Source organism: Paenibacillus sp. Marseille-Q4541 (genome assembly GCF_018310695.1).
Taxonomy (GTDB): Bacteria; Bacillota; Bacilli; order Paenibacillales; family Paenibacillaceae; genus Paenibacillus.
Genome location: NZ_JAGXCY010000032.1, coordinates 1 through 51,338, shown reverse-complemented (window position 1 = coordinate 51,338; position 51,338 = coordinate 1). Strand labels below are relative to the sequence as shown.

The window sequence follows — 51,338 nt, the reverse complement described above, 5'->3', positions numbered from 1 at the left end:
ATATACTTGTGTGTTATTATGTTAGTTAGTTAATTGATATATATGTATATATGAAATTGGGGGTGAGTATTTGAGCAAGAACAAAAAAGTTGTTTTGGTAAGTGTAGGAGCATTACTGCTTCTAATTGCTTCGGTTATTTTTTTTCGGAGCCCCACAAAAGAATTGCAGCCTGAGCCAAGCCCATCACTTGTACATACAGAAGAAAGCCAAGAATCTCATGGTATCTCTTCAGAGGAATACAGCGATTCTCACGACAGAGTGGCTAAGGTAATCGATGACGCAACAAACGCAATAGCGGAACGAGCTCCTGGTTGGTGGGACAAAATCGAATCATGGTGGGATTGGTTCCTCGGGTTTAAAACGCATCATGCCATTATTTTAGCTATAGTTGCATTGTTCATTATTGGTGTCGTCTTCAATCCGAAAAACCGTGATCAGTCTCGAAATCGATAGGGGGTGATAATCTTTGGGACTATTCAGAAAAAGCAAAATAATAGATACAGATGAACCAGTAGCAACTACGGATTCTGTAAAGAAGACAGCTGAGAGGTTGAAGTCTGACAAGGCAATAAAGGAACGAGCTCCAAAATCAAGGACTGGAATGAAATTACTTAGAACGTGCGTTTGGATATTCGTCGGTTTTATCCTCATCAAAGGGTGCATGTCATTTGTTCAAGGTACACGTGTGGTAAACCAGACCATCATTAATGGAGAAACCGCTCCTGTAATTGAAGAAAGAGTTAAAGGATTCGCCGCGGATTATGCTTCAGAATACTTCACCTGGAATATGAATAACTTCTCTGAGCGTTCAACACGATTGGCTGCTTTTGTGTCGGGCATTGATTCAGATGCAGGAATAAAATCTCTAGACGTTAAAGGATCAAGTCGTGTCCTGACAACAGAAGTATTTGATGCAAAACAACTAAACGAAAATCAAGTGGAAGTAACAGTGATGGTAAGAAGAGAAGTTGAAATTCCTACTGAACCATCAAGCACAACACCTACGAATAATATTGAGAGTACTGAAAGAGCAGTATCAATAAACAAAGTCTACATGGTTGTACCAGTGACTGTAGCAGAAGAGGGGTTGGTAATCCGGTCGTATCCTCGGTTTGTTACCGAATTACCAAAAGGGGAAGCAACAACTACCTCGATAGGCCCATCAGTCTCCGACACAAATACGCTTGCTTTAGCGAAAGAATTAACCGGCAGCTTCCTTAGTGCTTGGTACGAAGGAAATGCTAGTCAGTTGCGTTATTTCTACTCAATTGCGGATGATGCTCCAAAATCTCTGATCAAATCTTCATTCGTATTTGACCGAGTTGAAAGCCTCAATATGTACCGTATCGAAGATCAAAGTGAAACAATGAGAATTCAAGCGACAGTCATCTTAAAAAGCGACATTGGCGAGTCATTTACTAACGCATGGTCACTCGACGTAACTGAGAAAGATGGCCGATTATATGTTCTTAAATCCTCCCAGGAAACCGAAAAAAATGATTCTGCCGTAGAGGAACAATTGACTGAAGAGCCACAACCGAATGTAGAAGAAACAACTCAGGTGCTGCCTGAGCCCAATAATGCAAATTAATGAAAGGATGTTAACTAAATGAAGGATGTTTAAAAAGGATTTAATGATCCGTACTACATTAATGTCAAGTGCTCTTATGCTGATAGCTACTCCTGCTTTTGCAAGTGGTCCAGGAGTAAAGTTAGGTGATTGGCTTGAAACTAATATTGGTGGAGTTGTACCAGGAATCCTGATTGCTATCGGTGTTTATCATCTAATCAAACGCGATTGGATGAAACTAATCAGTTTTGTTGCAATTGCACTTGTAGTAGCTATCCTGATGAACTGGTCTGATGTACAAAAGCTAGCTAAGTACTTCTTTGACCAAATCTTCGGAGGCATCTAAATGAGTGATAGACAATCAGAATCCCCACGAGTAACCGTATCTAATTACTCAAAGATATGGACCTGGGATTGGGTTATTTACGCTTTTGAAGGCAAGAAGTTACCGGTGCCTGCGAATGTTCGAGCTATCGGCACATTCTTCGCTTGTCTAGTATTTTGGTCGATTTTCGGTAAAATATTATTTTTCCTGCCAGATGCTTATATTTATGTAGTCCTCCCATTTGTCTCTGCCTGGTTAATCATGAAACAAAAACTTGATGGGAAAGCGCCACATAAATGGCTACTTTCAATGATATTTCACTGGATAAGACCAAAACATCTTCGAAGATATCGACCGATTCAACACAATAAGCGATATACCTACGGCAGCAAAGTGGTTTATCGTACTCACCGGGAGCGTGCTTAATACGCGCTCCTCTTTTTTAATAAGGAGGGTAGAACTATGGGTGTGGAAGTGACTAAGCGACCAAATAAAATAAACGTTGAGTTCCCTATTGCTTACTTTGAAGGAAACTTAATATTTAATCATAACAAGCAGGTGTGGGCCGTATATGAGCTAGATCCTTTCATATATGACCATCAGAGTGACCAACAAAAAATAGATCGTCTGATTGCCCAAACCTCTTTCCTAAGCATGTTAACGGACCAATTCCAAATCCTATGGTTACCTAAAGCCCATGACATTGCTAAGCACCATGAAAAGCTTAGACAACGAAATACTGGACCGCTTAAAAGTTGGGGGAACAGGTATATCTCCGGAATGGAAGATTATCTAGGCGAAGCATACAACACATCGGATGGATCCAATAATGCGGAATATCGTCCCTATGTTGTTGTATACATCCCCAAGAGTGATGATAAGGATCTGGTAGAACAAATAGAGAACGTATATACCGAAATGAAGAAAATGATTCTTCATCCTAAACGTTTTATTGAACATATTTCAGGTCTTAATGAACCAGAAATTTTCGAACATGAATACCAGGCTTATATGGTAAAGGAGCGGCAAATATACGATCGTATTTCCCGCAGAATCAAAGTAAAACGAGGAACTCCTGCAACAACAGAGTGGCTAATCAAGCGTAACTTCTGGTGGGGGATATCGGATCCAGTTCTCCGTTCGACGAAAGACAAACCATGGACTCCAAAGAAAAGAAAAGGAAACCGCGGCGGTCTTGATACATTCTTATATGACTCAAGACAAATTATCACTTTGACTGAGGCTGAAATTGATGGATCGCATCCTCGTAGATTGCAGATTAATCAGCCCCATGAAGGCCAGGACGATTACATCTACCATACGTATCTTACCGTTTCTGAACTTCCAGATAATATGGATATGCCGGGAAGTGAGTGGCTTTACAGTGCAGCTACATTGCCATTTCCAGTTCAAATGAGCATTAAAGTGGAAGTGATAGAAGCACCTGAAGCAATTAAGAAACTAGCAAAGAAAAAAACTGACATCGACAACCAGGTAAAGAACGTGCATGAAGCTGGTGCAACCGTACCTCTTGAACTTGCTGAAAAGCAAGAAAGGGCATTACTGCTCGAAGACGAGTATAAGAAAAGAAAGAACCAAACCTTCATTACACATATTACCTTTGGGCTGTACCATACGGATATTAATCTCTTAAAAAGTAATGCCAAGATATTGCAGGATCATTTCAGAGATTTCGGAAACATACATGTTGAATTACCTGCAGGTGATCAATGGTTACTCTTTAATGATTTTATCCCTGGATCCCCCCGCTATGTTTCAGACTATATTCAAAGAATCCCTCCTGAAACATTGGCTTCCGGAATGTTTGGGGCAACTCAACAGTTAGGAGATAACATTGGGGTCTATATAGGCACAACGGGGTCATTACAACAACCTGTATTTGTTGATCTTAGGCACGCTAGCCAAATCAATAGATCACCGTCTTTTACCATAAGCGGAACACTCGGAGGCGGTAAATCCGTCCTGCTAAACTTGTTAGGATATATTAACGCAGTATGCGGAGGAAAAACTCTAATATTCGACCCTAAGGGTGAACGTTCTCATTGGCCGGATATGCTGCCTGAGCTAAAAGGACAAATTCAAGTGGCTACCTTATCTGCTTCTCATGAGGATCAAGGGAAGCTGGATCCTTTTGTGATGCTACAAAATATTGAAGATGCTAAAGAAGCAGCGATGGACATTTTATCATACTTAGCATCTGTACAGAGTGATCGGGTAGAGTACAGTTACATATCTCAAGCGGTCACAAGAGTAGCTTCCGAACCGAAACCTTACTTAAAAAAATGTATTGATGTCCTGCGACAAATGGGTGAGACTAGACAACCGGCTGCTGTGGTAGCTGAAGTACTCGACAGTTTCAGTAACTTATCATTTGCCAAGTTACTTTTTGGTAACGGGGAACAAAAAACAATTGACTTAAACTATGCGATGAACATTTTACAGGTTCAGAATCTTAAAATGCCTCCTGTAGAAAAGCCTCCCGGGAACTACTCCTTGGTTGAGAAAATGTCTGTAGCCACGATGTATTCAATTGGTCGATTCATGGATACCTTCATTTATTTTGATCGCTCGGTCTTTACACTTGCCGAAATGGATGAGGCATGGGCGATCCTGCGAACTCAAATCGGGAAGGAAATGGCCGATCGTGTAATTCGTACGGGGCGCTCTCTAAATGGCGGACTTGGAATTGCGACTCAAAACCCTACAGATGTAGCTGGTGACCTTGCTGGTAACATTGGAATGAAGTTTGCGTTTAGGGACTCAGACACAGCCAAGATCAAAAGTACGCTTTCCTACTTTGGATTGGAGCACACTCAAGAAAATATTGATCTAATTAAGAATCTTGATAATGGGCAATGTCTCATGCAGGATATTTACGGCCGAAATGGTGTACTTACAGTAGATGTTGTATTTCAACGTCTCTTTGATTGTTTTGATACTAGACCACCTGAAGAGGATAGTTCAGAAACAAGAGAGGAAACAGAGTATACAATACTTGAGAAATTCCAAGAACACTATGAGCAGTATGCTGCTGCAGGTGATGTAGGAGGGGAGCTTGATGGAGAAGACCCCGACCATGATTAAGCGAGGAGTGAAAATAAGGAAGTCTCTTGTATTGCTAGGTGTAATAGTATCATTTCTCCTAGTCTTGATACTTCCTACAGTAGTAGAAGCATCCTCCATCGATGAAATGATTCCTTCTGACAACAACAAAGAAGGGATATATAACAAGTATGGAGCAACCAACTATTCATTTCAAACACTGATCCCAGAGCGATCATTCTGGCAAATAGGTCAGAAAGCTTCGGACGGTATAATCAGGGTTTATGATCATGTACTAAGTTTCTTTTTTCTTGTCCTAGTTCAAATCACTCGTTTATTCACCTTTTTATCTCATCAAGCATTTACATTTTCCTTTATGGATCAATTAATCGATGCTGCTGAGGATATTATTCAAAGTGTCGCAGGGGTGAATAACGGTCTCTTAGGTAACGGTCTATGGGGGAGTCTCTTGGGGATTTTTGCTTCCATTACCGTTCTTTATATCTTGTTTAATATGCTTCGAGGAAGATACATGGATGGATATCAATCCGCATTAGGCTTCGTAATGGCTCTTGTCATATGTCTCGGTTTTATTTCAAACGCAGGCACCATTATTAAGTCTTTTAATGGGATCGGCAACGAGGTGGGGGGGATGATGTACTCCATGCTCGCCAAAACAACTGGTCTTAATACTGATCCTAACAATGGTGTAGGAACGATCTCAGAACAAGTATGGAATGAGCTAGTAGTTCGACCCTACACCATGCTCCAGTTTGATGATCCAGACGTTCAAAAAAAAGACCCTCAACTTTTTAACGAAGTTCTTTCAACAGCACCATTTTCAGATGAACGAGAAGCAGTTTTACAGAAGGCACTAAGTAAGTACCCCGACATTGGGCGAGAAAGACCATATGAACAGATGCTAATACTTGTGTGTTACTATGCATTCTCCATTTTTACACTTGGGTTATTTATCTTCTGGGCTGTCCTTTCTATATTCTATCGTTTGAAACTGCTAATTCATGCAGCTGTTATGGCCGTAACGTTACTTGCAACGCTTCTTCCAGGTAAAGAAGCTGGGTTCAACTCTATGAAGCAACAATTCATCAAATTAATAGGTCTTTGTGTAATGACCGCCTTTGTCATGTTTTTCTTAAGTCTATCCCTAGTATTTGGACATCTATCCTTTGATGTTGTCTATTCAGCAGGAGCAGGCTGGTTTACCGCAATGATAGTAGAGGCAATTGTAGTTGTTGTTATATTCAAATATCGTAACGAGATTGGACAAGTTTTCAGCAAAGCAGCCGGTCATATTCCAATGCCGGAACGTGCCAAATCCACTGTTGTAGATACATTACAGCGTGGTGCAACGAGAACCTTGTATCACAGTACTGCTGGTAAAATCAGTAGCATGTTTAACCGAAAAGAGCATGAAGGAGTTCCTAGTACATTTACTCCGTCTTCTCTCAGTACTGCCGGCACCAACATTAACGATGCTACTACAGCAAGTATGGTCCTGCGTTACCAGCGAGAGAAACAAGCTGCCGAACAAATTTCTAATGAATCTGGAGCAGAGGCACAATATTCTCCTTTTGTTCAGAAAGTAAATGAGAATCTTCGGAATGGCAGTAAAAATCCTTTCCGTGGGTTGGACAAAGAATGGAAAGAAGAGAAGAACAGATTGTCGTCTGTCAAAACTGATGGTGGAGATATGCGTAACGCGATTCTTATGCAGGGCGTAAATGAGAACATGAATGATCAAGAGGTTGCATCAACATTGTATTCAAATGAGAATGCAATCCGAGAAGCAAGTTCCTTCATGGTGAATCGACCAAAACAGGCTATAAACCAACTCGACAGGGCCAAAACACTCAATCGGAATCGTAAACTCGAAACTGCAGTGGATGATTTTGTTATGGTCCAATTGTTCCAAAGGTACAAAACGGAATATAAGCAAGCTGTTGATACCTCCATCGAGACGGGTGAACCAATCAGACACTCTGACTTTGTAAAGAAAATGGATGGTCGATTTAAGGAAGCAGGGCTCAGCAACACCAACAAAGTAAACACTACGATGCTATCAAGAAAAAGTAGGATTGCCGTTGCTACTCATTTCCAATCGATGCCTGAGTATGGAGCACAGAAGGAGCGGCTACTAAAAGCTAATGACTCATTCCGAAGGGTAGCCGTACAAAATGGTGGAATATCTGAAGTACCTAAAATTCAGCTAAATCCTTTACAGAATCCTGCTACTATTATGAAAAATATGCCTCCTCTACCAACGGCTCAGTTCGGATCTAGAGGAAATAAGTATAGTGCAGGAAGCTTTAATACTACTAAATCTGTACCATCATCAATATTGTCGGCTCCTGCAGTACCTGCAGCTCTTGCAGCTCCTGTAACTTTACCATCCGTTCCTGATCCTAAGAAGACTATGAACAATGTTAAGGGTAAGAATATCGCAACTCAATTTAACGTTCCTATGTCTGTTACAGCAACTCCTGTGACCGATCCTAAACTAACCATTAACAATGTTAAATTTAGTAATCCGGATCTTAAGAACAAGATTGAAGCTTCACGTGCCAATCTCAAAAACAGCATCACTACGGATGACCTTCAAGACATGCGGCTTGAAATTGATACTAATGCAAAAACCGAAGTGGTCATGAATTTGAGGAATAAGGTAACTGGTGAAGTAACAGGTGGACTAGATGATATGAAAGCGTCCCTTGAAATCATGAAAAAGGCCCGCGGTCAGCTGCATCGCGCTGAAGTTTCTTCTGCCAATCGTAACATTGAGAAAACAGTGGCAAATAAAGCGCAAAGCGGTAGAAAACAAACCAGGGTCCTAAAACAGCTTGAGTAGTAAGGGGGCGTACTATTTTGCTAGACAAGAAAGCTATTATTGGTGAAGCATTGCAAGGTGGTTTGAATAAGGAAAACCTTAAGCAACGAATCAAAAATGAAGCGATAAAGCGACTGCTCAATAAAGTATCAACATCGTTATTGAAAAACCCTGTGTTTTGGATCGTAACTGCAGTGCTGGCTGGAATCTTCATGTTCTTCTTTCTGATCGCAGCGCTAGTTTCATCTACAACCGTCGTTGCTTCTTCTGCATTTGTATCTGAAAGGGTGTTACCTCCTCAAATTTACTATCGTGATCTGGATAAGATCATAACCAGTGAGTTTGGGGAGCGAACTGACCCTGTTTTTGGAACGAAAGCTTTCCATAAAGGAATTGATTTCGGTATACCCGTGGGCACTCCAATCATCAGCTCATTCGATGGCGTTGTAACAACCGTGAGTTATCCGTCTACAAACTCAACGGAAAGTAATTCAAATGCCGGTATATATGTCTCGGTTAAAAGTTCTGATCCTGAGCTTTCATCCACCACAAGATACCTTCATTTGAGTGAAGCATTCGTCGAGCCAGGTCAATTGGTTCGTCGAGGGGAAATCATTGGACTATCGGGGAACACTGGTAAGTCTACAGGTCCTCATCTTCATTATGAGTGGATTCCTGAAGGGGAAGAGCCAGTTGACCCTACTCCTTTCATAATGCTCATGTCTAAGGCAACGGATACTGCTAGTAAAGAAGCTTTTAAGTATTTCGATAAGGTGAAATTTTCTAAAGAAGATGGAGATTATGATTATTTTTCAAATAAGATGCTCTATTTAAGCGGAGTCTATATGGAATCTGCTGCACCTCCATTTAGCAATATGGGAACTGTAACGACACGAAATGTTCAGACTGGCGCGTCCAGCTCAACAACTGGGGAGGGAACTGAAACTTCAGAAGACGTACCTGAAGTTTCAGTTCCACCAAATCTAGGTTCACTAACTCATCCCTTCTTTATTGAGTATGCTGCCGCTGCCATGGAAGAAGAACGCAGAAGCGGGGTACCTGCAAGTGTCACTCTTGCACAAGCTGCGCTCGAATCAGGGTATGGTCAACGAAGCGTATGTAATAACGTTTTTGGTATCAAAGCATCCAAAGGGTGGAAAGGTCCTACTTGTTCATCTCCAACTAAAGAAGAATATGGTGGTAACATTGTCACGATCGTTGGTACGTTCCGTGCCTACTCTAGTGTAGAGCAATCATTTGCAGATCATTCAGCTTTTCTTTTAGAAAACCCTCGCTATCGTTTTGCTTTAGCCCAGGATAATCCCTATGCCTTCGCAAATGAATTACAACGGGCAGGATATGCTACAGATAGCCAATATGCAAATAAGCTTAAGAGTATTATGAGAAGTCAGAATCTCGTCTCCCTCGATGCCAACGGAGGAATTGATCCTGCAACTGGACAGCCTTTCAATGATGTACCATTCGGTAGTGGGGGAGGAAGTGTAGGAAGCGGTGGAAGCGGTGGAAGCAGCAGAGGGAGTGTAAATACTGATGGTACTGTAACTCTCGTATTCGGCATCCAGCAATTTTATGGTAACTATGCAAAGCAGGTATACCGATCAACGTCAACTGTTACAGACTCCAAAACCGGTAAAACACAAACTAGTCAAACGGTTACTAAATCCGATCTAATCGATCCGACTTTTAATAAACCAATCATTAATTCAGTTAATTATAATAACGTGGTGAACAATGGAGGTTACGGGGAGACTGAAGGACCTAATCTATTTGTTAAGGACCTTCCTGCAGCTATTGCAGTAACTCTTTCCAGTGGTACCGATGAGGAACTTTATATCTCTAACGTTCAGTACGTAAGGGGGACATACTAATGAATGTACAATTAGTTGAACAGTTACAGACCGAAACATACTTTATGCTTAATTTAGAAATCACTTTCACCGGCTTAAAAGAATGGTTTCATATGGCTGGAATGCAATGCGATGATGTATCCCTTTTTCAAAGTATCCTGATGCCAGAAAAGATATCACCGGAGAAGCAAGTTGAATTTGCACAGTTGATACTGTATCGACATGAGGATGTCTTCTTCCAGATGCATCGAGGATTATCTGCCGAAGAGCCGCTTCATCAGTTACTCATACAATTGCTGAACGTTAGAACTCTTCATGGTGAGGAGACTGCTATCCTTGATCTATGGGAAAAATTGAACCTTGATCGCAAAGAAACGGATCCAAAGTACCGTTCTATTTACGAGTTGTTTAGCAATTAGTATTCTATTTTCCTGCAAAAAGTTTATTTAACCGCTTGGGGAAGCATAACAATTAATACTGGGGTAATAGATGGGTCGATTGAAGGCCTTTCTATTGCCCCTTTTCCATAATTAGACTATAATCATTGTATTACTATTAAATGAATTATTTTTCTTTGCTGCTATATTTCAGCGAAGAGAGGAGCATGTTGTTCATATTCGACAACGATAAATAATTGCCTTGATGCAAAAGGATGGAGCAGGCCCTATTCAGGTGTGCTTTTATTTTTGCGTTCAGGGCTTATTTATTTTCATCTATCTCAGAGAAAAGGGGGTAATAAAGACGTGGATTACCGTAAGGAAAATTGGTCCTACGAGTTAGAGTGTTTCCGGAAAGCGGTGAATGGGGGCGTTGACGGCTTCATCATTGAAATTGCCGATCATTACTTAAATGATCGCCTTGACAATGAAGAGTACGAGGATCGTACATATACTCAAATCGATATCGCCGTAGCCATTTTTAACGGAAAAATAATTGAAGGATATTCAAGTGAAGATAATCGGATAAGGGAATCTCGCTCCATGGGACTAGTTACCCCTAGCCGTTTAGTTCTCGGCAAAGATCTTCAGGGAAATTGGTTCATTATTGTAGTTGGATTGCTCACAAGCAAGCATTTCAAGGTGGTTACTTGTTACCCTCCTGGAAAACGCCATCTTCCGTATATCGAGAATTTTTAATGAGCTGAAATTTTTTGGAGAAACGGAGTTCCGTGATACAATAAGGTTAGAAGGAGGCGTTGTGCATGACGACTCATTGTGACCGTTGCAAAGGGGAGTACGTAAATATGATAACCACCAAAACCCAAGTATTTGAAGGTGGCACTTTAATTGTTTCCGATGTTCCTGCAAGAAAATGCGAATGTGAGGTACTAACGCAAATTCCTGATGGAGTTATTATGGAAGGTTATAAGATGCTGCTCGAAAAGAATGGAATTGTTGGTGATGTGACGGTATCGTTGGCTAAGCTCAAAGAGCATTTCACGCCAATGGATTTTATTAGACCGCATATCAGTACTTAACCAGGAGTTATAAAAAGAGAAGTCCCAAGTAGAGTTTTACGTTAAAAAACGTGATTCTTGTTGGGGCTTTTTTTATTTTCTATGGACTATAAAAAACTATTGGAAGGACTGATCCTTTTGCCACATAAAAACACGGATAAGACGAAAGTTCTGCTACTCATGAGTTATATTATCGGTCTTTGTCTGATAATTGATCACTTAGTTTTCGGGTAACGATCCAAAAAAATGGGGGGAATAGATATGAATAATTGCGAGCGCAGGTTTGATGGAGGACTGTTAGTCGTGACAAACATTGGAGATGAGGATGTTCAATTCATGAAGAAGATTGAGCAATACACCCAACTCCTCAATCAACTTAAGGTATACGGCACCGTAGAAGTGACTTTGGCTGATCTGACACGAAGACTCAACGCAAAGTTAACTTCGATTGCGTAACGCAAAATAAGGATGGCCATAAAGAGAGCGACATGAGCGCTCTTTTTTTTGTGCCCTAAGGAGGCAATAAAAATGATAAAAAAGGTTTCGATTCAGCTTAACCGGAGCCTAATTTGTGGTGGGGTAGCGATCGTTGATAAGAATGGTAGCGACGCTTGCATCTTCTTTGATGTTGTGAAATCCAATCCCATGAAAGTGATTGTTGGCAATCGTGGGAAGGAAGTACCTGAAAACGAGGCAGATGTCTATGAGCACACACTTCTAGAGCTCTTTGCAAAGCATAATGTGCCCCTGCAGCTAGGTACTTACCTTGTTCAAACCCATGCGCTATAGAGAGGAGTAATATATATGCGAAAATTCAGTCGTAAACCCATCTGCCTGCTTATGAATCTTGGTGGCTTTGAAACACGTATCGATGAGCTCATAAATAAGGCATCCCGCATTGGAGAGATTGTTTATTCTCTCACAGGTGAAGGTATTGTTCCTTTTTCCACTCGAGGAATAGTTCCTGTGAATGTGATGACCTTATCTCCTGGTGAACTTCATGTATGGTCTTCACTGATCAATGAGCAGCTGCAAGAGCAGGGTATGAGTGTTGAGAACGTCGTCATCCTAGCTGCAGGACGTAAATATTGTGGAGTACTTCCATTAGGCACTATCGTCTATGAAGGCTTCAGGATAGGAGCGTGAGTTATGCAGCTGCTAAGTATTGCATTTAAGTGGCATGCTGAAGCACCTATCGATGCTGTTCTCCCCATTTTAAAGCTTGCAGGATTCACGCCAAGTAAGAAAAATATTTGGTACCGTTCCGTCGGTTTACACAAGCTTGAAATTGAGGCGCGTGTGCGAATGAATAATCCAGAGAGGTCTTATTTCTGGATTCGGTGGGTAAGCGCTAAGGGAGTCGTAGATAAGGGTCCATTGGAACGTCTGTTGAATGATTGGTTTTTTACACTCAACAGCCACGTCAACATAACGGTCAACTGGCTTCAGGTCAAAGTAGATACCAATGACTTTAAGCCTCCGTTATTTGGCTACAAGGAAAATGTCCCTACAATTTGGGTCAAGGCGGAAAAGCAGATCCGATTATCTTTCTATCCAATCCTAGGTCACTATCATTTTGAGGCTAGGAACAGCGATATTCGGCTACCCATTCCACATAATCGTTTTTCACTATGGATCGATGAGCTTAAGCATAATTTGCTTGGACATCAGCGTCCAGATGATCAAATCACTTTTGACCTGAACGTAGGATAAAGAGAAGCATTTTGGGAACGCTTAGCTGCGTTACCCGCCGGAGGCAATAAATAAAAACTCAATTAATGTGAGGAGGGAGCCCCTCTGCCGCAACAATGGTGAGGGCTCTTGTCCTCAGTTGCGGTAAGGGCAGATATATATGAATAACAAAGTAAACCTTATGAGACTTCAACGGATTTATAACCGCAGGAAGCAGCTAAAAAAGTATACCGTCATTGGAAAACTTTTGTCACGCTAATAAGGGAGGAGTAATAGAAATGTCGTATTCGGTCTTAAACCAATCCGCTGTTAAAGAAGCCAGAAGCGTCTATTTTCATAGTTGTGACGTAAGTCGGCTCTCAGTTAAGGATTTACTGATAGTTATCCTTGAGCCGATCGTGAAAAGCCGATCCATCTCTGCTGTAGTAGATGATATCCTGCAGAATGGGCTGCCATATCTCGGAACCTTATCCGAGTTTGAATTATCGGTTCTTTTCGATCTGAACGAGAAACAGAGTTTCCAGTTGATGTCGATCTTTGAGTTGGCAAAGCGCATGAATACTTCTGTTGCTACTGAAGAGGTCATCATTCGATCTCCTGTAGACGCGAGATATGCCGTTCAAGATCTTAAATATTTGGATCGTGAACATTTCGTTACCCTTTATCTTAACACTAAGAACCGAGTGATTGGTCGTGAGACGGTATCTATCGGATCTTTGAATGCAACTTTAGTACATCCAAGAGAAGTATTTAAAGGGGCAATTCGAAAAGGTGCAGCGAGTGTTATTTTCGCTCATAACCATCCAAGTGGTAATCCTGAACCTAGCATAGAGGACATCAGCCTTACTGAAAGAATGGTGGAAGCCGGCGTAATCATAGGTATTGATGTACTGGACCATATAATCATTGGTGGAGATAAATATTACAGCATGAAGGAGAAAGGCAGACTTCCTATTCTTAAAGAAGCAAGTAATAAAGGAAGTATTGTTTGATGGAAGAGTCTTAAGAGATCCCGATTTAAGGCGGATTAGCTCATTGCTTACATAAAAAGGGCAGAGCGATGAAGCTCCTCCCTTTTTTCCATCATAAATAAATTAAATACACTAATTGGAGGATATAAAAAATGAGTATACTCGAAAATGCAAAAGTGATTGATACGTATTCCCGTGCCAATGCGTTAGCTGATGGATTTCTAGTTGATGTAAGCCATCTTGCTAAAGAGGTCGGTATAAAGTATCCAGTTCATATGAAACGAAATGTGTGGGATTCAATGATTGTTCCTGATCAAACCGCTATTATTAACGGCGAGAGCGAAAAAGGGAGACTTTGGGATTGCTTGTGGATGTTTCGCATAGCAATCTCGAGCCAAAGTGGATCGATCGTACATTTTAAATTCATAGCCACTTTTGATGGAGCTGATAGATATGTATCAGTTAAAGCAATTTGTGGTCCCGGGGATAACCTCGAACCGGTGATTACTATTCTTTTTCCTGATGAGGATTAAGTGATACCACACTAAAGAGGCATAACGATGAATTCGAGGCAGATAATTCATGTCATTGGTGAGACCCTGCCTCCCCTTTAATCTATAAGGTGATTTATCATCTGAAATATTAATCACTTGATATAGATAGATTTATAGTGGAACCTGGGGAAGAACTACCTTTGCTATGTAAAGACGAGGGGTACATTAAATTACGACCCCGTAACACTGGCAGATTCTAATAAAAATCAACCGATAAATGGTATACTACCTATGAAAGGATGGTTGTTGTGGATAATAGAGAGAATGAAAATCTTGATGATTTGATAGGAGATTCTAGATACATTCCCTTTTTACATCGTACGAGGGAATCTAACACGTCTCTGACTGTGAAATGGATAGTTAACTTCTTGGCAAGTGTAGTTCAAATGGTTAACATCCCTTTTTTCTTTTTCCTTCTTTTAATTGCAGTTGAACAAGTCGGCCAACAATTAAACTCTTCATTCACTATACCTTACAAGATTTTTTTTGCTCTTGGTCTTTTAATATTATTAGTTCTTGGTGAATATTTAGTACAGAGGACTCGAAAGAACATGGTTAGTCCCAGTGTTAACCTAATATGGTTTATGAACTTTAAGGGGCCTCTAAACAACCACTTTTATTCAGCAGAAAAGTCCCAAGAGTATAGTGCAAGTTTAGGTGACTTTGTGAAATATCAAGCTGACGAGTACATAAGCCAAGGGATTAAAGAGACAGAGCACAAGCTGATTCGTATGACTGAAGTCGTGCAGCAACTGAGCAATTTAGGATCCTTCCCTAATGAGACATTTGAATCCTTGAAACGTGTTATTGATATGATTGGGGACATGATGCTGAACCCAGCGAGCCCGAGAAATTCTTACTATGTTGTTTTAGACCGTATTCTAGCTGAAATAGCAAGTACGAAACCGATACAGCCTTATATCAAGCAGGGATCGATTATGTTGCTAGACGATACTAGGCACTTATCAATAGCTGGTGGTTTCCATCTGCATAATAATTCTATTCAAAACCGTAAGATCCCGTATGGTGAAAAGTTTGCTGGTAAGGTTGTAGCCGGTGGCGATGTAATTTGGGTGGATGATGTAAATAATATAGAAGCTCAAGCGCTTTACGGTTTTAAGAGTGATCAAAATCGACCATACACAGGAATTATGGGATACCCTATGCGAGAGACTGGTTTAGATAGCTATCAGCCAGTTGGTGTAATTGTGCTGCATCTTTCAGAGGATATAAGCAAACTCTTAGAAGAGGAGAGAAAAGTAGTTTCCAAAACGCTTGAAGTCTATTCCCAAGCAATAATAACTACTATAAAACTTAATAAGTATTATATACAGAGAATGATTCAATATGGTATAGTTGGTTTAGAAGAGATTACCACTAGTTTAGAAGGAGGCGACACGAATGATGACAATTAAATGGCCTGTTCAGGAGGAGAAAAAGAAAGATTCTGTAATTACTCGATATCCTGCAGATGCACGTGTCGAACCTAGTAGGGATATAAACAAACTTGTTAAAGAAATTCTCTCCGGTGATAAACCTAAGAGAAAACAAATTTGGAAATTTTAAAAAAATATCAGAACGGTTGTCGATTATCGGCAGCCGTTTTTTTGATAGATTAATAGTATAAAACCCTTCAGGCCGGACATGCTGATAGATAACGCATTTCGGCTGGAGGTATTGGATATGGGTAAATGGTTTAAAAAACAAAAAAGCGTTATTACAAAGATACCTGTTGGAGAAAGAGTTGGCCCGACTAAAGAGCTACAAGAGATCATGAAGAAGGCTGAGAAAATCTTAGGTAAAAAGATTAATGGAGATAAGAATAGGCGGTGATTGGAACATGCAAAATGGAAGAGTTATACCCTTCACTAAGGAGCCTAAAAGGGTGAGGTTCTTAACCCAGCAAGAGATCACGAGAGCAAATCAGACGAAGAGAGAAGATGTTTTGAGAAAGTTAGATGAGAAAGACAACAACGTAAAATATAATGAAAAAAAACACTAAAGGTGTACGGGAACGTACACTTTTTTTGTGTCTCCTTTTCGGCCTAAATGTGTAATAAGTCGACGATTTGAACTGTTAGTAACGAGAGGAATTTCCATTGGAACTTTAGTAACTTATTGGAATTCATCTAAAAAAGTATTAAAATAAATCTATTGTCCTAAGTGGCGAGATTAGAGATAACATTTTTTTAAAAAAACTACTTCATTTTACTCCATTTGAACTCCAGCTAATTTGAAAGTGCTACTTTTGTCCTTAAATAAAGAACGCTATATTCTCGAAATATGAATCCGGAAAGTGCTAAATTACCATTACCAACTGATGATGTTACCGAAAATAAAAAAACATAAACTAAGATAGTATTAAAATATCAAACTAGATATTACAAGCAGTCTACTCTACTAGGAGGTATTGTTTTGAAACTTATAAGTCTAGAGATAGAGAATTTTCGAAACTTTGGTGAAGTGAAAATAAGTTTAACAAATCAAAATGTTATTTTTGGGATGAATGATGTAGGAAAAACCAATTTCATGTTCGCATTAAGATTCTTGCTAGATAAAGAAATTAGAAAGAATGGCTTTATGATTTCCGATTACTATAAGAATAACATTGAGGAAATTATTAGGATTACATTAGGAGTAGACTTGTCAGATCGAGAAAATAATGATGATTCAAAACATATTATATCAAAAGTTGGCGGAGCTCGGTCTAGCGATGAATTAGATAAGTTTTATTTTCAAATTGAGGGTGTTTATGATAAGAGTGAAGAGATTGGAATACCGAAAATGTACTGGGGAAACAATCTAGAAAAACTCATAGAGATTGGTCATAATGGATATTTTAGTATCATCGACAATTTATTCAAAGTTGTATATGTCGATCCTGTCATTGATTTAGAAAAAACTTTTTCGAAAAATCGAACTAGATTGTTTAATCAAGCAAAACTGGATGATTCGGATATAGAAATTTCAAATCAAATTAAGGAATTAGCTAATTTACTGAACACCAAAATAAGTAGTATGAGCTTAATTCAATCTTTTCAAACGACTATTACTGAAGAATATAAAAAGTTGAAGAACGAGCATATAAACATTGAAATGAAGTCAGAATTATCTATAAGCGGGTATTTTAGCAATCTAATACCATATATTAAAAGAGACAATGATGATAATATTTATCCAACTTCAGGTGATGGTAGAAAAAAAATATTAGCATATTCTATATTAAATCACTTAATACAGTTACAAGAAGGAAATAAAATAATAATTTATTTAATTGAAGAACCAGAAAATAGCCTACATAGATCTATGCAAATAGCACTCTCTAAGCAATTATTCAATTCAAAAGTATATAATTATTTTTTCTTATCAACACATTCATCGGAATTACTGTATGAAATGGATAATGCCTCTTTGATAAGGGTGTATTCGCAAAGTGGTACTCTTTGTGAATCTTATATTTATCATGTTGACGAGGAATATAAAAACGTAAAAAAGGAACTAAATCGTTCTTTGGCAACAGCTTTATTTGCAGATAAAGTATTACTTGTAGAAGGACCCTCGGAGAAAGTGTTATTTGAAAAAATATTAGAGGAAGTACATCCTACTTATGAGTTAGATGGGGGATTTTTATTAGATGTTAGTGGAATTAAGTTTAAGCCATACGTAGAGGTATTGCGTGGATTAAATATTACCGTTTTTGTTAAAACGGATAATGATCTAAAGTCTAAAAGAAATCAACCCAAGATATTTGATTTAATAGGTATCCAGAGGTGCTTGAACCTTCTGGAGGCTACTGAAGAAGAGAAAGACCCCATAGAACCGATTGAAATTGATTACTACACAGAAAACGAGGATGGAAAAAAAGTTTTTAAACAAAAAGGAAAAGACCAACTGATTAAAACGAAGAAACTCGAACTTTTCAAACAATATAAATCTGAAATTCAGTTAATGAAAGATAACGGTATATACCTATCAAAAATTGATTTAGAACATGACCTGTATGAAGCCATCGGTGGGACAATGGAGACAGCATTAGGTTCTGATCCGATAAAATATCTACAGGATCATAAACTAATTAATATGATAGAACTAACAAATCATCTATCGAAAGATGATTGTATCAATATTATCAAACACCCCTTATTTGAAGCCTTAAGAAAGTTGGTGTCAGATGAGATCGAGATTGGTTGATCAGGAAGCTAGAGATAAAATACTAGAAGATGATAACAGTATTCTAGTATCGGCAAGCGCTGGTTCTGGTAAAACTACAATTATGGTACAGAAAATGGGCATAGAATTAAGTAAAATAACTGACCATAAAACAATTGCTGCTATTACTTTTACCGTTAAGGCAACAGAGGAAATAAAAAGGAAAGCTCAACAATCTATAAAGAAACCATTTGTAGTTATGACAAACGATTCATTTATCGAAAATGAAATAACAAGACCATTTCTTAAAGATGCATTTGGATCTGAATACTCAGAGGATTATTCTGTTGAATATGGAAACAGATATAAGTTTACTGTTGCTTCAGAAGGTCTTATGCAAATCAAACAGAGAAAGATTTTGGGAACTTTTTTTGACAACAAAAAAAATTTTAAATTTAAACTTGCCCTTGCAATAATAAGTAAATCTGTAGCTGCACAGGAATATATTAAATCAAAATATGCAACTATTTTTATAGACGAATATCAAGATTCAGATCAAGATATGCATCGGTTTTTCATGTACTTAAAAAACGAGCTGAAAATAAAAATCTTTATAGTCGGAGATGCGAAACAGGCCATCTATATGTGGCGTGGAGCAATGAGTAATATCTTTGAACTCCTTAGCAAAGAAAGATTTAGTTGTTATGAGCTCGTGACAAACTTCAGATGTCATAAAGACATTGAAAACTACGCTAATATCTTTCATAACCCACAATACTTTAACATACAAAAAGATACCGTTCATAATGTTATTCTGAAAAATTATCAATCTAGATATATTAATGAGTTCCCAGAGTCATTTACACAATTGATTGATGATGATTTTATTGATCTAAATAAAGAAATAGCCATAATCTCAAATATTAATAGAGACGCAAAAAAAATCGCAGAGTTGTTAAATGAAAAAGGGTTCGATTTCGTTTTTGTTCCTAAAACTCCAATTGATGAAGGATTACCTAATGGATTTCTATTGAAAGAGTTGGCTATGTTTACTAAAAACACTGCTTATACAATTTATGATTTCATGGAAAAAGTAGGGGGTGAAGAACGAAGCCAGAGAAGAGTAGAGATAAATAAAATCATTGGTGACTTAAAGAACAAAGATAATTTAATTAAAAGTAAAATAGGAGAAATAATAAACAACCTAGGTGTTTTTTTAGGACTTTCGATTGGTATTGATGAGGTAACAAAGTTTTATGAAAGTGTAAGCGACCCACAGTTTGACATGGCCTTTCAAATGAGGGATAAGAAACACAAAGTTATGACAGTATTTGGGTCAAAAGGGCTTGAATTTGATCAAGTAATTAGTTTCACTCGTTATTATGAAATCTATAACAATACAAATATGCAAAATCATTATGTCTGTGTAACAAGAGCAAAGGAGAAATTTGTAATGTTTGTAGATGATGTAAATTATCATAAACATGTATTAAGCTCAGCAACGAAACACGGACTGACCAATGCAGAGAAGTTGTTTAAATACATCGAATAACACTTTAGTGAAACCACTTCTAATTTTATGACTCAAAAAAGAAAAATCGTACAATGTGTTCCGATCAAGTCAAACCATAGAATTAACAGTCTGCATATATGTCCTGGATTATTTAATACAATGAATAGTTTTGATATTTAAGGAGTAGAGGTATCTTTACTCCACTTCTGCCTCTCGAACAAACAATATAGTAATGATCAGCATAGGAAAAGAGGATTGACGTATGGACTTAGGTATGTACGAAAAAGATTTAATAAATATACGTTTGATTCTAGAACAAACTGAACAGATTGATCACCAAACTATAATTGAGAAATATAGAAATTACTCCCGTAAAGGTGCAATTACATGTCCTTTTTGTGGAGAAAAATTAAAATTAAGGGCAGGAGAGATTAGAGATATACACTTCAGTCACCCAGTCGGCAAAACATGTATGAAAGCAAAAGCATACGATACATACCAAAGACAAACTTTTAGAGAAAATGAAAAACACTCCGTTATGAAGGAAATCATTTATACAGAACTTAAGGGACAAGAGCGATTTAAAAATGACCTTAAAGTTGAGTATGGTTACTTGGAAAAGGCAGAAGAAAAATGGAACATATATCCAGATATATATTTAAAGAAGGGAGATCGGGAGTTTGCGCTAAATATTATAACTAACATACAACAAATAGGAGATGAAAAAGTAGTAAATAATATTCACCGTAGAAATAGTTATTTTAAAAATAAAGGGTTAGAGATTATATGGTTTATTGAAGAAAGAGAACTAGCAGATGATTTTGTTAATCGGGTGCTTCATCTATGGGAAGCAGAATATAATCTAGCTATGAAAACACGAGAGGACCATATTTGGGATGAACATATTAGAGAACTTTCACTAAAATATCCCGAATATAAACTACCTGAAGTTTTCGGTTATAAATCTCAGAATGAAGCATTGCCGTTAGAGGTGCATAGTCTTTATTATATACGCTCCTTACAAGAGGGAATGGAGTTTACTGTACATCGCCTTATATTAGATAACAAAATAGCTCCTTTTCGAGCTTTTGCCTTAACAAAAAGCTACCCTTTGAAACTATCTTATGCCTTGAGCATCGACACAGAGATTTCTCTTAGTGATAAAGAACAAGAAAACTTAAATAGAAAGGAATTTGAAGAAGAGTTTATAGATAAAATCAATAATCAGATCACCAATGATAATTATGTCGGATATTCAGATTTATCAGAGTTTTCTTTCTCTTCTGTAAATTTTAATCCGTATGAACGTACAGTTATATCAGACGAAGCAACTCGTAAAATAATTCAAGAAGATGAATTAGAAAACAAAAGAGAATCACATAATCCGGATTACTACCTTAAACAAATTATAAATTTTACTATAACTGATGAAGAAGCAAGACATTTTTACGAAGGATTAGCAAGCCGACATGTAGATTTAGCTACTCATAATTTACGATTAGATAATATTTGTAATGCTATAGAGTCTTTTAGTTCTTTTTGTAATAATGAAGCGAGAGTGTGGTTGGATAAGATCCTACGTTTGTAGCCTCGAACTTTTTGTGAGGCTACATTTACATCACTGTATTTTTTGGGCTAGGATCCATGCAAAAAGACGGAAAAGTATCAATATGTAATCGTTTCTATTGCATCTTTACTTTCAGCTTTTCGTTACTATATAATTAGCATATTGTTTAGTAACATTCTTATTTTTCTTGCCGTCAATTTCGGCGAGAATAGGTCATGCAGCTTCTGCTGTTCTATAAACATTTGTACTTTTTAAGGAGACGCTAAAGTGTACGGGAGACGTACGCTTTTTTTGCGTCTCTTTTTTTGTGCAAAAAAGGAGGAATGAAGATTATGATCTGTGCTGCTCCCACAACTGATCAGTTCTACTGGGTGTTTCGCGAATAATGAGTTAGAGCGATACATCGTGCTATCAGATGAGGAATTGGGAAGCTCTCATTCACTGCGCTGGGAGATGATAAACGAAGGATTCCATGTATTATGGGACTCTTCCCGTAGTCGTAAACAAGCAATCCGGTATATGGAGCTTTACTATCCTATCCCGATTATAAAAAGTTTGAAGCCGTTCCTGTGCCAGTGACTTTTAGGGAAGCATGCGACTTTGTAAACAAGCATCATCCTGCCCCGCAGGGTATGAAGTTTGCACTCGGTCTCAGTAATGGAAGGGAATTAATTGGAGTCTTGATAGCCGGTCGGCCTGTGTCTCGCTTAAGAGATAACGGAAAGACAATTGAAGTTACCCGCTTATGCGTCCACAGTGCTTATAAAAATGCATGCAGTAAGTTATATGCATCGGCTGCACGTATAGCAAAAAAGATGGGCTATCAAATGCTCATTACCTATACGTTGGAGGAGGAAGATGGAGGCTCACTTCGAGGGGTAGGATTTCAATTTATTGGAGTGACTCCAGGAGGAAGCTGGCATAGCAAATCCCGCAGCCGGCAAGACCGACATCCAATGGGACCAAAAAGGGCTTGGAGCCTGAATCTATCGTCGAGCCAGGAGGAATAAAGAAACAAGGAGTGTTTGTTGTGAATCGTATTGCATTGATTACAGAGTCATCTACCCGGCAAGATAGTCCAATGCCTGCTTATCGATTCTACCAAGGATCCCGCAGCCGTTGGGTAAACAACATCATTCGTTACATGGAGGTACGTAATTTTTCGGAGGACAACATCTTCTTTCTTAGTGTATTTGGGCAGCGGATCATTGGGTACCAGGAGATTATTGACCCGTACCCTGTTCGAAAATGGCACCCACGAAAGGATGAATGTACTGCTTTTGCAGAAAAGGTATTGGCTTTTATTCAACAAATTCACCCGCTTCCCTTCGTAGAAATCCATACCGGTAAGACCATATCAGACCCCTTAAAACGTCTGTTTGACGAAAAGGGAATCGAATACCGAGTATACGGTGACGGAGTTCCTCTTGGAGCAAAGCCTACATGGTACGCGGAGTTAATTGAGAACGAGCTTACCCAAATCCGACTGAAAGAGATTGAAAGAGAAAAGATGGTCGTATCTTCGTTAATTCAATTCCAGTCGCCACAAGAGGCAAGCCATTTAATCGATCAATTCGAAAATAAGGCACACCTATACGGAGTTGAAGCCAACATAGAAGAGCTTAAAAAATTACTTGGCAGCTACCGCCAAAAGAAAAAGGACGCGAAAAAGGCATATGAAGCATTCAACAACGTAATGGAGAAAGAAGATATTGCAGGGGAATTTAATAAGTTCCTGCTGAATGTTCAATCCCTTGCTGAACTTCATGGACATGCTCATTTTGAAGAAATAAAGAGCAGATTCGGTCAGAGTGTAGCAAAGCTTAGGTTGTACTTGATCAAGCATAACTACGCTTTAATGGCCGAATACAGCATCTTTGCTGCACTGCAGCGTATGCAAATAGCGCTTCTTAAATGATGAGTAAATAAAAAAGACATAGGAACGAGAGTGATAGATGTGATCAAGTGTACTTCTGATATTTCTCTAACAGAGCTGAACTGCGAGTGTGAGGGGGCAAAAGACTGCCCAATATGTAACGAAAAAGGTTCTGTTACGGTTTTGGACTTTTCAGAAGCCTCTCTGTATTGGCATGAAATGCTCGAGAATTTCGTTTATCGCCTAGAAGCTGATTATCAGTATTCTAACTTTGTCACGGATATTTATCGCATCCAGGATAAGTTGTTTGTAACTTATTTAGGCGGGGAATTTAAAGAATCGCAATCTTTCTGGTTTGATATTCAATTTCTCAATACATTAGAGCTGAATCTGAATGATCCATTACAGCTTGAGACGGTTACTCTTGATGGAATTCATGATTGGTCCACTGAGGTTTACAACACCATTATGTCTGCCGATTACAAGGGAACACTTGCTGGATCTGGGATACTAGATTGTAACGAGAAAGAGGAGAAAAACACAGAGATATATATAGATTTAAGTACTCAAGTCATAATTTCAGTAAAGATGTTTCAGGATCTTATTCAGGAGGTCACTCCTTATATGGGTCCTACTGCAGTTGAACGAGCTGCTGCAGACTTTCAACTTTGGACGAATACTCCCTATTCTGAATATGTTAGGCGTTCTGAAGCAGGAGAAGATGCTCATGAAATTCTTGGAGAAGATTTTGCTGGTTCAACCTTGTATTTCGAGACAGCTGTTATTGAGCCGTCACCGAATACAGATGAAAAAGAGTACTTAGTAATTAAGGAGTAAAAGAAATGACAAATAAAAGTAGGCTACTCCATACTCTCTAAACTCAGGTGTGAATGAAGGAACGGATTTATTTCCGTTATGCGGTTCATTGTAACCCCCTTCTGCGAGCTCCCTATTGGGATAAGTAGCACTTACGTTTCTCTAATCGAGGATCCGTAAGAGGACAGATAGAGTCCTGCCTATTTCCGAATCGATAAAACCGATTTCGGATAATAGGAGAGATGGAAGATGGCACTGAAAAACAATGTTGTACAGACGGGTCTACGATACTTCGGAGGTAAGGCAAAACTTGCGCATTCAATTATTCCTTACCTACCTGACCATCATTGCTGGGTTGATTTATTCGGCGGGGCTGCCAATATGACGATTGCCCGTGAGCCCAGTAAAGTTGAGGTGTTTAATGATAAAGACGGAGATCTTATCAATTTTTATATGATGCTGCGGCAGCAAAAGGAGCAACTGATAGAAGACCTAGCCTCTTTGCCAACGAGCCGTTTTTTATATGAGACCTGGCTTCGTGAAGAAATGCCGGAGGACCCATATGAACGCGCTGTTCGATACTTCTATCTGCTCAGACAAAGCATCATTCCTATGCCTAATCAACCGAGCGGCTGGCGTGCTGGAAGAGTAAAGAACTGCGCTTCAGATTACCAGTCATCGATACTCAAGTTGGACTCTTTTGAGAAACGCTTCCGCAATGTCATGATTGAATGCTTAGACTACCGAGAAATCATAAAACGTTATGATGGACCAGAGGTGTTCTTTTTTATTGATCCTCCTTATGTTGGCCGTGAGAATTGCTACAAAGGTGGTTTCCGGCAAGAGGATCATGTGGAACTAGCTGAGATGCTTAAGCATATAGAGGGGAAGTGCCTTGTTACCTATTATGGTGACCCGCTTGTGCTTGAGCTTTATAAAGATTGGAATTACGTGACCTTAGAAGCGAAGGTTGGTTCTGTTGTGAAAGCATCAGAAGGCCAAAAACGTAGGACAGAAACCGAGTATCTGTTTATGAACTATTCACCTACTATGTCAGGACAGATTTCATTCTTCTAATAAAGAGCAGCATTATAGCAGTATATTCTAAATGCTTTACACCCTCTGCACAGGGAAACATTAATCCTCCCTGTGCAGAAGGGAGGAGCAGGAGGAATAACATAGTGGTATTTGCAATCAAACCTGAAGTTAAGACGGAACATACGGTAGCTCATCTATTTGGCGGAGCAGGCGGCGGCTCTCTTGGTTTCGCTCAGGCACGAGCAGAATATATGGGATACGTCGGACGTTTTCGAACACTCTGCAGCATTGATGCTGACCCGGTTGTTTGTCAAAACTATGAGCTAATTACAGGTGGTAAGGCCGTATGTATGGATTTGTTTTCAAGAGAACAGTACATAGATTTTCACGGAGATGAACCGCCGAATCATTGGCATGAGGCCACGCCTGGTGATCTATGGGACGCATTTGGTTGGGAAGTACCTGATGTAATTTTTACATCTCCTCCATGCAAGGGTTTTTCGGGTCTGCTGCCTGAAAAATCAGCAAAAACAAAGAAGTACCAGGCTCTCAACATGCTAACAATCCGTGGTCTAGAAATAGCGCTTAAAGCTTGTCTCGAGTACGGTGGACATCTTCCAGCGCTCATCTTGCTTGAGAATGTGCCTCGCATTATGACCAGAGGAAAGCAGATTCTTGATCGAATCAAAAAGCTATTGCAGTCATTTGGCTATATTACCAGCGATAATACTCACGATTGTGGGGAGTTAGGTGGTCTGGCGGAACGGAGAAAGAGATATCTCTTAATCTCCAGACAAGAAAAGCGTGTGAAAAATTTTGTCTATCAGCCTCCACGCAGGCCATTAAAAACAATTGGAGATGTTATCAAAGATTTACCATTTCCAGGTGATACAGTCGCAGCAGGACCGCTTCACCGGCTTCCTAAACTTGAGTGGAAGACATGGATGCGTCTTGCGCTGATTCCTGCCGGCGGAGATTGGAGAGATTTAAATAAGCTCGATTGGTGGAACTATCGAGTTCAACACGAGCCTAGACGAGGGGCTTGGGCAGTTGAAGATTGGAACAGTGTTTCTAGAACAATCACAGGAGGAGCTGGGCCTGGCAGGAGCAATGGAGCTTCAGCCGTATCTGATCCTCGAATGGGTTTAAACGAAGGAAGTACGCATCGTTCCATTTACCGTATGTCTCAATGGGATGAGGCTTCCCAAACGGTGACAGGCGCTGTAGGGCCGAATAATGGAGCTATTTGCGTAAATGATCCTCGTCTTAAAGAACGGAAGGGGAGACACCCTGGGGTGTATCAAGTTGTTAGACATGATGAGCCTTCCCCATGTGTGACCGGAACCCGGTTCGGCAGCGGTGCCTTGGCTTTCTCTGACCCAAGGAATGCTGCACCTTCCAATGTTCTAAACGGTACAGAGGATGGAACATTTCCTGCAGATCAGGATCGAGGCGTGTACCTCATCATTGCTGAAGACGGTACTTGGCATCGTCCACTTACGACTTACGAATTAGCGATGTTGCAATCTTTCCCTGCTCATTTGCCTAATGGTATGCCTTTCCAGCTTGTTGGCTGCAGTGATGCAAAGGCTCGGGAGTATATAGGAAATGCGGTACCTCCGGAAGCAGCTAAAGCAATGGGGACAACCTTCCTTGTTGCTTTGATGGCGGCTTCTGTAGATGCCGGCTTTACGCTGAGCTATGAGGCTGTTTGGGTTCGTAATGAATCAGAACAGCAGTCAGAAGCAATCTTACATTAAAGAAATCTGTACTTGAGTTTATATAAATAGCAGGAGCTGCCAAAAAGGCAGCTTTTTTGCTCTATAAAGAAACTCTCCTATCAGATGCTTCAATAGAAAGTCAAAATATGAAGGTGTCTATCTTCCGAGATAGTTTCCTTTCAAGATATGTTAAGTATAATGTTTAATATACATAGATGATGGAGGCTTTTCATGAAATTTCTTATAAGACTAGGGATATGGGTTTTGTTTTATTCCTTTTGGAATAATAGACTTTTTTTTATGGGCTCGAAAACATAAATGGTTTAAGGAGGATCATGGCACCTTCGATAAGTTGGCTGTTTTATTAACAATGTTTGGCGTTGGTTTTGCTGTTTATCAATACATCTTCTCAGTGAAACCGATCTTTGATAAAGAAAATGAATTAGCAACTGCAAAGGTAGAAATTAACGAGCTATCAAACGAAATTAAAGAAAAGAATTCTGAAGCACTCAGACTCCAAAATGATATAAAAAACAGCACGACGCTTTCTGAGGAATTAAAAAGTGACGTAACTAACCTTCAGAAGGAAAAAGAACAGTTATCTGCTCAAGTGGAACGGTCCAAACTAGAGATAAGTGAGTTACAGAGCAATATAGCAGATACCCGTGATAATGCATTAGAAGCTTACTTATATAAACATGTGAGCGAAATTATGAATGATTTATTGTTAGAGAATCTATATGACAAAAATACTTTATCAAAAAGTCATTCATTGCTTTATGTAGAAGAAGCACTCGATAAGGCTTCTATTGAAAATGTGGAGAAGGAGGCATTAAATATAATTAAAGAATATGCGGAAACCACTATGCCAGAGGATTCATACGAAACAACAGATATTTACGGAGCCCTAATTTACTATGCTGAAAAAAATACGAATATGCCTTAGTATCATACGGTCGAGTGTTTCTTGTACTCAGCACATGGGACTTTGGTCAAAGGAACAATTACGAGCCTTCATTAAAGAGAATAATGAGGTCACGGCCAAAATGACGCCAAACACCCGCAACAGCAAAAGCAAAAAGATAGTCGTCAGTGAGTATGGCGAGCAAGAGATTACCATGCCTAGGGATCGGATGAGCGAATTCGAGCCCATTGTCGTGCAGAACTGGGCCAGATGCTACTCCAACTGTCTGTCTTTTTTCCAGAACGGGTGGGCAATCATTTACGTTAAGTCGCCAAATCCCCCTCGGGGGATTTCCTTGTCATTCTTGACAGACCCATACTTTAAACTATCTGCATACCCAATAAAACATATTTAAAAAATAGAAAGAAGCAGCCAGTTACGACAGCTTCTTTCTATTTTTAGCTACTGCTTAATATTTTTTAACTGCTTTTGTAAATCAAAATCCTCTGGCTTAGGAAGGTAAGCCCACTTCTCTCCATTTTGAATCCATTCTTTTAGATAACCCTCGTAGGTATATCCTTGATCATCATCGTGAAAACCAAACTCAAATCCACAACATGGGCAAACGATAAATGTTTTATATCCATATTCATCGATAGGGGGTTCTTCCAATTCGTTGTATCCACATACAAGACAAATAAAAGTTTTCATATTAATCTCCTGATTTTATTATTGATTTCTCCAATACTTCATCCCAGCTTTAGGTTTGTAATATGTTCTTATGTGACCTTTTCTATCTAATACTCCGAATTCATTTGTTTTTGGATTGTAATAGAGTCGATCTCCATTTGCTCTTGATTTCTTTAATACGTTCCGGCCATTTTTTGCTTTGAAGAATTTGTTAGCTTTTGTTGAGTATGCCCCTAAACTAAGTTTTTTAGCACCAAATTCATTCAAGTGGTGTTTATGAGCATTAGCAAATTTCATATTTCTAAAATTATAGTTCTTAGATTTAGATTTAGAAACTCTTCGAGCTGTGTAAGTAGCCTGTTTCGCTAATTTTTTTGGAGCTTGTTTCTTTAAATAATACTTCACTCCAATTTTAACTAATATAAATGTTACTTGAATTATAGAAAAGGGATTATCGCCATCATGGTCAACCAAATTCACTGGATTATTATCACTATATGAATATTTATTCTGGTTAATTGGTGAAGCACTATCTCCAGAATGTGAATCCATAGTTAGGAACACAGCTAGATCTGGATCATAATATCTCGCTGATAACAGATATAAACCAGTTTCATCATCATAGCGATATCCTGCGTAACGATAAGGGTTAACATCAGCAAGTTCACCACTTTGGGATATTATATTTCCCCAAGCATCGTAATCATAAGAAGCAACTATGTTTCCTGAATTATCAGTTAAACTGACTACGTCCCCGTGACCATTTAAGTGATAGTAATATGTTTGTCCTTCAAATATAAATGCAACTGGTACGTCACTTTCATCCCATATATATTCAATTACTATATTCCCGGATTCATCAGTTTCGTAGATAACTTTATCATCTTGGTAGAAATAGTTGCGTTTTTTATTTTTCGTCTCAGTACTGATACGTTTTCCATTATTATCATATCTAGCACTAAATATAGTAACATTATCAGTGTCCTTAATTTCCGTTAACTGATCAAAAACGTTATAAACATATACGTTTTGATTATCTTTAACTAAGTTACCATTCCGATCATACTCAAAAGCGGTACCATTAAATGTACTAATTTGATTAACTTTATTAAAAGTTAACTCATTGGTGGTAACATCGGAACCCTTTGTTACTTTTTTAGTATCTCGATTACCCGTGAAATCATACGAATACTCAATTTTAGTACCATCAGTCAACGTTTCTGAAATCAACTGACTAAGGTTGTTATACTCGTATTCAACAGTTCCAGTGGAAGCAGTTACTGACTTAATCAGATTATTTTGGTCATAGGTATAATTGTATTCGTTGATGGCTGTTCCATCAGAACGATAATTTGCATAACCAGTTAAATTTTTAGCTTTATCATATTCAGTTTTTGTTGTTGCCCCATTACCTAGAGTAATATTTTTGAGGTCATCAGCGGTGTCATAACCATAGCTAATAATTTTAGTATTATTGAAATACAGATCTGTGAGTCTATCAAACTCATCGTAATTATAGTTAATTACGGAGTCAATAGCATTAACAGAGTACGTTAGAGACTTAACTTCCCCATTTTCAAAATATAGATATTTTTTTGAACTTCCTCTATCTATTTCTGAATCAATAGAACCACTATCCGTGTACTTAATAACTTTTTCGTCATCGTTAATGGTTTCCAAATTTCCATTCGGATCATATGTGTATGAGTAGAGAACATTGTCATTTTCTTTGGTGGCAACCAATTGATTCAATTCGTTATAAACATAGGTAAAAATCCTGCCATTCGGAGTCTTAGTTTCAATAAGATTACCATTAGAATCATATTTATTATTTGTAGTGTTGCCCAAGGCATCTGTAGACGATAAGATCTGCCCAGTTCCATTGTAAGTATTTACCTCAACACTACCATTTGGATATGTTGTTCTTAAAAGGTTACGATTATTATCGTAGTCATACGTAGTAACCTGTTTGTTTGCATCAGTAACTTTTACAAGTTCATTTTGTTGATTATATTCATAATAACTCGTATTTCCCTTACCATCAGTTTTGCTTAATTCATTCCCTTGTTTATCTGTTACCGATATTGTAATATTTCCATTCCCATCGGTTGTAGTTAATACTTCATTCCCAACTGCATTGTAAGAGTATGAATCCATAGATCCATCGGGTTTATCAACAGTTTTTAAGTTTCCATATTGATCATAGGTATGCTTTGTTACCTGACCTTTTGAATCAGTAATGGTATCAACTTTACCCTTATCATTATAAGCATAGGTTATAACATTCCCACTTGGATCTGTTTCTGTAGAAACAAAATTTAAAGAATTATACGTGTATTTTGTTGTTCGATTTTCTTCATCAGTCTTCTCAAGAACATTACCGTATGAATCATATTTTTGAATATATTTCTTGCCGGTAGAATCAATAAATATCTCTGGATTATAGTTTGTATCATATTCAACCTGTTCTTCTGTTCCGTCTGCATAAACAATTGATGTAGGGGTATAATTGCTATCCATGTGATACTCAGTTACATTACCTAGAGCATCCGCAACATAAGAGGTTCTTCCAGCAAATTGATAGCTTTTTCCCGGTCGTTCTAAACCATCTACACCAGAAACGTCTGTCGATGGCTCCTGAACTTTAGCAACATATTCATTCTCATAAGTAAAGTCTGTCCTGCGGTTATTAGGATCAATAACTGTAGTAAGGTAACCTTCTGGGCTGTAACCATATTTTGTTCGGTTATAAGTTCCGTCAGTAGAATACTGATCCACCGAAACAAGTCTTTTATTAATATCGTAATTGTAATCTGTTTTTTGTCCTTCTAACATCGCATAGTCAACTAAACCACTCGTTGTATAAGTGAATACTAGTTCTCTACCCGTAGCATCGACTATACCAGTTAACTTTCCATCTGTTGAATATTTGTATTCAAGTTTATTTCCATATAGATCCTGTTCATAGCTTATTCTTGCAGTCACTACACTAAGTTCGTTATCTATATTTACAGTATCAAAATGAGTAATATATCCATTTTTATCAGTAATGGTATATCCTGTTGTTCCTTTGTTTTGATCCGTTACTTTTGTTAACGTTAGGTATTTACCTGGTGGAGAAATATACTTCTTTGTAGATTGGTCATATTTGAAATAATGAGATGTTCCATCAGGTTCTGTATAAAGAACATTCCCTGTTTTATAAGCATCATAGATGCTTTCGTACCCGTTATAAACCCATCCATATCCAAAAGGTGTTAATTCTACTGATTTAGAATTATATGTTCTACCAAATACTAGAGCAGTATCCCCCCGTGAATCTAGATTATAATCTGTATACTGAATAACGTTATTACCAGTGCCCAAGTTGACGTTGCTAGTTCCTTCTCCCAAACTAATGCCATCAAAAGTCCAATAATCTTCCAATCCTAGACGACTTGCTGAAGTGTAGGTCACACTAAGAAGAGGAGTATTTTTTGTGTTAGCGGTATCATCACCGGAAATAAATTTTTTATAGGTATTTGTGGTTTCAGATGAACTTTTGAGTAAAAAACCTAAATTCGAATCGGGATTATTAATCCACTTTTCCATCATGTACGGTGTGAGAGACCACTTATAATTGACATCCAAAGATGTAAGAGTATCTACATATGCAGTAGAAACTTGGGAGGCATTAAAATCTCCGCCTTGAGAATTCCACTGTGTCCCGGCATCAGAGTACATCCATGAAGCTGAATATTCTGTCCATGGTGTGCTTATTGAATGCAAGGTTACATTCATACCAGTGTCATTAGATACTGAAGCCAACCATAAATTTAAATCAGCTGTTAAAACATTTGCTCCTTGAGGAATTGAACTAGTATCAAATCTAATTAATGAACGAATAATATTATCTTGGGTAGCGTCTTTGTATAAACCTACCCCTAAGGTTGTTTCTGTTGGTGCTGTCTGTTTTGGGAATGCACTTCGAATGTTTGTATCAGAAAGTGCATATTGGGGCTGATATTTAACTATTGTAGGATCTAAAGTTACTGGATAGACCCTCTTGTCACTGAGCAACCATTCCTGATTGGGGATCAGGTCTATATACAACTGATTATTTTCAGATCTCAAATCGTACTTAATATCATATGATATAGCTTCTTCTGGTATAGTAGATATTTCTTCGTTCTCTTTGTATCCATTAGGTTTAAACGAATCATACATAATAGGTGCTTCAATATAATACTTTATATCACCTGACTCTTTATCTAATAAAAGGATTGAGCCATTCTCTCGTTGCTTGTATGTTAAATTACCTAAATCTAATGAGAAGGTATAGATAACCGGTGTTTCCAGGTTAGCAGGTTTATCTTTTAAAATTATCTCCTCTTTAATACGATCGTTACCCAAGGAATATTTTAGATCCGCATTCTCAAAAACTTCTGGATAGATTACAGTATTGTTGGAAACTTCCGCATCTATGGCAGTTTCTATTTCGGAGTAAGTAGTATTAGTAACCGATTCCTCCTTCATTGGAGTTAAATTTATCTCATAGTTATTTTCTGAAATTTCAAGTAGGTTGTCTTCGGAAGTGTGTTGTTTATCTAGCTTTACATGAAAAGAGTGGGCGTTATTGTAAATAGATGTATTATTCTCTTTAAGAACGTTATTAATTGGTTTCCATTTCTCTATGTTTTCATCAAAGTAATGGATCGGTGTTGGAGAGATATCCGTTGTTAATGTACCATTGCTGTTTAGGTATGTTTTTGAATATTCACTTCGTTTTCCTATTAATTCCTGCCTTTCATTTTTGATATTTACGACATCAGATGTCTTGTTATCTTTAACTTCTGCTATCGCTTTTGGATTAATTGCTGTTGAGGTCAATAATGAACCTGCCATTACAAGAATAATGGACTTTTGAAATAACCTATTCATTTTTCATCTCCTAATTAAAATTATCTCTTCTTCAGAAATATACCAATGAAAGTTATAACTATCTGAGAAGAAATTGGTAAGCAAAAATCATTATTACAAAAACAAATTTCGATAGCAATGAACAAAAAATACCAAGTGGAAGCTTAACAAAAATCAACCGAATTACCACCGCTATTATCTTGCTATTCAAATAGTAATGCACCAATTGCATAGTGTAGGTCATCGTGAGAAACCCAGTAAATATATCCCAAATTATGAAGAGTCGTGTTTACAACACTTTTGTCCCACTTTATAATAATGTTATTAAGATTTTTGTATTTTTCTTTGCCGCTAATTTTCGGTAAAGACGGTGAACGCTTCTTTTAAGCTAATAAATATTGGATTGAAATAGGAAGGCTATAAAGCATACGCACTATACGTATGTCTTTGTACGCCTTCTTTTTTTATGTCCAAATAGGAGGAGATAGAGATGAGCAATTTGCAAACCGTCATTGAAGACGACGGAATGAAGATGCTTAGAGTATACAGAGCTGGGCAATTGATACTCTGTTTACCTGAAGTAAATCGAATTGCGACATTAGAAAATCAGATTAATACGGAAACTTTCGATACGATCGAGGAAGTAGTGGCGTTTATCGGAAGTAGAGAGCAGTGTTGTAGCAGATCTTACTCACTGCATCTGATCTTGAGAGCATATGAGTTCGTTAACGAACACTACATCAAGCTTTATTACTACATTCATTCTTCGGGATGTTAGCAGAGGGGGATATAAACATGGAAACTTATGAATTAGTCGAAAACACAACAAAGATTGGGATTCAAAATCGGCTGAAGGACTATAACTCTGTGATCTTAGATACCTGGGATTACCTTGAAGCTGTTGGTTTTTCATTTCATGGGGTCGTTCGAGACTGGACTGCAATTTTTGAGAAGGGTGTATACTTTGCAATCCATCATTTCGTTAAAGATCGACCCGATTTGGATTGTTTAGCACCGGATAGCGGCTTTTCATGGAAGGATTTATTTCAAGGCGATTCTGTCTCAGGAGCGCTTTTTTTGTTTCTGGAAAAATCAGGATTTAATTTATGGATGCCTGAACAGGCAGCTATAGACGCTTTGGTTGCTACTACAGTGACGGATGACTCTTACATGTTTGGCAGAAACAATTATCCTTCCATGAGTGATTGGAGCTACACGAGTCCAAAGCACAAATTCCAGGTCTACGGATTCCATCGATCCTGCGCTGTACTTATTGAAATTTACGCGCTCAATATTCCTCCTTATGGTGCGAGTAAAGACCAGCTACCGTTTCCAGAGGATCGCTGCCAGCCATCTTTCGATATATTTGATCTGGCAACCGGCGCTTCGCAAAAGCGTACACAGCGAGCGATCGCGGGGGAAACTTTGGATTTCCTTGAGAAAGTAGATGATGAACTATTAGCTGTAACAAGAGCCAAGATCAAGAAGATCTATGATGAGCACTCTATCATCGGATTATTAAATTCCGGTGGTGTTGATTCAAGGCTTACGCTGCAGCTGATGATAGAGCATGCAATAAAGAACCCCGATCCGTCTAAAGGAATCATGGTCATATCAGCTGATACGTTAGTGGAGAACCCAGGCGTTAAACAAATTATTCATGAGCTTCGAGATGCTTTAGGCAGGGCTTTTCCATGGATTGAGTATCACATCGTTGAACCACGAGAGGATAATACCCTGCTCGTATGCATCATCGGTAAGGGATACCAAGCCCCTTCCGTCTCCTTCAAATACTGTGTTCGTCGTCTTAAGATTGAGCCGGCGAGAGAGTTCCTTGAGGCAATGTTTTTGGCTGAAGGAGCTGAAGACACGGTGCTGGTGCTTGGTTCGAGAGACAATGAGAGTGTAATGAGAAAACGCAGCCTTTCGAAGCATTTTGGTGAAGACTTTTATGGGCATCATCCTGTAGGCAATATTCGTACAGCCTCACCTATTCGAGATTGGACGAAGCAGGAAGTCGTCACGTATTTAGCGTTCAACCGGGGACCATGGAAGAAGGGAGCTCGTAATACAGAGCTTCTAGCCTTTTATGGCAATGCAGCCGGCAGTGAGTGTCCTCTTGGTGCTGCCGTTGTTAATGACAATGAAGCCATGATGCAGTGCGGTAAGTCGGCAAGAATGGGCTGTTACCTGTGCACCATATCTCAAGACAAGAGTATGGGAAATCTGATCTCCACTCATCCGGAGTACGAAAAATATTACAAATTCCGTAGAATCCTTAAAGCGATCGGTCAGGATATTCGATATGGAGGTATCACTGGGGTTCAAAGGATAGGTAAGTCTAAAATCGGAAGTGGTATCGGAGATCTAACGATAGATTGTCGAACACATCTCCTGCAGACGATGGCCAGACTCGATATTGAGTGGCGCAAGAGTGAGATTATCACCGCGTACCAAATGGTATTAGAACGAGAAATGGTTGAGGGATTCCCAGTAACGGAGAGGTTCCGTGATGCAATATTTCAGTTGATCGCTGTATCTGGTTCTATGAAGAATTTCTTTGGTCACTCTGTATTCGATCCATACGGAACAGGAGTTGACCAAGTTACAGAGGAAGACAACGAAGCTATAAAGAGAATACTTGAAAAGAGAAGAAATATGATCTGATGGGTACATGTATGTGTCTATCGCTTGTTCAGCGTCCTGGCGGACGGTAATAAAAACACCTCCGCCTTGCGCGGAGGAGCATGGAGGTAAAAATATGTCCCAACAATCAGTTATGTCACTGTTTGATTACTTTATGTTTGAGCAGGATTATCAGGTGGTTGACCAACACGAGATTTTCTTTAATCCACCGGCAGCGGTAGTTGCGTCTAGTAGTTCCGGCAATAGCAAACAATTTGCTTACGACTGTGGTGAGGAATTACGGGGTGCACGAAAGCATCTTGCATCTGGCCTGGTAAAGTTCTCATCGGAGTGGCAGACAGCTATGGAAGTCGATCCTAGCCAGGCATATGATTTAGTCTGTAAAGATGGGTTAATCGGCTCACTGAATGCTGAGAATTTACAAGAAGAGGGTTATACTTCTGAGGCTGCTCTAGTTGTGAAACTAATCTGGGACCGTGTAAGTCAACGACCAGCCGATGATTCAGTTCAAAGAAGATATTTCATACAAGCTGTGAATGAACTGAGATCCTTATTTAGAGACGCGAAAACAGTGGATTCTGTTAAATCTGCAGTCTCAGAGCTGCGGATTAATGTTCGTAATGCCCATTACTCGCAATCCGAGTACCAGGTGAAAAAGAATCCGGAACTGTTGTCCTACTCGCATTGGCTGTCACTAGGAGATCGATTCAAATCTCTTTTTGTTACCAAGTCACGGGCAGTGGCAGGATACCGCAAGATATATAAGAGAGCTTTTGAATCAGAGGAAGGACAGGATTGGAATTGGGCAAAGAAACGAAGGAATCAAAGTAACCGACGACAGTCAAATAAAGCCTACTGGGAGCGTAAAGTACCTGATGAGGTAATCCGCTTATCAGAGAAAGCATCCGGAGTTACGAAGCCTGAGGACTTTATTACTCAATACGGTTTTCGTGGAATTCAGTTCGGTAATTGGGTGGATGATGCTGCAGGAAGATACCACGTACTTTGTTCTGGGAATGCTTGGGCAGATCTAGCTTCTATTTTGAAGCTTCCTCCAAAAGCGATCTCATTCTATGGTGCTCTTGGGCTTGCCTTTGGAGCAAGAGGGAGTGGTAAAGCAGCAGCACATTTTGAGGTTTCTACCAACGTAATGAATTTGACCAAGCATCGCGGAGGAGGATCCCAGTGCCATGAATGGGCTCATGCGCTTGATCAAAATCTGTATTCATACTCCCATCAATTCTCGAACGGTAAGCGTGCCTTATTGTCCGGTTCTGAGGCAGGACCTCATCTTCCTGCAGAGTTAAAAGAAGCCTTCGCTGATCTAATGAAGGTGATTAAAGAAGGTAATGGCAAGCGACTAGTGAAAGTTCCTGATCCGCTCCCGCTTCCCCAGAGTCGTTATTACGACAGAATTAAAGGGGCATTGGCGTTAAATAATTACGATATAAGTACTGCATTACAGTCCTTGATTGGCCGATATCGTATAAAGAATAATCAATGGATGGATATTGCCATTTTATATTGTAATCTGCTAAAGGAAGCAGGGAAGGAAGTACCAAAGAGCTTCTACATTCCCTCTGATGAAAGCCTATTTTATTCCGATGCTAAAAACATGGGGGCATACTGGCGTCGTGACCATGAGCTCTTTGCAAGAGCATTTGAATCATGGATTGAAGATGAATTGTCAGCGGCTGGTATGACTAACTCGTATTTAGTATATGGAACACAGTTTGGTAGTCCTTACCCGTATGGTGAGGAGAGGCAATTCATTAATGCTTCTTTCCGCAAATGGTGGGAAATCATGCTGCAGCTAGAACTCTTCACAAATGAACGTTTCTGGCAGAATGCGAATTGATAACTCACAAAATGGGGGGATCCGGAATGGCTAAAACCTTGAAAGAGTTACTGAGGGATATAGAGAGGAAACGCGAGTGTTTAAATAGAGCTGAGAAGCGACTAGGGATTAAGTCAAAATATGTTCTTAAAAAATCCCAGGAGCTTGATGCTTTACTGAATGAATATGCAGCTAGAACCATAGCTTGTATGGAGAAATAAATCACACTGGTATTTAATATGTAAACATGAATTTATTAGTAATATTCACTTAATAAAAACAGTTAAATCCTTGAATTCGAAGGTTTTAACTGTTTTTATTTGGAAAATTCTATTAATTGTAAACTCCATATTTTTCATATATTATTCTAATATATTACCTGAATTTTCATCTAAAGTTATTCCTTTCTTTGGTCAAATTTAACTTAGATGTGATTCAAAAAACACCGAGGAGCTGACACATGAAAAAGAATTTCAAAAGTATGATATCGCTTACAATTGCCAGCGCATTGTTAACGACCACAATCTTGAGTCCCGATGTCATCGCATTATCCAATGAAAACAAAAGTACTGATACTGGAGGGTCTTTAATCGCACCAGACGAACCAAAAAGAATTGAGGTTGCTACAGAGAGAGATGAATACTCGAAAACATACTTAAACAGTGATGGATCGTATACAACAGATATTTCACCGATTCCTATTCATTACTACGATGAGACCATAAAGAAATGGATGCCTATTAAGAATGAGCTTAAAAAAGAAGCGAACAAGATTGTTTCAGATGAACACCCATTAAGTGTTGACTTACAGAGCACTTTCTCCGCGACCAATCAACTACTACAGATCTCCGAAGATGAGTACGAAATCAACTTAAGCCCAGTCGAAGAAGAGTTATCTGCTACCGCCGAGGAAACACCTGCAGAGGTAGATCAAAATGAAGTGGTGTATCCGGAAATATTTGAAAACGCAGATCTAAAGTACACCCTTGGCAATGACCGTATTAAAGAAGAAATCATTTTGAAAGAGCGTCCAGCAAACTTAGATAATCCAGTAATCTACAGTTTCTCACTAGATCTCGGTAATCTGACCTATAAAGAGCAAGAGAACGGTTCCATTCTGCTGGTAGATAAAGAGTCAGGGGAAACTCAATATTATATTGAAGCTCCTATGATGTTTGATTCATTCCGGCCTGATGGATATAAAGAAGTATCGGGAGTAAACAGCATTCCAGAGGAAGCAATATCCTATGATATTCATTATGATGTCCGCTCCGAAAATAATCAGCTTTACTTGGATCTTGTTCCAAATCAAGAATGGTTGCTTGATCAGGAGCGTGAATATCCTGTAACTCTGGACCCAACAATCGTAAAGTTCCAGCCTCAATATGCTGTAACTGATACGAACATTAGAAGCGAGTTCCCTAAACAAACCGCTCCAACGGAAACTACCCTTGGTGTAGGTCTTTATAAAAGTTCAACTCAAAACAATGTCATTCGATCCTTGTTGAAATTTAATGTAAGTTCTATACCTCAGGGCGTGGATATCATAACCGCAGATTTAAACTTATGGTTAGCTGCTGTGTCCAATGATACTAATATGAATGTTTCATTACATGCCATAAATACTCCTTGGACGGAGTACTCTGCATCTTGGATGTATGCCGATGCAGGCAAGCTTTGGTCGACACAAGGAGGAGATTTTAACGCTTCTCAAGTTACTACCGTTCCTGTGGGGGGCGTTAACACCGCTTGACGTCAATTACAAATGGTCGTTAACACCTTACATGGTTGAGAAATGGATCAATCAGCCTGACTCCAATATCGGTTTTCTATTAAAGAGTACGTCAGAAACAACGAATACGTATAAAAAATTCATATCTGGTGATGACACGGTTAACACAGAATATACTCCACTTTTAAGTGTTACCTATACTTCGGCTAGTCGACTGGGTTTAGAAGACTACTGGACCTTCGATAGCGTAGCTTTAAATTCCGGAGTAAATTATACAAATTTAGGGACAGGAAATAATATTCTTGAATACAACGACTTTTCTCTAACTGGAAGAGGAGATGTTAAGCTCGAATTTACAAGGACGTATAATTCCAAATCGAAAGAAGCATCTCCATTTGGATATGGATGGTCAAACAGCGGGTCAGAGACCCTGATTGATGCTCATAAAACAGGTAGGGTCTTTTATACAGAAGCCGATGGCACTACACATTATTTTGAGTACGATTCTAGCAAAGGAACATATAGTTCACCGCCTGGGAAGTATTTGAATCTTAGTCAACAAAGAAATGATCAAGGTGCTGTCACGGGATATGTTATAACAGATAAATATGGCTATCGAACCTACTTTGAGGCACTAGAGAGTGATTCGGAAGTAAGTATCATAAAAGCTCGAATCAGTTATGAAGAAGATTTAAATGATAACCGATTAACTTATAATTATGATGATCAAGGAAGATTAAGAAGTATTGTTGATCCTTCAGGAAGGATTTTGGAATTTACTTATAATGCTCAGGGTATGGTGGATTCTGCTATTGTCGAAGGAGAAATTACAAAATATTCATACGATTCAAACAAGCGTTTGGAGAACGTGGATTATTATGAAACTATCGATACATTTGAAAGAACCAATTTCCAGTACAATGACAAAGGACTAATTTGGAAAGTTACTGATCCAAATGGCGGAATTTCAGAATTCACCTATGTTGGTGAGGATGTAATTGAAACGGTTAAGGAACCTTACAAGGATTCAACAAGTGTAACAACCTATGCTATTGATACAAAAAATCACAAAGCAATTGTTACAGATTCTAAAGGGAATATAGAAAATTATTTTCTTAATGCAGAGTATGCAGTGAAATCAATAACTGATGCTAAAGGACAAACAACTTCTACTACGTATGATGAGAATCTTAATCCTCTTTTGAAAACGGATGCCAAAGGGAATGTACATGAACTGCAGTATGATGAGAAAGGCAATGTCCTAAAAGAAATTGATGGAGCAGGAAATGTAAAATCCTATACCTACAATAATCTTGGACGTGTTCTCACAGAGACCGATGAGAGAGGAAACAGAATAACTAACATCTATTACCCCAATGGAAGAGATTTAAAATCGGTAACTGATGCTAAGAATCAAGTTACTTCTTATAACTATGACGATTATGGAAATTTAATTGAATCTATACTACCTGATGGTACCAAAGAAACTTATGAATATGATGCAGCAAATAATTACATTGAAAAATCTATCGATCCAAAGGGAAATACGACAGTTGAAATAACAGATTCAGTAGGAAACATCATAAACAAAACTGATGGCGAAGGAAATGCCACACAATTTAAATACAATAAACTCAACCAATTGACGAAAGTAATAGAGCCTGACGGAAGCACCACTTCCTACGATTATGATGATCTAGGGAATATAAACAAAGCAACGTATCCCAATGGAGAAACAAGGGACTATAAATACAACAAATCTGGAAACTTAGAGAATACAACTGATTCACTTGGTAACCAATATCAATATGATTACGATACAAACGGAAACCTTACTAAAATAATTACACCAAACAGAGATACAATCGTTCACGAGTATAATGAATTGAATTTACTTGTTCATACAAGAGTGAATAACGAACTCCTCTTCTCCTACCATTATGATGTAAATCTTAATCTCGAGACTGTGAATGGAAATAAGGTCTACAACTATGATCAAAATAATGCAATCTCAAATATTAAGGATAGAGGTTCTGATATTCAAATTGGATATTACGAGAATGGCCTTCTTAAATCACTGGAGTATTCAAACGGAGCTGCTGAAACAAAAATTGAATACGGTTTAGACAATGTTGATCAGTTAACCGAGTTGAAAGTTAATGGACAAGTAATTGCTACTTATGAATATAACAAAGCTGGTTATGAGGTAGCGGGAACAAGAGGTAACAAGACTACAGCAAAAATCGATTATGATTTGTCAAAAAATGTTACTTTGCATCGTAATTTAAAGTCAGATGACTCCATCATCAGTGAGTACCAATACAGCTATGATAAAAACAACCGAATTGTAGGAATTAATTCTCCTAGAGGGGAGATTGTTTATACTTATGATAATAAGGACCAGCTTATTCAGGAAGAGCTTGCAGATGGGACATTTATCAAGTATGACTACGATAAAGTTGGTAATCGTACTTTAAAAGAAATTCATAAAGGAACAGAAATTGAAAGTATAGTATCTTTGTTTAACAGCGCAAACCAATTAAATACTGTGAATAATAAGAAATATAATTATGATAGTAATGGTAATCTTATTGAGAATGAAGAATATCAATATGTTTATAATAAGTTAGACCAACTTATTGAAGTAAAAAGTAAGGAAAGCAATACCACCATCTTTAAGGCTAGTTACAATGAAGATGGTAAACGAATTCGTACAGAGAACAGTCAAGGTGTCCGCAATTATTATTATAATGGTGACGATCTTGTTCAATACGAGACAGACGATCAAGGAAATGTCATTATTGAATATTTCTATGATTCAAATAAAAAGTTAGTTGGGTTTAATTTTGATGAGGCAAGATACTATTACCATTCAGATGGGCAAGGAAATATTGTAAATATTACGGATTCAAATGAGAACATTGTTGCTAGCTACGAATACGATGCTTGGGGGAATGTACTTAGTTCAGAAGGAGATTTAGCGAATATTAATCCTTACCGTTACAAAGAGTATCGATATGATTCAGAACTAAAATTATATTATTTAAATGCTAGATATTATGACGCAAATACAGCTACATTTCTTGCAAAAGATCCTATGCCAGGCTCAGCTTTTGAACCAACTACACAAAATGGATACAACTACGTAGGTAATAACCCGGTCAAATTTGTTGATCCTTCCGGAGAACTTAGGTGGATATTTAAATTAGGCCAGTGGATATATAAAGCAATTAAATCATCTGGCAAAAAAACTCCCAAAGCTGTTAAGGGGTGTAACTGTTTTGTAGCAGGTACCAAGGTTCTTACAGAAAACGGAGAGAAGAATATTGAAGACATTGAAGTCGGTGATAAGGTCCTCGCTAAAGACGAATACAATGCAGAAGGAGATTTGGCCTACAAGGAAGTAACAGGTCTATACCAAAACCAGCGTGACGATATCATTAAATTGCACGTTGGAAAACAAATCATAGAAACAACAGACAACCATCCATTTTGGGTTGAAGACAAAGGCTGGATTTTTGCAGATGAACTTCAAGTAGGAGACAAACTACAAAAAGCAGATGGAAGCAACCTTGTAATAGATAAAGTAGAATTTTTGAAACTTGGAAAACCAGTTACCGTATACAACTTTACGGTTGCTGATTACCATACGTATTATGTAACGGATCTTGGAATCTGGGTCCATAACACTAAATGTGGGCTTGATATTAAAAAATTGGATGATAAATATTTAAAAAAACAAAAAATTGATGCACATGACCTGAAGCGGGAATTTTTAGGTAGAAAAGCTAAGATAGCAGAATATGATCTCTATTCAAATAAGAAAACTGGTGAAATAATGATCTTTAGAAAAGGAGGAAAAGGAGAAGGTATACGAACAGGACACTATATCGACTAACTATTTATATATGGAGCTGAAGTGTTAAAATGAACGATATAACAACTGTTATGGCTGAGTTCGCAATTATAGGTGAAAATTTTACTAAGCAGAATATAACTAACCAACTGCAAATTGAACCAACAGAATTTTACTCCAAAGGTGACAAAATAAAAAACAGAGACCTTTATAGAAAAGAAACTGCATGGAGTCTAGCTACGGAATATGAGGAGTCCTTGGATATCAATTTACAATTAAATAAGCTAATATCTATTCTGAATGACAAAAAGGAAGAATTACTCAAGTTAAAAAGGACTTATAACTTGTTTTATAAATTTTTTATTGTTATTAAAATTGAAGAAAACGAGACTCCAGCAATATATCTAGATACGACCACAATTTCTTTCGCCAATGATTTAGGAATTGAATTTGACTTTGACCTTTATATCTTTTAAATCCGATAATTTGTCAAAAGCTACCCTTAAATGGGTAGCTTTTTTCAATTCAAGTTTATTTTTATATGTTAGAAGGGAACCCCCTATATTTTACATTGATAAAAGAACTAATGTTCGCATATAATACAAACAAACGTTCTTAATGTGGGGTGGATAGTAATGTTGAGTATTGGGCTGAATTCAGACGATATCAAAATTGTTAAGGATTATGCTTTATTGCCGATACTACTCGATGTACTGGAGAAGGACTGGGAGCTCCTTTGTCGGTCCGATATCAAAACCTTGGAATTGACTCGAGTGATGATTGAACGGTTACAAAATGCGGCAATGAGTGATTTGACCTCAGCTCGAAAGCTAATGCGAGAAAAGAATTTAAAGGTGTATGAGTATCGTAAGACCAATCATGGCGTTGAATTGCAGTATGTAAGCAAGGGATACCATAGAAAGTTGTCTATGCTTTGGGGGCTGATTGAAGCAGAAATTGAGCAACGTTCATACAACTACCTTGGGTTTGAGAGAGAGCAATTATGAAGACGAAAGAGCGAGTCATTATGTTAGCTGACTGTCAGTCGTTCTATGCCAGTGTTGAAAAGGCAGAGCATCCGGAGTACAAAAATCGGCCGCTCGTTGTAGCCGGTGATCCTGAAAGACGTTCAGGAATCGTATTGGCTGCTTGTCCCATTGCCAAATCTAAAGGAATAACTACTGCTGAAAGACTAGGGGAGGCACTGGCTAAGTGTCCGGACCTTGTGGTCGTTAAACCACGCATGCAGCAATATATTGATGTCTCAATGAAAATCACCGAAATCTACAAGTCTTATACTGATTTGGTGGAGCCGTACAGTATCGATGAACAGTTCTTAGATGTCAGCGGGAGCCTGCACCTATTTGATTGCACACCTGAAGAATTGGCCCGTTTAATACAAAATCATGTCCAAGAAGCAACAGGAGTGTACACCCGATTTGGAATATCCAATACTAAAATACTTGCAAAGACCGCGTGTGATAATTATGCGAAAAAGAATGCTGCAGGAGTCTACACTTTAACCAAAGAGATGCTACCAGAGACGTTATGGAAGCGACCTGTCAGCGACATGTTTATGGTAGGGAGCCGAATGAAACGGCATCTTACAGTAATGGGACTTACTACGATCGGAAGTGTCGCTCAAACGCCATTATCCAGGCTTAAGGATATGATGCGTCGTAAGTTCGGAAAAAATTCTGACATTCAGGCAGAGATGTACTGGAGAATAGCCAACGGGATCGATGATAGTCCAGTGCGCCCTGGCACTCACCAAGATGCACCTAAATCAGTCGGCCATATGATGACCCTGCCCAGAGACTACGGAACCATTGATGAAATTAAGGTTGTTCTGCTGGAGTTGACGGAGCTAGTCTGCCAACGCTGCCGTACACTTGGGTTAATGGGGAACGTAGTGTCAGTAGGATGCTTAGGCGCTGATTTTGACCGGCCTACAGGCTTTTCTAGGCAACTTAAAATGGAAGACCCGACGAATATAACCAATCAAGTTTACCAATGGGCCTGCAAGCTGTTAGATCAATTTTGGGATGGCTTCCCGATTCGTAGGGTGGGTATCAGTTTGTCTCAGCTTTCACCTGATAATGAATACCAAGTATCCATGTTTGACTCCGGTCGTGAGAAATCTATGGCTCTTGAACGAGTTACTGATGCTCTAAAGCAGAAGTACGGGGATACAGTTGTCATGCGCGCTGTTTCCAAAACGGCAGCGGGCCAAGCGGTCGACCGATCTGATAAAATAGGAGGTCACTTCAAATGACAACTCGAAAAAAACTCGAAGGTAACGGATTATGGGAGTCAAGTCGAATGATGCTCCCGGAGCATAAAGAGGTAATAATACGGCAGCAGGTTGAAGAAAACAAAAAAACAAAACCAATTCTAGATTCCCAAGAGGTAGAGCTCATCCAACTCGCACTTGCAGAGTCTCTTCATCAACATCGGCGTATAAATTTGCAATTATATGATGAATATAAAGACATACATCTGAGCGGGTTCGTTGTTTTGATAAATGCTTACAAAAGGGAATTTAAATTTGTCACTAATCGAGATGAATGGCATTGGGTAAGTGTTCAGGACATCGTTTCAGTTAGCTCATAATCTAATGAGAATTTTTTTAAAGATTGCTAAATAACTAACTAGCAATCTTTTTTATTTTTTATGCATATCTTTTTCATCCACTCAATAATGTTGTAGGAGTATAATATCGTTTTTCTTACTTGTAGTGCTTCTTTCGTTTTTTTAATTGTATTTATTTGTTCTCAAAATATGAGATAGGGTCTCTCAACATCTGATCCAAACTCTCTCAAATCTTCAGAGAGGGCCTCTCAGTTATTGACTAGCGAATAGGCCTTTCAAAATTTGAAAGGCAGCTTCTCGAAAATTGAGAGGCGAGATTTATTAGTTAAACCGCCTCTCAAAAATTGAGAGACGACGCTTTTCAAATTTTTATACCCCGCTACTCAAATTTTGAGAGGCGGCTTCTAAAAATTTGATAGTCGGCATTTCAGATTTTGAGAAGCGGACAATTACATAAAAAAACAGACCATGAGGTCTGTTTTACTAATCTAACTGTACACAATCAAAGTGTATCTCGCTGATATCGCAGGCAAAAGGCAAGACAATTTGTAAAATCGTATCTTTATACCGTTCTCTTAGCCAATCCCTTGTAAAGGGGACTGGAGAGTATACTGTAAGCACTTGTCCTCGCTTAATAGCAAAAGTATTTTTAAACCAAGTATCGAAAGAAGGACGGGAAAGAGTTGTACTTATTCCACTTAATACTTGATCCCATAACTTTGTGTCTTCATCGGTACGCTCTTGTTCGAGTAAGCTTATCTTGTTGAGTGCTTCCTTTTCCAATTGCAGCACTGATTTTTCTTTACGTACTACAGTGCCATGTTTAACAACATCATCATAAATCTCTAAGTAGTCAACGGCTGGGTTCAGGTTGAGAAATTGATCAAAATTCGCAACAATCCCCTGCATGTACTTATCGTGATCAAGTTTTAATTCAGTCGGAAGCTGCTCATAGAGCTCCTGGGGCAGGAAAGGGACCTGCTTACGAACCTTATAGAGGGGACTTTCCTCCATATTATTCATGTCTGCATTCTGAACATTGAAGACAAGTACGAAACCATATCGCTCAAGAGTGCCTAAAAACTTTTTAATCGTATTCCGACTCTTGTTCATTTTCAAGCTAATTAGTTTGAGATCTGGCCAGCAGTAATCTTTATCCCCATAGCAGTAGCGTTTCAAATGAGCGTATAGAGCCACACCCTCAGCACCGAGAAAATGACTCCAATAGTCAAAGATATAATTGCTCAGAATAGTAACGTGACCATCTACATAGGGAATAGGCTGCCCGTGCTTGTCTAAGCTGAACTTACGCACATTATCTTCTGTAATATAGATTTTCTCTAATTCTTTTTCGGTGTAGATTTGTTCAACACCGTCGACTTTTCTCACTTTAGGTGTCTCTGTACCCGTTGGCCTATACCGATAATACATTAACTTATGTTGTGTACCTTTTAGATTCTTGTTGATCATAAGAATACTCCTCTAACGCCCTATGAACAAAGCAGGTGACCTTCACAGAGTTTTGAGACTATGCTAAAATAGCCATAATCTAATTAATGTGAATGAAGTCCTTACTTCCTCACATTTACTGTCTTATGCTTGGCGGCCGCGGACAGCAAATGTTGACTAGAATGAGGGCTTTATTTTTTATGTAACAGTTATTGAATTCATTCTAATATATATATTAATATATTACCTTCAAAGTTCTACATATTTCCACTCCTTATTTTGTGACAGAAAAAGAAATTAAGAAGAATTGAAAAAAGCTATGTCGCATACTGTTTGTTTATTAATATTGTTTTGTTATTTAAAATGATTAACAAATTGATTGCTTGTTTACAGGTCTATGAATCTATTGAATTGACGGGCTTTCTAGCACTTTGCTGTCACAAGATAAGGAGTTAACAGTCACAACTTGGGGAGTATAGATGTCACAGTTAGAGGAGTAAAGTATCACATTTGTAGGAGTGAGCCGTCACAATAAAAGGAGTAGAGGTGTCACAATTAGAGGAGTAGATATAGTAAAACTTCACCCAATTCGTTACCGATTATATATATACGAATGATTTCTTCTCTGATCTTGGTCTAGGTTGTTTCAAAGAGATACTGATATAAAATTTACTCCTTTTATTGTGACAGTAAGGGTTGATTACTCCTAATTTTGTGACACTTGTGATTGGATACTCCCTACACTGTGACAGCTAGGAAATGATAATTATGAAAACAACTCCTTTATTTGTGACAGACAAAGGCCGATTCCTGCAAATTTGATGGCATACGTAAAGAAAGTCACCAGGTAATGTGTTTTACTCCTAAGTTTGTGACAGAAAGTAAATACTACTCCTTAAAATGTGATAGTTTGCTTTATTTACTCCTTTATTTGTGACAGCTAAGCGTATATGATTCAAAAAACTCCTCGTTATGTGACAGAAAACTAGAAAGAGACTCCTCATTATGTGATAATTACGTTCTAGAAAGCATAAAAGCACTCTATTATAAGAAAGAAAATTCAACTCTTTAGCAATGTTCGGTTAAAAAACTCCTCTTTTTGTGACAGAAGTTCAGTTACTGAAGGAAGTTATTTACTTTTATCTGTCACATATAAAGGAGTGGAAAATCAGTAACCGGTTATTTATAGTAATTTTAAAGGGAGGGTTAAGAGAAATGAAAGCAGAGCAGTTAGAATTCGACCTAGAACCAACATCTATTTCACCCGAGTACATCGTTACGAAATCAAATGCATTGATCGAAATGCCTCTTAACCTGGACCTGCAGGAATCACGAGTAATCTATACACTTATATCCTTGATTCAACCAGACGATGAGGATTTTAAAACTCATTTTGTTAAAGTGAAAGAATTTGCTGATATTCTAGATCTGCAGGAAAAGAACTTCTATAAGAAAATAAGAGAAGTTGTAACTGGGCTGCAGCGAAAAACACTCGTTATCCGTGAAAATAATGGGGAATCAGAGCTAGTGGTAAACTGGCTTTCCGCGTCTCGTTATCACCATCGGAAAGGTGTAGTTGAATTAGAGTTCTCGCCTCAGTTGAAGCCTTACCTACTGAAGCTTAAGAAGGACTTTACCCGATATAAATTAGCTAACGTTCTGGTCCTTAGAAGTAAATACTCGATTCGGATGTATGAACTGCTGAAACGTTATCTCAATTTTGGAAAGAGAAGGTTCACACTTGAGCAGCTTCGTAACTTACTCGAGATTGAACCAGGCAAATTAACGCATTATGGACACCTAAAGCAGCGGGTACTTTTAAAAACACAAGAGGAGCTGGCTGAGAAGACCGATATTTCTTTTGATTTTGAGGAGACAAAAGTCGGACATAAGGTAGTCGCAATTACTTGTTACATAAAACAAAATCACCGTAAAAAGTTGCTGCAAAAGGATCCTGATTTATTTGAAGAAGGTGTCACAGCGATATCTTTATTGACTCGCTTCGGTGTAAGAAAGTCTGTTGCTGAAGACTTACTTAAAACATTTGGCGAAAAGAGAGTCAAAGCCAATATTCAGTATGTTTATGAGACTAAACAAGAGGCGAGCATTGACAATATAAGCGGTTATATGGTTAAAGCAATCCGGGAGGATTTTGTGAATAACGGAGCAGGATATGAGGAGGAAGATCTTTATGATTTTGAGACATCGATTCCTCATTTGAATGCCCGCTTGCGCCGGCTGATTGAAAATCATCAGGAAAAGATGGATCAGGCGAAAAAGTCTGAAGAGAAAAAAATGCGTAGTGACATGACTCAAGCGGTTGTTGATGAAATTCACAGAACACTTGAAATACGCAGGAGCCGAAATCTTCGGCCACTTGATCCGGAGGATTTTGAGCAGAAGTATGTACGAGAGCTGTATGAATACTTATTGGAGCACCCCTATGTATGATTGGGGTGCTTTTTCTTTCGATTATTGCTTACAAAACCATGGATATCATTGATAATCTTGTCCTTAGCCTTGAGCCAAAGCTGAAGAGTGTTCCTTTCGTATCCATTGTCTTCGCAGTACTGTCTAAATTCCTTTTCTATCACAAATTGAGGAGTCACACTGGTAATATTCCTGAAGGGATCCAGGAAGCCACGAATCAGCAGGTATTCTTCAGGTCTCAGTCCGTTTATTACTTGTCCAAAGTTTTCAGTCTCAATAAGTTTTGATAAATACGGCACCGGCTGCCGGATTGATCCAATTCGAGTTTGAACATAATCAAGTGCAACAATAAAAGCATATTCTCCTTTTTGCAGCCACTTGGAATAGAGGTCCGGAGTAAGCTTGGCATCAATGAACTTTGTGAAAAGCTTGGCTTGATCCAAAAAGTAGTCCTGGTTGATATCCAGGTGAGCATGCGAGATGGAACGGGATAGTTGGATTTGCAAACTATTTATTCGATTTCCTGATTTTTGCTCGATGAAATTTATCGACAAGCCAAGGAGAGATTTAATTTCTTCAGAAGCTGGCACCAGTATCCTTGCTTTAAAGTTAGCATAGCGTGGGTATTGATCATGTACATCTAACATCTCTCTTAATTCTTCGATAGTAACAATATCACCGTTCCACACGCTGTCACGAACAAGAGTATACAATTTGATAGTAAAAGTACTTTTGGCTTTCAGCAGTAAGTTTATTTCATCGGTATTAAACATTTTGGCGAGTCTAAGAAACAGAATTTCTATGGCAGCATGCATCTTGAAGCTAATTACTTGGGATCTGCTAGGAATCTCGATATTTTCAATCAACCTTTTCTCGAATTCTAGAGACCGCTCTTGCACTAAGATTTCGGTTTCGGCCAGTTGGATAAAAGTCGATTTTAACTCTGTATATTTAATATTTTTATGGTTCATTCTCTCAGATAAATCGGAAAGTCTGATGACATATTGATGCAATGGAGAAATGTTCCAACGAATCAAGTCTGTAAGCCAAAGTAGAATCTTGATTTCAGTGAGGGTAAGTTTCTTTAATCGATTATTTGAGAACTTTTCAAAAAACATATACATATTCACCACCTCACTGGCTATTATATCTAAACCTCAAACATTTTGATACTCGACCAGTAACTACATATTTGCGTCTTCCTGCCATAAATCTATGTAATATCCAGAAACTAATAAATGGTATATTTTATGTATTGATAAATGTTATGTATATGTA

At 38.4% G+C, this 51,338-nt stretch carries 44 protein-coding genes; 40 read left to right on the top strand and 4 right to left on the bottom strand.

All coding sequences use genetic code 11. The features are described 5' to 3' along the window. Window positions 1-70: 70 nt before the first annotated feature. The 29 genes from KFT32_RS22220 (at window position 71) to KFT32_RS27505 (ending at window position 28,344) form a co-directional block, all read left to right on the top strand. Window positions 71-454 (top strand): hypothetical protein, encoded by a 384-nt coding sequence (locus KFT32_RS22220; protein ID WP_205055001.1) that lies wholly within the window; start codon window positions 71-73, stop codon window positions 452-454. Between the two features lie 13 nt (window positions 455-467). After that, the gene (locus KFT32_RS22215; protein ID WP_205055002.1) at window positions 468-1,592 is read left to right on the top strand and encodes a conjugal transfer protein; all 1,125 of its coding nucleotides are present in this window, start codon (window positions 468-470) and stop codon (window positions 1,590-1,592) included. Between the two features lie 43 nt (window positions 1,593-1,635). Continuing rightward, entirely contained in the window at window positions 1,636-1,917 is a 282-nt protein-coding gene (locus KFT32_RS22210) for a hypothetical protein (RefSeq protein WP_249436063.1), read from the top strand. Then, window positions 1,918-2,322, top strand: coding sequence for a TcpE family conjugal transfer membrane protein (locus KFT32_RS22205; protein ID WP_090727272.1), 405 nt, complete (start codon window positions 1,918-1,920; stop codon window positions 2,320-2,322). It begins immediately after the preceding gene. Between the two features lie 36 nt (window positions 2,323-2,358). After that, window positions 2,359-5,001, top strand: a complete 2,643-nt coding sequence (locus KFT32_RS22200; protein ID WP_205055003.1) for an ATP-binding protein — start codon at window positions 2,359-2,361, stop codon at window positions 4,999-5,001. Then, window positions 4,976-7,825 carry a CD3337/EF1877 family mobilome membrane protein gene (locus KFT32_RS22195; protein ID WP_205055004.1) on the top strand — a complete coding sequence of 950 codons (2,850 nt, stop codon included), beginning with the start codon at window positions 4,976-4,978 and terminating at the stop codon, window positions 7,823-7,825. The genes KFT32_RS22200 and KFT32_RS22195 overlap by 26 nt, the downstream gene beginning before the upstream one ends. A gap of 17 nt (window positions 7,826-7,842) precedes the next feature. Further along, the gene (locus KFT32_RS22190) at window positions 7,843-9,693 is read left to right on the top strand and encodes a glucosaminidase domain-containing protein (RefSeq protein WP_249436062.1); all 1,851 of its coding nucleotides are present in this window, start codon (window positions 7,843-7,845) and stop codon (window positions 9,691-9,693) included. After that, a complete protein-coding gene (locus tag KFT32_RS22185; protein WP_205055005.1) occupies window positions 9,693-10,091 on the top strand; it encodes a hypothetical protein in 399 nt (132 codons plus the stop codon). Before KFT32_RS22190 ends, KFT32_RS22185 begins: the two co-directional genes overlap by 1 nt. 324 nt (window positions 10,092-10,415) lie before the next feature. Further along, window positions 10,416-10,808 carry a DUF4258 domain-containing protein gene (locus KFT32_RS22180; protein ID WP_090727277.1) on the top strand — a complete coding sequence of 131 codons (393 nt, stop codon included), beginning with the start codon at window positions 10,416-10,418 and terminating at the stop codon, window positions 10,806-10,808. A 107-nt stretch (window positions 10,809-10,915) separates the two neighbouring features. Then, window positions 10,916-11,149, top strand: coding sequence for a hypothetical protein (locus KFT32_RS22175; RefSeq protein ID WP_249436061.1), 234 nt, complete (start codon window positions 10,916-10,918; stop codon window positions 11,147-11,149). Window positions 11,150-11,389: 240 nt separating this feature from the next. Then, window positions 11,390-11,584 (top strand): hypothetical protein, encoded by a 195-nt coding sequence (locus KFT32_RS22170; RefSeq protein WP_090727280.1) that lies wholly within the window; start codon window positions 11,390-11,392, stop codon window positions 11,582-11,584. A 72-nt stretch (window positions 11,585-11,656) separates the two neighbouring features. Further along, a complete protein-coding gene (locus KFT32_RS22165; RefSeq protein WP_249436060.1) occupies window positions 11,657-11,917 on the top strand; it encodes a hypothetical protein in 261 nt (86 codons plus the stop codon). Window positions 11,918-11,932: 15 nt separating this feature from the next. Further along, window positions 11,933-12,274: a hypothetical protein gene (locus KFT32_RS22160; RefSeq protein WP_090727282.1), complete on the top strand. Its 342-nt coding sequence runs from the start codon at window positions 11,933-11,935 to the stop codon at window positions 12,272-12,274. 3 nt (window positions 12,275-12,277) lie between these two features. Continuing rightward, on the top strand, window positions 12,278-12,841 hold the full coding sequence (locus KFT32_RS22155; protein WP_205055006.1) for a hypothetical protein: 564 nt from the start codon (window positions 12,278-12,280) through the stop codon (window positions 12,839-12,841). 257 nt (window positions 12,842-13,098) lie between these two features. Then, window positions 13,099-13,812 carry a RadC family protein gene (gene radC, locus KFT32_RS22150; RefSeq protein ID WP_205055007.1) on the top strand — a complete coding sequence of 238 codons (714 nt, stop codon included), beginning with the start codon at window positions 13,099-13,101 and terminating at the stop codon, window positions 13,810-13,812. 131 nt (window positions 13,813-13,943) lie between these two features. Continuing rightward, window positions 13,944-14,324: a DUF6573 family protein gene (locus KFT32_RS22145; RefSeq protein WP_205055008.1), complete on the top strand. Its 381-nt coding sequence runs from the start codon at window positions 13,944-13,946 to the stop codon at window positions 14,322-14,324. A gap of 269 nt (window positions 14,325-14,593) precedes the next feature. Then, window positions 14,594-15,760, top strand: coding sequence for a GAF domain-containing protein (locus KFT32_RS22140; protein ID WP_205055009.1), 1,167 nt, complete (start codon window positions 14,594-14,596; stop codon window positions 15,758-15,760). Beyond that, window positions 15,747-15,911 (top strand): hypothetical protein, encoded by a 165-nt coding sequence (locus tag KFT32_RS22135; RefSeq protein WP_205055010.1) that lies wholly within the window; start codon window positions 15,747-15,749, stop codon window positions 15,909-15,911. Before KFT32_RS22140 ends, KFT32_RS22135 begins: the two co-directional genes overlap by 14 nt. 117 nt (window positions 15,912-16,028) lie before the next feature. Further along, on the top strand, window positions 16,029-16,178 hold the full coding sequence (locus KFT32_RS22130; RefSeq protein ID WP_205055011.1) for a hypothetical protein: 150 nt from the start codon (window positions 16,029-16,031) through the stop codon (window positions 16,176-16,178). Window positions 16,179-16,760: 582 nt separating this feature from the next. Beyond that, on the top strand, window positions 16,761-18,536 hold the full coding sequence (locus tag KFT32_RS22125; RefSeq protein ID WP_205055012.1) for an ATP-dependent nuclease: 1,776 nt from the start codon (window positions 16,761-16,763) through the stop codon (window positions 18,534-18,536). Next, a complete protein-coding gene (locus tag KFT32_RS22120; RefSeq protein ID WP_249436059.1) occupies window positions 18,529-20,046 on the top strand; it encodes a UvrD-helicase domain-containing protein in 1,518 nt (505 codons plus the stop codon). The genes KFT32_RS22125 and KFT32_RS22120 overlap by 8 nt, the downstream gene beginning before the upstream one ends. A 223-nt stretch (window positions 20,047-20,269) precedes the next feature. After that, entirely contained in the window at window positions 20,270-21,595 is a 1,326-nt protein-coding gene (locus KFT32_RS22115; protein ID WP_205055014.1) for a competence protein CoiA family protein, read from the top strand. A gap of 548 nt (window positions 21,596-22,143) precedes the next feature. Next, the gene (locus KFT32_RS22110; protein WP_205055015.1) at window positions 22,144-22,584 is read left to right on the top strand and encodes an XF1762 family protein; all 441 of its coding nucleotides are present in this window, start codon (window positions 22,144-22,146) and stop codon (window positions 22,582-22,584) included. Between the two features lie 20 nt (window positions 22,585-22,604). After that, entirely contained in the window at window positions 22,605-23,492 is an 888-nt protein-coding gene (locus tag KFT32_RS22105) for a DUF6884 domain-containing protein (protein ID WP_205055016.1), read from the top strand. Between the two features lie 39 nt (window positions 23,493-23,531). Beyond that, window positions 23,532-24,287 carry a hypothetical protein gene (locus tag KFT32_RS22100; RefSeq protein WP_205055017.1) on the top strand — a complete coding sequence of 252 codons (756 nt, stop codon included), beginning with the start codon at window positions 23,532-23,534 and terminating at the stop codon, window positions 24,285-24,287. A 228-nt stretch (window positions 24,288-24,515) separates the two neighbouring features. Continuing rightward, a complete protein-coding gene (locus KFT32_RS22095) occupies window positions 24,516-25,343 on the top strand; it encodes a DNA adenine methylase (RefSeq protein ID WP_205055018.1) in 828 nt (275 codons plus the stop codon). A gap of 104 nt (window positions 25,344-25,447) precedes the next feature. Beyond that, complete coding sequence (locus KFT32_RS22090; protein ID WP_251584638.1) at window positions 25,448-27,064, top strand: DNA cytosine methyltransferase; 1,617 nt, start codon at window positions 25,448-25,450, stop codon at window positions 27,062-27,064. A gap of 331 nt (window positions 27,065-27,395) precedes the next feature. Next, entirely contained in the window at window positions 27,396-27,971 is a 576-nt protein-coding gene (locus tag KFT32_RS22085; RefSeq protein ID WP_211749626.1) for a coiled-coil domain-containing protein, read from the top strand. Window positions 27,972-28,005: 34 nt separating this feature from the next. Beyond that, window positions 28,006-28,344: a transposase gene (locus tag KFT32_RS27505; RefSeq protein ID WP_274338795.1), complete on the top strand. Its 339-nt coding sequence runs from the start codon at window positions 28,006-28,008 to the stop codon at window positions 28,342-28,344. Window positions 28,345-28,391: 47 nt separating this feature from the next. On the opposite strand, the gene KFT32_RS22075 is transcribed toward KFT32_RS27505, so the two are convergent. Next, complete coding sequence (locus KFT32_RS22075; RefSeq protein WP_205055020.1) at window positions 28,392-28,640, bottom strand: hypothetical protein; 249 nt, start codon at window positions 28,638-28,640, stop codon at window positions 28,392-28,394. An 18-nt stretch (window positions 28,641-28,658) separates the two neighbouring features. Continuing rightward, on the bottom strand, window positions 28,659-33,539 hold the full coding sequence (locus KFT32_RS22070; RefSeq protein WP_205055021.1) for a DNRLRE domain-containing protein: 4,881 nt from the start codon (window positions 33,537-33,539) through the stop codon (window positions 28,659-28,661). A 469-nt stretch (window positions 33,540-34,008) separates the two neighbouring features. Between KFT32_RS22070 and KFT32_RS22065 the strand changes: the two genes are divergently transcribed. The 10 genes from KFT32_RS22065 (at window position 34,009) to KFT32_RS22020 (ending at window position 46,202) form a co-directional block, all read left to right on the top strand. Beyond that, window positions 34,009-34,296 carry a hypothetical protein gene (locus tag KFT32_RS22065; protein WP_205055022.1) on the top strand — a complete coding sequence of 96 codons (288 nt, stop codon included), beginning with the start codon at window positions 34,009-34,011 and terminating at the stop codon, window positions 34,294-34,296. A gap of 17 nt (window positions 34,297-34,313) precedes the next feature. After that, window positions 34,314-36,185, top strand: a complete 1,872-nt coding sequence (locus KFT32_RS22060) for a phosphoadenosine phosphosulfate reductase domain-containing protein (protein WP_205055023.1) — start codon at window positions 34,314-34,316, stop codon at window positions 36,183-36,185. 94 nt (window positions 36,186-36,279) lie between these two features. After that, window positions 36,280-38,022 carry an LPD1 domain-containing protein gene (locus KFT32_RS22055; RefSeq protein ID WP_249436058.1) on the top strand — a complete coding sequence of 581 codons (1,743 nt, stop codon included), beginning with the start codon at window positions 36,280-36,282 and terminating at the stop codon, window positions 38,020-38,022. 26 nt (window positions 38,023-38,048) lie between these two features. Continuing rightward, window positions 38,049-38,222, top strand: a complete 174-nt coding sequence (locus KFT32_RS22050; protein WP_205055024.1) for an aspartyl-phosphate phosphatase Spo0E family protein — start codon at window positions 38,049-38,051, stop codon at window positions 38,220-38,222. Between the two features lie 239 nt (window positions 38,223-38,461). After that, window positions 38,462-39,754: a DNRLRE domain-containing protein gene (locus KFT32_RS22045; protein ID WP_211749625.1), complete on the top strand. Its 1,293-nt coding sequence runs from the start codon at window positions 38,462-38,464 to the stop codon at window positions 39,752-39,754. Then, window positions 39,666-43,631, top strand: coding sequence for a polymorphic toxin-type HINT domain-containing protein (locus KFT32_RS22040; protein ID WP_211749624.1), 3,966 nt, complete (start codon window positions 39,666-39,668; stop codon window positions 43,629-43,631). Before KFT32_RS22045 ends, KFT32_RS22040 begins: the two co-directional genes overlap by 89 nt. Before the next feature lie 29 nt (window positions 43,632-43,660). Beyond that, window positions 43,661-44,065 carry a DUF4279 domain-containing protein gene (locus KFT32_RS22035; protein WP_205055026.1) on the top strand — a complete coding sequence of 135 codons (405 nt, stop codon included), beginning with the start codon at window positions 43,661-43,663 and terminating at the stop codon, window positions 44,063-44,065. A 159-nt stretch (window positions 44,066-44,224) separates the two neighbouring features. Beyond that, a complete protein-coding gene (locus tag KFT32_RS22030; protein WP_205055027.1) occupies window positions 44,225-44,596 on the top strand; it encodes a YhjD family protein in 372 nt (123 codons plus the stop codon). After that, window positions 44,593-45,864, top strand: coding sequence for a DNA polymerase IV (locus tag KFT32_RS22025; RefSeq protein WP_205055028.1), 1,272 nt, complete (start codon window positions 44,593-44,595; stop codon window positions 45,862-45,864). The genes KFT32_RS22030 and KFT32_RS22025 overlap by 4 nt, the downstream gene beginning before the upstream one ends. Further along, window positions 45,861-46,202 carry a YolD-like family protein gene (locus KFT32_RS22020; protein ID WP_090727313.1) on the top strand — a complete coding sequence of 114 codons (342 nt, stop codon included), beginning with the start codon at window positions 45,861-45,863 and terminating at the stop codon, window positions 46,200-46,202. The genes KFT32_RS22025 and KFT32_RS22020 overlap by 4 nt, the downstream gene beginning before the upstream one ends. Window positions 46,203-46,664: 462 nt before the next feature. Here the strand turns inward: KFT32_RS22020 and KFT32_RS22015 are convergent, their stop codons facing one another. Further along, the gene (locus KFT32_RS22015) at window positions 46,665-47,651 is read right to left on the bottom strand and encodes a DnaA N-terminal domain-containing protein (RefSeq protein WP_205055029.1); all 987 of its coding nucleotides are present in this window, start codon (window positions 47,649-47,651) and stop codon (window positions 46,665-46,667) included. A 1,194-nt stretch (window positions 47,652-48,845) separates the two neighbouring features. On the opposite strand from KFT32_RS22015, the gene KFT32_RS22010 reads away from it, so the two are divergent. Next, complete coding sequence (locus tag KFT32_RS22010; protein ID WP_205055072.1) at window positions 48,846-50,081, top strand: replication initiation protein; 1,236 nt, start codon at window positions 48,846-48,848, stop codon at window positions 50,079-50,081. On the opposite strand, the gene KFT32_RS22005 is transcribed toward KFT32_RS22010, so the two are convergent. Then, window positions 50,072-51,178 carry a replication initiation protein gene (locus KFT32_RS22005; protein ID WP_205055030.1) on the bottom strand — a complete coding sequence of 369 codons (1,107 nt, stop codon included), beginning with the start codon at window positions 51,176-51,178 and terminating at the stop codon, window positions 50,072-50,074. The two genes, KFT32_RS22010 and KFT32_RS22005, sit on opposite strands and share 10 nt — an antisense overlap. Window positions 51,179-51,338: the final 160 nt, after the last annotated feature.

What these genes read in the sequence shown, in the direction of transcription:
- KFT32_RS22200 (WP_205055003.1), top strand. Translation starts at nt 2,359, where the DNA reads ATGGGTGTGGAAGTGACTAAGCGACCAAATAAAATAAACGTTGAGTTC.
- KFT32_RS22070 (WP_205055021.1), bottom strand. Translation starts at nt 33,539, where the DNA reads ATGAATAGGTTATTTCAAAAGTCCATTATTCTTGTAATGGCAGGTTCA.
- KFT32_RS22195 (WP_205055004.1), top strand. Translation starts at nt 4,976, where the DNA reads ATGGAGAAGACCCCGACCATGATTAAGCGAGGAGTGAAAATAAGGAAG.
- KFT32_RS22165 (WP_249436060.1), top strand. Translation starts at nt 11,657, where the DNA reads ATGATAAAAAAGGTTTCGATTCAGCTTAACCGGAGCCTAATTTGTGGT.
- KFT32_RS22050 (WP_205055024.1), top strand. Translation starts at nt 38,049, where the DNA reads ATGGCTAAAACCTTGAAAGAGTTACTGAGGGATATAGAGAGGAAACGC.
- KFT32_RS22205 (WP_090727272.1), top strand. Translation starts at nt 1,918, where the DNA reads ATGAGTGATAGACAATCAGAATCCCCACGAGTAACCGTATCTAATTAC.
- KFT32_RS22060 (WP_205055023.1), top strand. Translation starts at nt 34,314, where the DNA reads ATGGAAACTTATGAATTAGTCGAAAACACAACAAAGATTGGGATTCAA.
- KFT32_RS22145 (WP_205055008.1), top strand. Translation starts at nt 13,944, where the DNA reads ATGAGTATACTCGAAAATGCAAAAGTGATTGATACGTATTCCCGTGCC.
- KFT32_RS22085 (WP_211749626.1), top strand. Translation starts at nt 27,396, where the DNA reads ATGTTTGGCGTTGGTTTTGCTGTTTATCAATACATCTTCTCAGTGAAA.
- KFT32_RS22045 (WP_211749625.1), top strand. Translation starts at nt 38,462, where the DNA reads ATGAAAAAGAATTTCAAAAGTATGATATCGCTTACAATTGCCAGCGCA.
- KFT32_RS22005 (WP_205055030.1), bottom strand. Translation starts at nt 51,178, where the DNA reads ATGTTTTTTGAAAAGTTCTCAAATAATCGATTAAAGAAACTTACCCTC.
- KFT32_RS22160 (WP_090727282.1), top strand. Translation starts at nt 11,933, where the DNA reads ATGCGAAAATTCAGTCGTAAACCCATCTGCCTGCTTATGAATCTTGGT.
- KFT32_RS22035 (WP_205055026.1), top strand. Translation starts at nt 43,661, where the DNA reads ATGAACGATATAACAACTGTTATGGCTGAGTTCGCAATTATAGGTGAA.
- KFT32_RS22040 (WP_211749624.1), top strand. Translation starts at nt 39,666, where the DNA reads ATGCAGGCAAGCTTTGGTCGACACAAGGAGGAGATTTTAACGCTTCTC.
- KFT32_RS22210 (WP_249436063.1), top strand. Translation starts at nt 1,636, where the DNA reads ATGATCCGTACTACATTAATGTCAAGTGCTCTTATGCTGATAGCTACT.
- KFT32_RS22055 (WP_249436058.1), top strand. Translation starts at nt 36,280, where the DNA reads ATGTCCCAACAATCAGTTATGTCACTGTTTGATTACTTTATGTTTGAG.
- KFT32_RS22075 (WP_205055020.1), bottom strand. Translation starts at nt 28,640, where the DNA reads ATGAAAACTTTTATTTGTCTTGTATGTGGATACAACGAATTGGAAGAA.
- KFT32_RS27505 (WP_274338795.1), top strand. Translation starts at nt 28,006, where the DNA reads ATGGGACTTTGGTCAAAGGAACAATTACGAGCCTTCATTAAAGAGAAT.
- KFT32_RS22155 (WP_205055006.1), top strand. Translation starts at nt 12,278, where the DNA reads ATGCAGCTGCTAAGTATTGCATTTAAGTGGCATGCTGAAGCACCTATC.
- KFT32_RS22065 (WP_205055022.1), top strand. Translation starts at nt 34,009, where the DNA reads ATGAGCAATTTGCAAACCGTCATTGAAGACGACGGAATGAAGATGCTT.
- KFT32_RS22170 (WP_090727280.1), top strand. Translation starts at nt 11,390, where the DNA reads ATGAATAATTGCGAGCGCAGGTTTGATGGAGGACTGTTAGTCGTGACA.
- KFT32_RS22115 (WP_205055014.1), top strand. Translation starts at nt 20,270, where the DNA reads ATGGACTTAGGTATGTACGAAAAAGATTTAATAAATATACGTTTGATT.
- KFT32_RS22185 (WP_205055005.1), top strand. Translation starts at nt 9,693, where the DNA reads ATGAATGTACAATTAGTTGAACAGTTACAGACCGAAACATACTTTATG.
- KFT32_RS22030 (WP_205055027.1), top strand. Translation starts at nt 44,225, where the DNA reads ATGTTGAGTATTGGGCTGAATTCAGACGATATCAAAATTGTTAAGGAT.
- KFT32_RS22025 (WP_205055028.1), top strand. Translation starts at nt 44,593, where the DNA reads ATGAAGACGAAAGAGCGAGTCATTATGTTAGCTGACTGTCAGTCGTTC.
- KFT32_RS22010 (WP_205055072.1), top strand. Translation starts at nt 48,846, where the DNA reads ATGAAAGCAGAGCAGTTAGAATTCGACCTAGAACCAACATCTATTTCA.
- KFT32_RS22095 (WP_205055018.1), top strand. Translation starts at nt 24,516, where the DNA reads ATGGCACTGAAAAACAATGTTGTACAGACGGGTCTACGATACTTCGGA.
- KFT32_RS22020 (WP_090727313.1), top strand. Translation starts at nt 45,861, where the DNA reads ATGACAACTCGAAAAAAACTCGAAGGTAACGGATTATGGGAGTCAAGT.
- radC (WP_205055007.1), top strand. Translation starts at nt 13,099, where the DNA reads ATGTCGTATTCGGTCTTAAACCAATCCGCTGTTAAAGAAGCCAGAAGC.
- KFT32_RS22175 (WP_249436061.1), top strand. Translation starts at nt 10,916, where the DNA reads ATGATAACCACCAAAACCCAAGTATTTGAAGGTGGCACTTTAATTGTT.
- KFT32_RS22130 (WP_205055011.1), top strand. Translation starts at nt 16,029, where the DNA reads ATGGGTAAATGGTTTAAAAAACAAAAAAGCGTTATTACAAAGATACCT.
- KFT32_RS22015 (WP_205055029.1), bottom strand. Translation starts at nt 47,651, where the DNA reads ATGATCAACAAGAATCTAAAAGGTACACAACATAAGTTAATGTATTAT.
- KFT32_RS22135 (WP_205055010.1), top strand. Translation starts at nt 15,747, where the DNA reads ATGATGACAATTAAATGGCCTGTTCAGGAGGAGAAAAAGAAAGATTCT.